Source organism: Dactylosporangium sp. NBC_01737, assembly GCF_035963215.1.
Taxonomy (GTDB): domain Bacteria; phylum Actinomycetota; class Actinomycetes; order Mycobacteriales; family Micromonosporaceae; genus Dactylosporangium.
Map to the genome: position 1 here is coordinate 4738689 of NZ_CP109153.1, position 57547 is coordinate 4796235.

Annotated in this window: 50 protein-coding genes, 3 rRNA genes and 2 pseudogenes (1 of these 55 running past the window's edge); 39 read left to right on the forward strand and 16 right to left on the reverse strand. The window is 71.5% G+C overall.

What is annotated here, in order from left to right:
* Positions 1 to 143, reverse strand: the 5' end (the start) of a protein-coding gene (locus OHA72_RS21610) for a hypothetical protein (RefSeq protein ID WP_327009592.1). The gene continues 880 nt to the left of window position 1, outside the view; the window shows 143 of its 1023 coding nt (coding positions 1-143); the start codon lies at positions 141 to 143; its stop codon lies beyond the left edge, outside the window.
* Positions 144 to 295: 152 nt separating this feature from the next.
* Here OHA72_RS21610 and OHA72_RS21615 point away from each other — a divergent pair, with 152 nt between their 5' ends.
* The 5 genes from OHA72_RS21615 to OHA72_RS21635 all read left to right on the forward strand — a co-directional run bounded on the left by OHA72_RS21615 (position 296) and on the right by OHA72_RS21635 (position 4555).
* Complete coding sequence (locus OHA72_RS21615; RefSeq protein ID WP_327009593.1) at positions 296 to 898, forward strand: hypothetical protein; 603 nt, start codon at positions 296 to 298, stop codon at positions 896 to 898.
* Between the two features lie 63 nt (positions 899 to 961).
* A complete protein-coding gene (locus OHA72_RS21620) occupies positions 962 to 1576 on the forward strand; it encodes a hypothetical protein (protein WP_327009594.1) in 615 nt (204 codons plus the stop codon).
* A 79-nt stretch (positions 1577 to 1655) separates the two neighbouring features.
* A complete protein-coding gene (locus OHA72_RS21625; RefSeq protein WP_327009595.1) occupies positions 1656 to 2282 on the forward strand; it encodes a PadR family transcriptional regulator in 627 nt (208 codons plus the stop codon).
* 238 nt (positions 2283 to 2520) lie between these two features.
* A complete protein-coding gene (locus OHA72_RS21630) occupies positions 2521 to 3477 on the forward strand; it encodes an ABC transporter ATP-binding protein (RefSeq protein WP_327009596.1) in 957 nt (318 codons plus the stop codon).
* Between the two features lie 352 nt (positions 3478 to 3829).
* The gene (locus OHA72_RS21635) at positions 3830 to 4555 is read left to right on the forward strand and encodes an ABC transporter permease (RefSeq protein ID WP_327009597.1); all 726 of its coding nucleotides are present in this window, start codon (positions 3830 to 3832) and stop codon (positions 4553 to 4555) included.
* On the opposite strand, the gene OHA72_RS21640 is transcribed toward OHA72_RS21635, so the two are convergent.
* Complete coding sequence (locus tag OHA72_RS21640) at positions 4540 to 5169, reverse strand: NAD(P)-dependent oxidoreductase (protein ID WP_327009598.1); 630 nt, start codon at positions 5167 to 5169, stop codon at positions 4540 to 4542. The two genes, OHA72_RS21635 and OHA72_RS21640, sit on opposite strands and share 16 nt — an antisense overlap.
* 68 nt (positions 5170 to 5237) lie before the next feature.
* On the opposite strand from OHA72_RS21640, the gene OHA72_RS21645 reads away from it, so the two are divergent.
* Complete coding sequence (locus tag OHA72_RS21645) at positions 5238 to 5609, forward strand: winged helix-turn-helix transcriptional regulator (protein ID WP_327009599.1); 372 nt, start codon at positions 5238 to 5240, stop codon at positions 5607 to 5609.
* A complete protein-coding gene (locus tag OHA72_RS21650; RefSeq protein ID WP_327009600.1) occupies positions 5609 to 6388 on the forward strand; it encodes an SGNH/GDSL hydrolase family protein in 780 nt (259 codons plus the stop codon). The genes OHA72_RS21645 and OHA72_RS21650 overlap by 1 nt, the downstream gene beginning before the upstream one ends.
* A gap of 360 nt (positions 6389 to 6748) precedes the next feature.
* Here OHA72_RS21650 and OHA72_RS21655 read toward each other — a convergent pair whose 3' ends face one another.
* The 3 genes from OHA72_RS21655 to OHA72_RS21665 form a co-directional block, all read right to left on the reverse strand.
* Entirely contained in the window at positions 6749 to 7681 is a 933-nt protein-coding gene (locus OHA72_RS21655; RefSeq protein ID WP_327009601.1) for an NADP-dependent oxidoreductase, read from the reverse strand.
* Positions 7682 to 7974: 293 nt separating this feature from the next.
* On the reverse strand, positions 7975 to 9480 hold the full coding sequence (locus OHA72_RS21660) for a class I SAM-dependent methyltransferase (protein WP_327009602.1): 1506 nt from the start codon (positions 9478 to 9480) through the stop codon (positions 7975 to 7977).
* 3 nt (positions 9481 to 9483) lie between these two features.
* Entirely contained in the window at positions 9484 to 9804 is a 321-nt protein-coding gene (locus OHA72_RS21665; RefSeq protein WP_327009603.1) for an antibiotic biosynthesis monooxygenase family protein, read from the reverse strand.
* A gap of 115 nt (positions 9805 to 9919) precedes the next feature.
* On the opposite strand from OHA72_RS21665, the gene tyrS reads away from it, so the two are divergent.
* The 4 genes from tyrS (at position 9920) to rrf (ending at position 17135) form a co-directional block, all read left to right on the forward strand.
* The gene (gene tyrS / locus OHA72_RS21670; RefSeq protein WP_442788646.1) at positions 9920 to 11230 is read left to right on the forward strand and encodes a tyrosine--tRNA ligase; all 1311 of its coding nucleotides are present in this window, start codon (positions 9920 to 9922) and stop codon (positions 11228 to 11230) included.
* Between the two features lie 680 nt (positions 11231 to 11910).
* Positions 11911 to 13425, forward strand: a 16S ribosomal RNA gene (locus tag OHA72_RS21675).
* Between the two features lie 353 nt (positions 13426 to 13778).
* Positions 13779 to 16900 (forward strand): 23S ribosomal RNA (locus OHA72_RS21680).
* Between the two features lie 118 nt (positions 16901 to 17018).
* Positions 17019 to 17135, forward strand: a 5S ribosomal RNA gene (gene rrf / locus OHA72_RS21685).
* The 16S, 23S and 5S rRNA genes sit together here, the layout of an rRNA operon.
* Positions 17136 to 17145: 10 nt before the next feature.
* On the opposite strand, the gene OHA72_RS21690 is transcribed toward rrf, so the two are convergent.
* Positions 17146 to 19593 (reverse strand): hypothetical protein, encoded by a 2448-nt coding sequence (locus OHA72_RS21690; protein ID WP_327009605.1) that lies wholly within the window; start codon positions 19591 to 19593, stop codon positions 17146 to 17148.
* Here OHA72_RS21690 and OHA72_RS21695 point away from each other — a divergent pair.
* Positions 19483 to 20712 carry a tetratricopeptide repeat protein gene (locus OHA72_RS21695; RefSeq protein WP_327009606.1) on the forward strand — a complete coding sequence of 410 codons (1230 nt, stop codon included), beginning with the start codon at positions 19483 to 19485 and terminating at the stop codon, positions 20710 to 20712. The genes OHA72_RS21690 and OHA72_RS21695 overlap by 111 nt on opposite strands.
* A complete protein-coding gene (locus OHA72_RS21700) occupies positions 20705 to 21724 on the forward strand; it encodes an HAD-IIA family hydrolase (protein ID WP_327009607.1) in 1020 nt (339 codons plus the stop codon). Before OHA72_RS21695 ends, OHA72_RS21700 begins: the two co-directional genes overlap by 8 nt.
* Here OHA72_RS21700 and OHA72_RS21705 read toward each other — a convergent pair.
* Positions 21721 to 22059 carry an SCP2 sterol-binding domain-containing protein gene (locus OHA72_RS21705; RefSeq protein ID WP_327009608.1) on the reverse strand — a complete coding sequence of 113 codons (339 nt, stop codon included), beginning with the start codon at positions 22057 to 22059 and terminating at the stop codon, positions 21721 to 21723. The two genes, OHA72_RS21700 and OHA72_RS21705, sit on opposite strands and share 4 nt — an antisense overlap.
* Positions 22060 to 22185: 126 nt before the next feature.
* Here OHA72_RS21705 and OHA72_RS21710 point away from each other — a divergent pair, with 126 nt between their 5' ends.
* The 7 genes and pseudogenes from OHA72_RS21710 to OHA72_RS64760 all read left to right on the forward strand — a co-directional run.
* Positions 22186 to 22869 carry a phasin family protein gene (locus tag OHA72_RS21710; protein ID WP_327009609.1) on the forward strand — a complete coding sequence of 228 codons (684 nt, stop codon included), beginning with the start codon at positions 22186 to 22188 and terminating at the stop codon, positions 22867 to 22869.
* A 65-nt stretch (positions 22870 to 22934) separates the two neighbouring features.
* Positions 22935 to 23093, forward strand: a complete 159-nt coding sequence (locus OHA72_RS21715) for a hypothetical protein (RefSeq protein ID WP_327009610.1) — start codon at positions 22935 to 22937, stop codon at positions 23091 to 23093.
* Positions 23093 to 23899, forward strand: a complete 807-nt coding sequence (locus OHA72_RS21720) for a TlyA family RNA methyltransferase (RefSeq protein ID WP_327009611.1) — start codon at positions 23093 to 23095, stop codon at positions 23897 to 23899. The genes OHA72_RS21715 and OHA72_RS21720 overlap by 1 nt, the downstream gene beginning before the upstream one ends.
* Positions 23896 to 24789 (forward strand): NAD kinase, encoded by an 894-nt coding sequence (locus OHA72_RS21725; protein ID WP_327009612.1) that lies wholly within the window; start codon positions 23896 to 23898, stop codon positions 24787 to 24789. The genes OHA72_RS21720 and OHA72_RS21725 overlap by 4 nt, the downstream gene beginning before the upstream one ends.
* 39 nt (positions 24790 to 24828) lie before the next feature.
* Positions 24829 to 26586, forward strand: a complete 1758-nt coding sequence (gene recN, locus OHA72_RS21730; RefSeq protein WP_327011633.1) for a DNA repair protein RecN — start codon at positions 24829 to 24831, stop codon at positions 26584 to 26586.
* A gap of 539 nt (positions 26587 to 27125) precedes the next feature.
* Entirely contained in the window at positions 27126 to 27911 is a 786-nt protein-coding gene (locus OHA72_RS21735; protein WP_327009613.1) for an MOSC domain-containing protein, read from the forward strand.
* 51 nt (positions 27912 to 27962) lie between these two features.
* Positions 27963 to 28373, forward strand: a pseudogene (locus OHA72_RS64760) (DedA family protein); the annotation flags it as partial.
* A gap of 165 nt (positions 28374 to 28538) precedes the next feature.
* On the opposite strand, the gene OHA72_RS64765 reads toward OHA72_RS64760, so the two are convergent.
* The gene (locus OHA72_RS64765; RefSeq protein WP_442788736.1) at positions 28539 to 28862 is read right to left on the reverse strand and encodes a PASTA domain-containing protein; all 324 of its coding nucleotides are present in this window, start codon (positions 28860 to 28862) and stop codon (positions 28539 to 28541) included.
* A gap of 84 nt (positions 28863 to 28946) precedes the next feature.
* Between OHA72_RS64765 and steA the strand changes: the two genes are divergently transcribed.
* The 8 genes and pseudogenes from steA to OHA72_RS21785 all read left to right on the forward strand — a co-directional run bounded on the left by steA (position 28947) and on the right by OHA72_RS21785 (position 39905).
* The gene (gene steA / locus OHA72_RS21745; RefSeq protein WP_327009615.1) at positions 28947 to 30119 is read left to right on the forward strand and encodes a putative cytokinetic ring protein SteA; all 1173 of its coding nucleotides are present in this window, start codon (positions 28947 to 28949) and stop codon (positions 30117 to 30119) included.
* Between the two features lie 29 nt (positions 30120 to 30148).
* On the forward strand, positions 30149 to 31099 hold the full coding sequence (locus OHA72_RS21750; RefSeq protein WP_327009616.1) for a copper transporter: 951 nt from the start codon (positions 30149 to 30151) through the stop codon (positions 31097 to 31099).
* Positions 31100 to 31742: 643 nt separating this feature from the next.
* Positions 31743 to 32603, forward strand: a pseudogene (locus tag OHA72_RS21760) (hypothetical protein); the annotation flags it as partial.
* Between the two features lie 152 nt (positions 32604 to 32755).
* Positions 32756 to 34336 (forward strand): murein biosynthesis integral membrane protein MurJ, encoded by a 1581-nt coding sequence (gene murJ / locus OHA72_RS21765; protein WP_327009617.1) that lies wholly within the window; start codon positions 32756 to 32758, stop codon positions 34334 to 34336.
* Positions 34337 to 34338: 2 nt separating this feature from the next.
* Positions 34339 to 35424 carry a glycosyltransferase family 4 protein gene (locus OHA72_RS21770; protein ID WP_442788650.1) on the forward strand — a complete coding sequence of 362 codons (1086 nt, stop codon included), beginning with the start codon at positions 34339 to 34341 and terminating at the stop codon, positions 35422 to 35424.
* 23 nt (positions 35425 to 35447) lie between these two features.
* Positions 35448 to 37544, forward strand: coding sequence for a hypothetical protein (locus OHA72_RS21775; protein ID WP_327009618.1), 2097 nt, complete (start codon positions 35448 to 35450; stop codon positions 37542 to 37544).
* 70 nt (positions 37545 to 37614) lie between these two features.
* A complete protein-coding gene (locus tag OHA72_RS21780) occupies positions 37615 to 39324 on the forward strand; it encodes a CTP synthase (protein ID WP_327009619.1) in 1710 nt (569 codons plus the stop codon).
* On the forward strand, positions 39321 to 39905 hold the full coding sequence (locus tag OHA72_RS21785; protein WP_327009620.1) for an NUDIX domain-containing protein: 585 nt from the start codon (positions 39321 to 39323) through the stop codon (positions 39903 to 39905). Before OHA72_RS21780 ends, OHA72_RS21785 begins: the two co-directional genes overlap by 4 nt.
* 83 nt (positions 39906 to 39988) lie before the next feature.
* On the opposite strand, the gene OHA72_RS21790 is transcribed toward OHA72_RS21785, so the two are convergent.
* Complete coding sequence (locus OHA72_RS21790; protein WP_327009621.1) at positions 39989 to 40462, reverse strand: anthrone oxygenase family protein; 474 nt, start codon at positions 40460 to 40462, stop codon at positions 39989 to 39991.
* 75 nt (positions 40463 to 40537) lie between these two features.
* Between OHA72_RS21790 and OHA72_RS21795 the strand changes: the two genes are divergently transcribed.
* Both OHA72_RS21795 and OHA72_RS21800 read left to right on the forward strand, forming a co-directional pair.
* Positions 40538 to 41461, forward strand: coding sequence for an AraC family transcriptional regulator (locus tag OHA72_RS21795; protein WP_327009622.1), 924 nt, complete (start codon positions 40538 to 40540; stop codon positions 41459 to 41461).
* A 1-nt stretch (position 41462) separates the two neighbouring features.
* Positions 41463 to 41858 carry a YchJ family protein gene (locus OHA72_RS21800; protein WP_327009623.1) on the forward strand — a complete coding sequence of 132 codons (396 nt, stop codon included), beginning with the start codon at positions 41463 to 41465 and terminating at the stop codon, positions 41856 to 41858.
* An 81-nt stretch (positions 41859 to 41939) separates the two neighbouring features.
* Here the strand turns inward: OHA72_RS21800 and OHA72_RS21805 are convergent, their stop codons facing one another.
* Both OHA72_RS21805 and OHA72_RS21810 read right to left on the reverse strand, forming a co-directional pair.
* A complete protein-coding gene (locus tag OHA72_RS21805) occupies positions 41940 to 42497 on the reverse strand; it encodes a GNAT family N-acetyltransferase (protein WP_327009624.1) in 558 nt (185 codons plus the stop codon).
* Between the two features lie 9 nt (positions 42498 to 42506).
* The gene (locus OHA72_RS21810) at positions 42507 to 42911 is read right to left on the reverse strand and encodes an ATP-binding protein (RefSeq protein WP_327009625.1); all 405 of its coding nucleotides are present in this window, start codon (positions 42909 to 42911) and stop codon (positions 42507 to 42509) included.
* A 134-nt stretch (positions 42912 to 43045) separates the two neighbouring features.
* On the opposite strand from OHA72_RS21810, the gene arfB reads away from it, so the two are divergent.
* Genes arfB through OHA72_RS21825 form a run of 3 tightly spaced genes read left to right on the forward strand, consistent with a single transcriptional unit; the run spans position 43046 to position 44824 of the window.
* Entirely contained in the window at positions 43046 to 43471 is a 426-nt protein-coding gene (gene arfB, locus OHA72_RS21815) for an alternative ribosome rescue aminoacyl-tRNA hydrolase ArfB (protein ID WP_327009626.1), read from the forward strand.
* A gap of 11 nt (positions 43472 to 43482) precedes the next feature.
* Positions 43483 to 44181, forward strand: a complete 699-nt coding sequence (locus OHA72_RS21820) for an RlpA-like double-psi beta-barrel domain-containing protein (protein WP_327009627.1) — start codon at positions 43483 to 43485, stop codon at positions 44179 to 44181.
* Between the two features lie 7 nt (positions 44182 to 44188).
* Positions 44189 to 44824 carry an NAD-dependent epimerase/dehydratase family protein gene (locus OHA72_RS21825; RefSeq protein ID WP_327009628.1) on the forward strand — a complete coding sequence of 212 codons (636 nt, stop codon included), beginning with the start codon at positions 44189 to 44191 and terminating at the stop codon, positions 44822 to 44824.
* Between the two features lie 581 nt (positions 44825 to 45405).
* Here OHA72_RS21825 and OHA72_RS21830 read toward each other — a convergent pair.
* Positions 45406 to 46104, reverse strand: coding sequence for an RICIN domain-containing protein (locus OHA72_RS21830; RefSeq protein WP_327009629.1), 699 nt, complete (start codon positions 46102 to 46104; stop codon positions 45406 to 45408).
* Positions 46105 to 46279: 175 nt separating this feature from the next.
* On the opposite strand from OHA72_RS21830, the gene ald reads away from it, so the two are divergent.
* The gene (gene ald / locus OHA72_RS21835; protein ID WP_327009630.1) at positions 46280 to 47395 is read left to right on the forward strand and encodes an alanine dehydrogenase; all 1116 of its coding nucleotides are present in this window, start codon (positions 46280 to 46282) and stop codon (positions 47393 to 47395) included.
* 101 nt (positions 47396 to 47496) lie between these two features.
* Positions 47497 to 48462, forward strand: a complete 966-nt coding sequence (locus OHA72_RS21840) for a site-specific tyrosine recombinase XerD (protein ID WP_327011635.1) — start codon at positions 47497 to 47499, stop codon at positions 48460 to 48462.
* On the opposite strand, the gene OHA72_RS21845 is transcribed toward OHA72_RS21840, so the two are convergent.
* Positions 48444 to 49598 carry an NAD(P)/FAD-dependent oxidoreductase gene (locus OHA72_RS21845; RefSeq protein WP_327009631.1) on the reverse strand — a complete coding sequence of 385 codons (1155 nt, stop codon included), beginning with the start codon at positions 49596 to 49598 and terminating at the stop codon, positions 48444 to 48446. The genes OHA72_RS21840 and OHA72_RS21845 overlap by 19 nt on opposite strands.
* 60 nt (positions 49599 to 49658) lie before the next feature.
* On the opposite strand from OHA72_RS21845, the gene OHA72_RS21850 reads away from it, so the two are divergent.
* Positions 49659 to 50237 carry a TetR/AcrR family transcriptional regulator gene (locus OHA72_RS21850; protein ID WP_327009632.1) on the forward strand — a complete coding sequence of 193 codons (579 nt, stop codon included), beginning with the start codon at positions 49659 to 49661 and terminating at the stop codon, positions 50235 to 50237.
* Positions 50238 to 50456: 219 nt separating this feature from the next.
* Positions 50457 to 50669: a hypothetical protein gene (locus tag OHA72_RS21855; RefSeq protein WP_327009633.1), complete on the forward strand. Its 213-nt coding sequence runs from the start codon at positions 50457 to 50459 to the stop codon at positions 50667 to 50669.
* Positions 50670 to 51989: 1320 nt separating this feature from the next.
* Here the strand turns inward: OHA72_RS21855 and OHA72_RS21860 are convergent.
* The 3 genes from OHA72_RS21860 to OHA72_RS21870 form a co-directional block, all read right to left on the reverse strand.
* Positions 51990 to 53195, reverse strand: a complete 1206-nt coding sequence (locus tag OHA72_RS21860) for a hypothetical protein (protein ID WP_327009634.1) — start codon at positions 53193 to 53195, stop codon at positions 51990 to 51992.
* Positions 53125 to 53817 (reverse strand): SigE family RNA polymerase sigma factor, encoded by a 693-nt coding sequence (locus tag OHA72_RS21865; protein WP_327009635.1) that lies wholly within the window; start codon positions 53815 to 53817, stop codon positions 53125 to 53127. The genes OHA72_RS21860 and OHA72_RS21865 overlap by 71 nt, the downstream gene beginning before the upstream one ends.
* A 103-nt stretch (positions 53818 to 53920) precedes the next feature.
* On the reverse strand, positions 53921 to 55195 hold the full coding sequence (locus tag OHA72_RS21870) for a serine/threonine-protein kinase (protein WP_327009636.1): 1275 nt from the start codon (positions 55193 to 55195) through the stop codon (positions 53921 to 53923).
* 178 nt (positions 55196 to 55373) lie between these two features.
* Here OHA72_RS21870 and OHA72_RS21875 point away from each other — a divergent pair, with 178 nt between their 5' ends.
* On the forward strand, positions 55374 to 56300 hold the full coding sequence (locus OHA72_RS21875) for a ParA family protein (protein ID WP_442788654.1): 927 nt from the start codon (positions 55374 to 55376) through the stop codon (positions 56298 to 56300).
* Between the two features lie 34 nt (positions 56301 to 56334).
* On the forward strand, positions 56335 to 57501 hold the full coding sequence (locus OHA72_RS21880) for a segregation and condensation protein A (protein WP_327009638.1): 1167 nt from the start codon (positions 56335 to 56337) through the stop codon (positions 57499 to 57501).
* Positions 57502 to 57547: the final 46 nt, after the last annotated feature.

The following is a 57547-nucleotide window of genomic DNA, read 5'->3' on the forward strand; positions in this document are numbered from 1 at the left end:
GCCACCGCGCCACTGTCCGCCTGGCCCGGTGCCGGCTGCCCGGTGTCCTTGTCCGCCGGTGGGGACCCGCACCCGGCGAGGCCGGCCAGTGCCAGCCACGCGACCACGACGCCGAGGAGGAGCCTGACCCGGGTTGAAGGCATGGCGCCCATCCTCACGCCCGCACCGCCCCAGCACAAACACCCCACCCGGCGGATGAGCCGCAGGCCCGGATCAGGGCGGTCTTGCGCGTTTCCGCGTGCGGCGGCGCCCGCGGGTGGCGCGCCGGGGTGCTGTCCTGGGCGACCATGGCGGGGTGGGGGACAGGGGGCGTCCGTGGTGGGCCGTTCTCGTCCTGGCGGTCCCGGTGGCGTTGCTGCTCGCGGGGCTGTGGGAGGCCATCGCGCTGTTCACCGCCGTGTGCGCCGGCCTCGCGGGGCCGGTGGTGGCCCGGCAGTGGTGGAGCCGCCGCCGGCAACGAGCCGCGCACGCGGACGGTGTACAGGAGTGGCTCGGGCACGTGGCGCTGGACAGTGTCGTCGGGTTCTGGGACGTGAGCGTCGGCTCGGCGTTCCGGTTCGGCGCGGGCGTACCGGTGCGGCTCGCGCCGAGACCGCTCGGGCTCCTCGTCGAGGCCAGGCGGCCAGGTCAGGGCCTGCTGTCCACGGGTCCGGCCGCGGCGCCGGCGCGGGCACCGATGCTCGTCGCATGGGCGGACATCGCGGGGGTACGGTGCAACCCGCGCACCCGCCTGACGGACTGGGGGCGGGTCGGTGTGCTGCCGTTCGCCGTCGTCGAGCTCGACCTGGACGGTGGCAGTGTGCTGCCGTTCGCCACGCTCGACCCCACCGGGCTCGCGGAGCTGATCACCGACCGGTCCGGACCCGGCCCGGACCCCGGGGGACCAGCGTGCGGGTGATCGGCCCAGCACCCTGCGTGGTTGAGTTGCGTCGGTTTCTGACGGTTCCGTACGGTGGCCCCCATGGCAGAGCTGATCGAGATCGGTGTTTGGTTCGAGGCCCGGCCGATCACCGTTGAGCAGGGCGTCGACCGTTTCGAGGCGCTGCGGCGCGGCGACACGGGATGGGTGACGGCCGATCCCGGCGTCGAGCGGTTCCACCGTGAGGTGCTCGCCGGGATCGACGCGGCGTGGTGGGCCGGACCGGTCGTCGCGGCGGACACGCACGTGCTGCTGAGCCTGCGGCCGGACACGCCGGAGGAGGCGCTGCACCTGGTGCACAAGCTCGCCGACGAGTGCGAGCTGCTCTGCTTCCAGCGGCCCGGGCGGCACCAGCCCGCGGCGCTGTGGCAGCCGCGGCGGCTGCTGCGGGTGCCGGTACCGCGGCTGTCGACCGACGACGGTTCGCTCGCGCACCACCCGACCGGCGACGACATCCGGGAGTTCCTCGGGCGCCTGACCGCCGACAACCCGTCGGCGGTGCTGTGGCGCGGCGACGGGTCCTCGATCCGGGTCACGTTCGTGCCCGGGCAGCGCCGCTGGCGCCTGGAGACCGCGGTCGGCGACGAGCGGACCGAGACGGTCCAGGACGACCTGTCCGGCGTGGCCGAGCGGTTCGAGGCGTTCGCCCAAGCATGACGGCGGCCGCTTGTGGCCGAGCACTTGCGGACGTATGCTCGTAGACGAGTAAACGGCGACGAGTAGCTGGGGGGTGGGCATGGCCAAGCGACGCAAGGTCGGCAACCTGCTCGGCCTGCAGCTGCTCGCGATGCTGGTCGAGCGACCCATGCACCCCTACGAGATGGCCACCGAGCTGCGCGGCCGCGGCAAGGAGCACGACCTCAAGATCCAGTGGGGTTCGCTGTACACCGTCGTGCAGAACCTGGAGAAGCACGGATTCATCGAGGCCGCGGAGACGACCCGGGAAGGTCGCCGGCCGGAGCGCACCGTGTATCAGCTGACCCAGGCGGGCCGCGACGAGGCCGCGGACTGGCTCCGCGAGATCGTCGGCGTCCCCGAGCGGGAGTATCCGAGGCTCAAGACTGCCCTGTCGGTCGTCGGCGTGCTGCCACCCGACGAGGTGATCGAGCTGATCGAGCGGCGGGTCGCCGTCCTTGACCGGCAGCTCGCCGAGGCGCGGGCCGACCTGGTCAAGACCCAGGACGTCGTGCCGAGGATCTTCCTGATCGAGACCGAGTATTCGATCGCGCTCGAGCAGGCGGAGACCGACTGGCTGCGCGGGCTCCTGGCGGAGCTGCGCGCCGGCACGCTGCCGGGCATGGCCGCCTGGCGCAACTACCACGACACGGGAGAGCTGGACGTCGAGGCGTTCAAGGACCCCTGAGCGGGCGCCGGGCGTGCACGGACGGCCCGGCGAGCACAACAGGGGAGCCGGGCGTCCTGGAGGCGGCCGGTGCGCCCTGAGCAGGATGCGAAACAGCCCCGGACCGGTGCGGGAACACCGGACCCGGGGCCCGACCTCGACCGATCCCGCGGGAACGAGCCCGGCGAAGGTGTGTGCAGCCGCCAGGATAGCGAACTCCCACGGGACCGGTCTGCGACCTTCGGAACCGGAGACCACCATGCCCGCTGCCGTCACGGCACACGACCTCGTCAAGACGTATCCCAAGGGCGTCACGGCGCTCGACCGGCTGTCACTGACCCTCCAGCCGGGGGAGGTGCTCGGCCTGCTCGGGCCCAACGGGGCCGGCAAGTCGACCACCGTCAAGATCCTCACCACGCTCGCCCGGCCCGACTCGGGCGCCGCGACGGTCTGCGGCCACGACGTGCTGCGCCACCCCGACCGGGTGCGCCGCGTCATCGGCGTCGTCTCGCAGCGCTCCGGCCTCGACCCGGCCGCGTCCGGCCGGGACAACCTCATGCTGCAGGGCCACCTGTTCGGGATGCGCGGCCAGACACTGCGCCGCCGCGTCGACGAGCTGCTCGACACGTTCGGCGTCGCCGACGCCCAGCACCGGGCCGTGCGCGACTGGTCCGGCGGCATGCAGCGCCGCCTCGACGTCGCGATCGGCCTCGTGCACCGCCCGGACGTGCTGTTCCTCGACGAGCCGACCACCGGCCTCGACCCGGTGGGCCGCGCGCACCTGTGGGCGGAGATCGCCCGGCTCGCCGGCGCGGAGCTCGCGATCCTGCTGACCACCCACTACCTCGACGAGGCCGACCGGCTCGCCGACCGCGTCGCGATCGTCGCCGGCGGCCGGATCGTCACGGAGGGCACCCCCGCGAAGCTCAAGGCGGAGCTGCGCGGCGATGCCGTGCACCTGGAGCTGCGGGAGCCGGACGAGGCCCTCGACGCCATGCGGGTGGTGAGGGCGGTGCCGGGCCTGCGGGACGTGTCCGTCGAGCGGCGGCGGCTGTCCGCACGCGCCGACGACGGGGCCGCCGCGGTGCCCGGAGTCCTCGCGGCTCTGGAGACGGCGGGGCTGCCGGTCGCGAGCGTGACCGTCGCCCGTCCGTCGCTGGACGACGTGTATCTCAAGCACGCCGGCCAGCGCATCGAGGCGGAGGTGGCGGCATGAGCGGCGCGGAGCGCAGCGGGGTGGCCGCGAATCGGGATTGCGGGTTTGGCTCAGGGCGACGCCGGAGCGCAGCGGAGGTGGCGGCATGAGCGGCGCGGAGCGCAGCGGAGTGGCTGCGAATCGGGATTGCGGGTTTGGCTCAGGGCGACGCCGGAGCGCAGCGGAGGTGGCGGCATGAGCGGCGCGGAGCGCAGCGGAGTGGCTGCGAATCGGGATTGCGGGTTTGGCTCAGGGCGACGCCGGAGCGCAGCGGAGGTGGCGGCATGAGCGGCGCGGAGCGCAGCGGAGTGGCTGCGAATCGGGATTGCGGGTTTGGCTCAGGTCGACGCCGGAGCGCAGCGGAGGTGGCGGCATGAGCGGCATGTTCTGGTTGACGGCGCGGCGGTTGAAGGTGTTCGTCCGGCAGCCCGCGTTCCTGTTCATCATGCTCATCCAGCCGGCGATCTGGCTGTTCCTGTTCGGCAACCTGTTCCGGCGGGTCGTCGAGCTGCCCGGCTTCGGCACCGGCAGCTACCTGGACTACCTGGTGCCGGGCGTGGTCGTGATGAGCGCCGTGTCCTCCAACATGTGGTCCGGCATGGGCGTCCTGGAGGAGATCGACCGCGGCACCATGAACCGGTTCCTGATCACCCCGGTCAACCGCGGCGCGATCCTCAACGCCGCCGTCGTCGAGCAGGCCATCAGCACCACCGTGCAGTCGCTGATCATCGTGCTGCTCGGCATGGCGGCCGGCGCGAGCTTCCCCGGGGTGCTGCTGATCGTCGCGTCGGTGCTGCTCGGCACCGTGTTCAGCGCGTTCTCCAACACGATCGGCATGCTGGTCCGGCAGCGCGAGACGCTCATCGGGCTCAACACGTTGCTGCTGCTGCCGTTGACGTTCCTGTCCTCGGCGTTCATCGCCAAGGGTCTGATGCCTGGCTGGATGCAGGCGGTCGCCGCCGGCAACCCGGTCAACTGGGCCCTGCAGGCCGGGCGCGAAACGCCCGACCTGGTCGCCGGCGCCGGACTGCTCGCCCTCGCCGCCGCCATGGTGTGGCTGTCGACGCGGACGTTCCGGACGTATCAGAAAGCGGTCTGACTCCGCACGGTGAGCTGGATGCGGTGGTGCGCCGGGGACACCACCTCATCCAGTATCGCCGCGGCCAGATCCGCGTAGGTCGTCGTCCCGTCGACGAGGCGGCCGTCGTCGAAGACCTCGAAGGCGCCGCTGCCCGGCTCGTCCTGCAGTTGCATCGTCGGGGTGAACAGCACCCAGTCGACCGGCCCGCTGTCGAGCACGGCCAGTTCTTCGGCGCGGCCGAGCGAGAACGGGCGGTAGGCGTCGGGGAAGTCGGCGGCCTCGTAGACCTTCACCCCGTCCGGGCCGTCGAGGGTCGTCGCCACCCCCACGACCAGGAGCCGGCCGACCCCGGCGCGGACCAGGCCGTCGAGGAGGGAGCGGGTGCCGTCGCCGTACAGCCGCGCCGGGTCGAGGTCGGCGGTGTAGACGGCGCTGACCGCGACGTCGTGCCCCACGGCGACGGCGGCGACGCTGTCCGCGTCCGTGACGTCCCCGGCGACCGCGCCCTCCACATCCGGGTGCCGCGCCGGATCCCGCACGACCGGGGTCACCCGCAGCCCTCGCTCCCGCGCTCCGGCCGTGATCCGCCGACCGGCCCGCCCACCCGCTCCGAACACCACCAAAGAGGTCATGCCGGCGACCGTAGAACGCGAGACCTCGGTAACTGCAAGGTAACCGGGGCGTGCGTTACGGTCGCCGGGTGAGCTCGCCGCTGCCACGAGACCTGTTCGACCCAGCGTGCCCGTCGAACGCCACGCCGTTCCAGATCGGCGACAAGTGGGCCGGGATGGTCCTCGTCTGCCTGCAGGACGGCCCGCGCCGCTTCACCGAGCTGCGGGTGCCGATGCACCGCGTCTCCGCGAAGGTCCTCGCCGAGACCCTGCGCGCCCTCGAACGCGACGGCATGATCACCCGCACGGCGCACGACGAGGTCCCGCCCCGCGTCGAGTACGCGCTGACCCCGCTCGGCCGGACCCTGTTCCCCGCCATGGACGCCTGCCGCGCCTGGGCCGCGGAGCACCTGCCAGCGGTGCTGAACGCCCGCGAGGACTACGCCGCGAGGGGTGCGTGATGTTCCAGCGGTATGTGGCGATCGGCGACAGCACCACCGAAGGCATGGACGACCCGGACGGCGCCGGCGGCTACCGCGGCTGGGCGGACCGCTTCGCCGCGCACGTCGCCCGCGCGCAGCCCGGCCATCCCCTGGAGTACGCGAACCTGGCGGTCCGCGGCCGCACCACCGCCCGGATCCGCGCCGAGCAGCTGCAGCCCGCCGTGGACCTCGCGCCGGACCTCGCCACCGTCGTCGCGGGCATGAACGACATCCTGCGCGGGTCGTTCGACGTCGCCGCCGTCGCCGGTGACCTCTTCGCGATGCAGGAGGCCCTCGTTGCCCGCGGCGCGACGGTCCTGACGTTCACGCTGCCGGACCCGGCGCCGGTCATGCCGATCGCGAAGCCGCTGCGGGGCCGGGTCATCGCCTTCAACGCCGCGATCCGCAAGGCGTGCGCCGACAGCGGGGCGGTCCTGCTCGACCTCGGCGCGTACCCGGTCGCGTCCGACCCGCGGCTGTGGAGCGACGACCGGCTGCACGCCAACAGCGCCGGCCACGAACGCATCGCCGCCGCCCTTGCACACGCCGTCGGCCTGCCAGGCACCGACGACACGTGGACCCTGCCGCTGCCGTCCGCCCCGGTCCGCCGCCGGCACCAGGTGCTGCGGGCGGAGCTGGCCTGGGGCCGCCGGCACCTGCTGCCGTGGGTGGGCCGCCACCTGCGCGGCCGGTCGTCCGGCGACGACCGCTTCGCCAAGCGCCCCGACCCGTCACCGGTCGAACTCCCCGACCCCTGACCGACCGTCCCGAGGGCGACCCGCACCGTTCCGAGGGTGACCCGCACCGTCTCGTGGGTGACCCGCACCGGCCGGACTTCGTGCCGGCAGACGGGTCAAGATCGCGTTTGCTTCGCGCCTCGAAGTGCACACCTGGACCCTTGCGCTGCGATTGGACGACCACCAGGCGACTTCGATCACGGGCTGCAAGAGCGAACGTGCGTGAGCACTGGGACGTTCCCGTGATCACGGAACCTCGGTGGCGCCCCGGCCCCCGTGAAGGTCCGTGATCACGGGGGCGATGCGTGGGCTTGCTTGGTCCGGGTCTGCGGGACAGGAGCGGTGCGGGACGGGGACAGCGCGGGAGCGGTCCGGGCGGGCTCAGGGGACGAGGATGACCTTGCCGCGGACGTGGCCGGACTGGCTCAGGTCGTGGGCCGCGGGCGCTTCGGACAGGGGGAAGACGCGCTCGACGGGCATCGTGAAGCGGCCCTGCCGGTACAGGTCGGCGGCCTCGTCGAGGGTCTGCCAGGCGCGTCCCTCCGAGCCGTCGGTGACGCGGGCGCCGAGCTTCGGCGCGTCGAAGTCCACGATGCTGACCACGTCGGCGGGGGCAGGGGTCAGCGTGATCAGGTCGGCGACGGCGCCCCGGCCGGCGGTGTCGAGGGCCAGGTCGACGCCCTGCGGCGCGGCGGCGCGGACGCGGTCGGCGAGGCCTTCGCCGTACGTGACGGGGGTGGCGCCGAGCGAGCGCAGGAAGTCGTGGTTGCGCTCGCTGGCGGTGCCGATGACGGTCGCGCCGCGGGCGACGGCGAGCTGCGTGGCGGCGATGCCCACGCCGCCGGCGGCGCCGTTGACGACGATCGTCTGGCCCTTCTCGACGCCGAGCAGCGCGAGCGCGCGGCCGGCCGCCTCGACGACGCCGGGCAGACCGGCGGCCTCCTCGAACGGCATGCCCGGCGGCTTGGCCACCCACAGCTTCATCACCGCGAACTCGGCGGCGCCGCCACCGGCCGCCAGCCCGAACACCTCGTCGCCGACCTGCGGCGCGGCGGCGCCCGGGGACGCCGCAGCGTCGGGCGCCGCGGGGCCGACGGCGTCGATCACGCCGGAGACGTCGCCGTGCGGGATCACCGGGAGGCGGCTCGGGGTCGTGTCGCCGAAGGCGCCGCTGCGGACCTTCCAGTCGAACGGGTTGATCCCGACGGCACGCACCCGGATCCGGACCTGCCCCGGGCCCGGCTGCGGCTCGTCGACGTCGACGACGTGCAGGACGCTGGACGGACCGTACTCGGAATACCGCAACGCTTTCACGTGAGCCACCTCCGGTGGTGAGACGGGCAGAGCGGGCGACGGGCACGACCCCGGCCACGCTCCGGGAGCCGGTGCCGCAACGGTGCCCCGGGAACCGGTGCGGAAACCCGGCCGCGCCGGGGCCAGGTGTCGAACGGGCGGTGCGGCCAGATGTCGAGCGTGCGCGCCGGGGTCAGATCTTGAGCGAGCGGTGCGGTCAGGTGTTGAGCGTGCGCGCCGGGGCCAGGTATCGGGCGGGCGGAGCAGTCAGGTGCCGAACGGAGTGGAGCGGTCAGGTTGAGCGGGCGGGGCGGTCAGGTGTTGAGCGGGCGGCGAGCCACCAGCAGCACGTGCGTGTCGGGCCATGGCAACGGCGTGCCGTCCTGGGACGACAGCTGCGCGACCGGGGCGAGCCGGTGCTCCACGATCCAGTCGTTGCGCCACGAGTGCGACGCGCCGTCGACCTCGAAGCCGATGTCGGTCAGCAGCGCCTTCCAGTCCGCGAACTCCAGTCCGCAGAACTGCTCGTGCGCCTCGGACAGCCAGTTGTCGGGATAGTCCTTGTGGGTGAGGAACTCCATCGCGTCGCTGAGGGCGATGTCGACGGTGCCGTCGGGCCGGGCGTCGAACGGCAACGGGAAGTGGAAGTCGGCGGCGAACCGCTCCAGCCGCGCCCGGGTCGGCAGGCCCTCGACCAGCGCGGAGATCTCGTCGCGGGACAGGCCCGTGAGGTCTGCCTGGCCGGCCGGGACAGCGCCGGGGGCGCCCTGCAGTGCGAGCCGCACCCGCAGGCCGCGGTTGTCGGGGCCGCACACGTCGGAGTTGATCCAGACGCCACCGGGCACCGTGTGGTCGTAGATCGCCTGCGCGAAGCGGCGCAGCGACTCCATCCGGCGCCCGTAGGACCAGATCTCGTGGGTCAGCGCGAACGTCAGCGTGGTGTCGACCGACCGCGGCGCGAACACGGCGCCGCCGAGGACGTTGCGGCAGTAGAAGTAGACGTTGGGGTTGGTGAACCAGCCCTGCGCTTTGCGGTGCACGCACTCCTCGAACAGGTGCCTGGCGACCTCGACGCCGATGAGGTCGCTCTCCCGCAGCGCCGGCTCGCGGTCGGCCAGGGCGAGGACCGCGCCGGCGCCGCAGCCCACGTCGACGATCCGGCCGGGGCGCACGTGCCGGCGCACCATGTCCCACTTGCGCTCGGCGCTCGCCTCGAACGCCTCGGCATAGGTGCGGTAGTCGCGGGTGGTGGTGAGGCCGCCCTCCTCGCCGACGACCGGGTCGTTGACGACCTGCGCGACCTGCTCGCCGAGGTGATACCGGTCGTAGACGTCGAGGCTCGCCGGGTGCGCCAGGTCCCGCCACGCCGGATCGCCGGCGGCGAGGCGCATCAGCACGTCCCACGGCCGGTCCGGCGCGGGGTCCCGCTCGGCCTCGACCCCGGCGATCGTGAACCCGAGCTCGGCATACATCGCCGCGACCTCGGGCGTCGAGCACGCCACCACCGTGTCCCGCGGCGTCAGGGTGTGCCCGAGCACCGACTCGACGCTCTTGAGGGTGACGTCGGCGAACCGGCCGGTGTGCGCGGTGTCGAACACCGGCACGACCAGGGACCGCAGCCCCTCCTGCACGCTGAAGCGTTCGATCGCCGCCTGCCGCCGGTCATAGCCGACGGGGTTGCGTTTGGTGTTCTGGTGGTTGGCGCTCGTCACGGCCCACACGACCGTCTGCCCGCCGTCGCCGGCGAGACCACGCAGGTAGCTCGCCTGGAACCTGGTCAGCAGATGGTGGCGGCCGGGGAACAGGACGAAGCGCTCCAACGCTCAGCCCTCGGCGGCGGGTGCCGGGTCGGCGTGCTGCACGACCTCGAACTCCAGCAGGCTGGAGCCGGAGGCCACCGGCTTGGCCCGCTCACCGGAGTGCGCCTCCATTGCGGGACCCTTCGCCCACGCCTGGAAGTCCTCCTCGGACTCCCACCGGGTGTAGACGAAATAGCGGGTCTCGCCGGCCACCGGGCGTAGCAGCTCGAAGCCCAGGAACCCCTTCGACCCCTCCACGGCGCCGTGCCTGGCGCCGAACCGGCGCTCCAGCTCGGGGCCCGCACCTTCAGGAACCTCGATCGCGTTGATCTTCACAACCGCCATGCCCCAACACTATCGGTCGGCTACGACACTTCCGCCCCGTCATCGGATGAGGGACGTGCGGGTGGTGGCTCAGGTCGTACACCCGCCGCCGATGCCGCGAACAGCACCGGTTGCAATGCGTTGGGCCGTCACCGGGGGTGGGTGCGAGAATCGCGGCGTGACCGATGTGCTTGATGATCTGCAGTGGCGTGGCCTGATCGCCCTCTCGACGGACCTCGACGAGTTGCGCGCCGAGATGGCGAAGGGACCGCTGACGTACTACTGCGGTTTCGACCCCACCGCGCCGAGCCTGCACATCGGGCACCTGCTGCAGGTGCTGACGATGCGGCGGTTGCAGCTGGCCGGGCACCGGCCGCTCGCGCTGGTCGGCGGCGCCACCGGCCTCATCGGCGACCCCCGGCCGTCCGCGGAGCGGCAGCTGCACTCGCGTGACCAGGTCGCCGAGTGGGTCGAGAAGATCCGCGGCCAGATCGAGCCGTTCCTCGACTTCACCGGCGGCAACGCGGCGACGATGGTCAACAACCTCGAGTGGACCGCTCCGCTGTCGGCGATCGACTTCCTGCGCGACATCGGCAAGCACTTCCGGGTGAACAAGATGCTGACCAAGGACGCCGTCAGCGCCCGGCTCAACTCCGACGCCGGGATCAGTTACACCGAGTTCAGCTACCAGATCCTGCAGGGCATGGACTTCCTGGAGCTGTACCGGCGGCATGACTGCCGCCTGCAGACCGGTGGCAGTGATCAGTGGGGCAACCTGACGGCGGGCACCGACCTGATCCGGCGCATCGAGGGCGCGTCGGTGCACCTGCTGGCCACGCCGCTGCTGGTCAACAGCGCGGGGGAGAAGCTCGGGAAGTCCACCGGCGGCGGCAGCCTGTGGATGGACGCGGGGATGACCTCGCCGTACTCGTTGTTCCAGTACTTCGTGAACCTCGAGGACTCGATCGTGGGCGGGCTGCTGCGGCGGCTGACGTTCCTGTCCAGGGAGGAGATCGAGGCCCTGGAGAAGGAGACGGCGGACCGGCCCGCGGCACGGCTCGGGCAGCGGCGGCTCGCGGAGGAGGTCACCCGGATCGTGCACGGCCCGCACGAGACCGAGCAGGTGATCGCCGCGTCGCAGGCGCTGTTCGGCCGGGGTGAGCTCGCGTCCCTGTCCGCGTCGACATTGCGTGCCGCGTTGTCGGAGGCCGGTTTGGTACGAGCAGCGGCCGGGACCTCCGTTGCCGACCTGTTCATCGCCGCCGGGCTCGTCAGCAGCCGCAACGAGGCGCGGCGGACCGTCGCGGAGGGCGGTGCGTACGTGAACAACGAGCGGGTGAGCGACGCGGAGGAGATCGTCGCCGCCGACCGTGCCCTGGCCGGCGGCCTACTGGTGCTGCGTAAGGGAAAGCGGACGTTCGCCGGGGTCGAGCTCGGCTCGATTTGACTCTGTCGCAGCACTCCACGTAGCTTTTGCGAGCGCCACGGGGCACCTGCCCGGTGGCGCTCTGCGCGACCGGGGCCCACGACCACCACCGAGCGAGTGATCGATTTGGTGGAGATCGGGAAGCCGGGTAACGTAGATGACCGGCAGGGAAACGGACGGCGCGCTTGACGCGCCGGGCGGCCTGCCGAAGCTCAGACGACCGATGGCCGGGTGACCGGTCGAAGGTCATGCCCACGAGGCGGACGGCAGCCAGTCGACAATGTCGATTTGGATGCGGGACGCGGAGCGGGTAAGGTTGACAACCGGCAGGGACACGGACGAGGCACGCGGGTCGCTCAAACGAGCCGCAGCGGACGTCCTGCCGAAACCATACGACACTCGACCGGGTTACCGGAAGAGTCGTTGTGTGTCCGCAAAACGGGACAAAGTACGGCGAGCCGGACTTGACACCGCAAAGCGGATGTGCTAGATTAAAGCGGAATGAAGCGCCCTGGGTGAGCGGAACTGGTAACAGTGAGGCTCTGCGGTGTGCGTTGGTTGTTTGAGAACTCAACAGGGTGCTTGTTAAGCCAGTGCCAATTGATATGACCCCGTGACACGGGCCAGTGATGGTTTTCGTGTCCGAGGATTCCTTTGGTGACAAACGATTGTTTGTTGCCAGGACAGGTTTTCCACAAGTTTTGTTGGAGAGTTTGATCCTGGCTCAGGACGAACGCTGGCGGCGTGCTTAACACATGCAAGTCGAGCGGAAAGGCCCTTCGGGGTACTCGAGCGGCGAACGGGTGAGTAACACGTGAGTAACCTGCCCTAGGCTTTGGGATAACCCTCGGAAACGGGGGCTAATACCGGATATTCATTCTTCACGGCATCGTGGGGTGTGGAAAGTTTTTCGGCCTGGGATGGGCTCGCGGCCTATCAGCTTGTTGGTGGGGTGATGGCCTACCAAGGCGACGACGGGTAGCCGGCCTGAGAGGGCGACCGGCCACACTGGGACTGAGACACGGCCCAGACTCCTACGGGAGGCAGCAGTGGGGAATATTGCACAATGGGCGGAAGCCTGATGCAGCGACGCCGCGTGAGGGATGAAGGCCTTCGGGTTGTAAACCTCTTTCGACAGGGACGAAGCGCAAGTGACGGTACCTGGAGAAGAAGCGCCGGCCAACTACGTGCCAGCAGCCGCGGTAAGACGTAGGGCGCGAGCGTTGTCCGGATTTATTGGGCGTAAAGAGCTCGTAGGCGGCTTGTTGCGTCAGCTGTGAAAACCCGCAGCTCAACTGTGGGCTTGCAGCTGATACGGGCAGGCTTGAGTTCGGTAGGGGAGACTGGAATTCCTGGTGTAGCGGTGAAATGCGCAGATATCAGGAGGAACACCGGTGGCGAAGGCGGGTCTCTGGGCCGATACTGACGCTGAGGAGCGAAAGCGTGGGGAGCGAACAGGATTAGATACCCTGGTAGTCCACGCTGTAAACGTTGGGCGCTAGGTTGGGGGGCCTCTCCGGTTCTCTGTGCCGCAGCTAACGCATTAAGCGCCCCGCCTGGGGAGTACGGCCGCAAGGCTAAAACTCAAAGGAATTGACGGGGGCCCGCACAAGCGGCGGAGCATGCGGATTAATTCGATGCAACGCGAAGAACCTTACCTGGGTTTGACATGGGCGCTAAAACCGCAGAGATGTGGTGTCCTTCGGGGGCGTTCACAGGTGGTGCATGGCTGTCGTCAGCTCGTGTCGTGAGATGTTGGGTTAAGTCCCGCAACGAGCGCAACCCTTGTTCGATGTTGCCAGCGGGTTATGCCGGGGACTCATCGAAGACTGCCGGGGTCAACTCGGAGGAAGGTGGGGATGACGTCAAGTCATCATGCCCCTTATGTCCAGGGCTTCACGCATGCTACAATGGCCGGTACAAAGGGCTGCGATACCGTGAGGTGGAGCGAATCCCAAAAAGCCGGTCTCAGTTCGGATCGGGGTCTGCAACTCGACCCCGTGAAGTCGGAGTCGCTAGTAATCGCAGATCAGCAACGCTGCGGTGAATACGTTCCCGGGCCTTGTACACACCGCCCGTCACGTCACGAAAGTCGGTAACACCCGAAGCCGGTGGCCCAACCCTTGTGGAGGGAGCCGTCGAAGGTGGGACTGGCGATTGGGACGAAGTCGTAACAAGGTAGCCGTACCGGAAGGTGCGGCTGGATCACCTCCTTTCTAAGGAGCAACCTCCACCGAAAGGTGGCAGGAGCCCCATACCGGCCGAATGCGCTGGTGGGGTGCTCATATGGCGGAGACACTGGCGAAGTATCGCGGACAACGGTTTCCAATGGTCTAGTACAGCCACGTGAGTGGAGTGGAACGGTCGGAGATGCGGTTCGTGGCACACACAGGCACCCTGTTGGGTCCTGAAACAATCAGCGCGGTGACGCGAGGGTTGGTTCAGACGAGACTCACACTAGGAACAGGACCGCGCCGGCTTCGGCGGAGGCTGTTTCTGACAAAGTGGTGTGGGTTTGGTGTTGGTTGAGAATTGCACAGTGGATGCGAGCATCTTTAAAGCTTTTTGTGGTCAAGTTTTTAAGGGCGTACGGTGGATGCCTTGGCATCAGGAGCCGATGAAGGACGTGGGAGGCCGCGATAGGCCTGGGGGAGCTGTCAACCGAGCTGTGATCCCAGGGTGTCCGAATGGGGGAACCTGGCACCAGTCATGTGGTGTCACTCCTGCCTGAACACATAGGGCAGGTAGAGGGAACGCGGGGAAGTGAAACATCTCAGTACCCGCAGGAAGAGAAAACAATAGTGATTCCGTGAGTAGTGGCGAGCGAAAGCGGAAGAGGCTAAACCGTGTACGTGTGATACCTGGCAGGGGTTGCGTGCGCGGGGTTGTGGGGCATGTCTTGATCGGGCTGCTGACCGGTCGCACAGTCAGAAAATTCTGGGTTAGTCGAAGTTCGCTGGAAAGCGGCACCGTAGACGGTGAGAGTCCGGTAGGCGAAAATCCTGGGTCTGTGTTGGTGTGTTCCCGAGTAGCGGCGGACTCCTGTAATCTGCCGTGAATCTGCCAGGACCACCTGGTAAGCCTAAATACTCCCTGATGACCGATAGCGGACGAGTACCGTGAGGGAAAGGTGAAAAGTACCCCGGGAGGGGAGTGAAATAGTACCTGAAACCGTGCGCCTACAATCCGTCGGAGCGTCCTGGCCTTTTGGGGTCGGGGGTGACGGCGTGCCTTTTGAAGAATGAGCCTGCGAGTTAGTGATACGTGGCGAGGTTAACCCGTGTGGGGGAGCCGTAGCGAAAGCGAGTCTGAATAGGGCGTTCAGTCGCGTGTCCTAGACCCGAAGCGGAGTGATCTAGCCATGGGCAGGCTGAAGCGCGGGTAAGACCGCGTGGAGGGCCGAACCCACCAACGTTGAAAAGTTGGGGGATGACCTGTGGTTAGGGGTGAAAGGCCAATCAAACTCCGTGATAGCTGGTTCTCCCCGAAATGCATTTAGGTGCAGCGTCACGTGTTTCTTGCCGGAGGTAGAGCACTGGATGGCCTAGGGGGCCTACAAGCTTACTGAAGTCAACTAAACTCCGAATGCCGGTAAGTGAGAGCGTGGCAGTGAGACTGCGGGGGATAAGCTTCGTAGTCGAGAGGGAAACAGCCCAGATCACCAGCTAAGGCCCCTAAGCGTGTGCTAAGTGGTAAAGGATGTGGGGTCGCATAGACAACCAGGAGGTTGGCTTAGAAGCAGCCACCCTTGAAAGAGTGCGTAATAGCTCACTGGTCAAGTGGTTCCGCGCCGACAATGTAGCGGGGCTCAAGCACACCGCCGAAGCTGTGGCATTCACATGATAACCCGGCTGATCCTTTCGGGGTGAGGTCCAGGTGTGTGGATGGGTAGGGGAGCGTCGTGTCACCGGTGAAGCGGCGGAGTGATCCAGCCGTGGAGGTGACGCGAGTGAGAATGCAGGCATGAGTAGCGAAAGCAGGGTGAGAAACCCTGCCGCCGGATGACCAAGGGTTCCAGGGCCAGGCTAATCCGCCCTGGGTGAGTCGGGGCCTAAGGCGAGGCCGAGAGGCGTAGTCGATGGATAACGGGTTGATATTCCCGTACCCGCGTAGAAGCGTCCATGCCGGACCCGCTTGTACTAACCTCCGGATGCTTTGAGACCTTCGGGTTGATGGGTTGATGTTGGGAACTTGGGTGGTAGTAGGCAAGCGATGGGGTGACGCAGGAGGGTAGCTGGACCCGGCCGGTGGTTGTGCCGGGGCAAGCGTGTAGCCCGCAGTATAGGCAAATCCGTACTGCTTGAGGGTGAGACGTGAAGCGGAGCCGTTTCAGGCGAAGTCAGTGATCCCATGCTGCCGAGAAAAGCCTCTAGCGAGTTTCGAGCGGCCCGTACCCCAAACCGACACAGGTGGTCAGGTAGAGAATACCGAGGCGATCGGGCGAACTGTGGTTAAGGAACTCGGCAAATTGCCCCCGTAACTTCGGGAGAAGGGGGGCCACCGATGGTGAGACCACATGCTGGTGGAGCGGTTGGTGGCCGCAGAGACCAGGGGGAAGCGACTGTTTACTAAAAACACAGGTCCATGCGAAGTCGTAAGACGATGTATATGGACTGACGCCTGCCCGGTGCTGGAACGTTAAGGGGACCTGTTAGTCCGTGAGGGCGAAGCGGAGAACTTAAGCGCCAGTAAACGGCGGTGGTAACTATAACCATCCTAAGGTAGCGAAATTCCTTGTCGGGTAAGTTCCGACCTGCACGAATGGCGTAACGACTTCCCCACTGTCTCAACCACAGGCCCGGCGAAATTGCACTACGAGTAAAGATGCTCGTTACGCGCGGCAGGACGGAAAGACCCCGGGACCTTCACTATAGCTTGACATTGGTACTCGAATTCGATTGTGTAGGATAGGTGGGAGCCTGTGAAGCGGCCACGCCAGTGGTTGTGGAGGCAAGCTTGAAATACCACTCTGTTGGATTTGGGTATCTAACTTCGGACCGTGATCCGGTTCAGGGACAGTGTCTGGTGGGTAGTTTAACTGGGGCGGTTGCCTCCTAAAATGTAACGGAGGCGCCCAAAGGTTCCCTCAGCCTGGTTGGCAATCAGGTGTTGAGTGCAAGTGCACAAGGGGGCTTGACTGTGAGACTGACAGGTCGAGCAGGGACGAAAGTCGGGACTAGTGATCCGGCACTGGCAGGTGGAAGCGGTGTCGCTCAACGGATAAAAGGTACCCCGGGGATAACAGGCTGATCTTCCCCAAGAGTCCATATCGACGGGATGGTTTGGCACCTCGATGTCGGCTCGTCGCATCCTGGGGCTGGAGTAGGTCCCAAGGGTTGGGCTGTTCGCCCATTAAAGCGGTACGCGAGCTGGGTTTAGAACGTCGTGAGACAGTTCGGTCCCTATCCGCCGCGCGCGTAGGATACTTGAGAAGGGCTGTCCCTAGTACGAGAGGACCGGGACGGACGAACCTCTGGTGTGCCAGTTGTTCTGCCAAGAGCACGGCTGGTTGGCTACGTTCGGAAGGGATAACCGCTGAAAGCATCTAAGCGGGAAGCTCGCTTCGAGATGAGGTATCCCACCCCTTGAGGGTTAAGGCCCCCAGTTAGACCACTGGGTTGATAGGCCGGAAGTGGAAGCCTGGTAACAGGTTTGAGCTGACCGGTACTAATAGGCCGAGGACTTGACCTCATACACAAAGCTTTATGAGACAACGCATCCACTGTGTGATTCTGAACCAACACCAGAACGCACCCCTGCAGCCGGCGACGGCGGGCAGGGTGTGCGGTGGTTGACAGGTTCATAGAGTTACGGCGGCCATAGCGGAGGGGAAACGCCCGGTCCCATTCCGAACCCGGAAGCTAAGCCCTCCAGCGCCGATGGTACTGCACCCGAGAGAGTGTGGGAGAGTAGGACGCCGCCGGACAAATTTTCGATTAAGGGCCGCCCTTTCCTGGGGCGGCCCTTAATTCGTTTACCGGGTCGAGTGCATGCAGCGCACCCCGGTCGGGAAGGATGAAGTCGTGACTGCAGGACCCCACGACCGCGATAACCAGGGCGGCAAGGACCGGGGAGAGCGCCCCGCCTCCGGTGACCGCAAACCCCGTTGGACCGGTGCCGACCGCGACCGCGGCTCGTCTTCGAGCTCCCGGACCCCCCGCGACGGTGCCCCGCGCGGTGACCGCACGGGCGGCGACCGCTCCGGCGGCTTCCGCGACCGTGACGGCGGTCCCCGCACCGGCGGTTCCGGTGGCTCCGGCGGCGGGTACCGCTCCGGCGACCGTACTGGCGGTTCCGGCAGCTCGGGCGGCTACCGCTCGGGTGACCGGACGACCGGCGGGTCGGGTGGGTACAGGTCCGGTGGCGCCGGCGGCGAGCGCTCCGGCGGCTTCCGTCCCCGCGAGGGTGGCGACCGGCCCGGTGGCTTCCGTGACGGTGACGCCGGACCCCGTGACGGTGCCCCGCGCGGTGACCGCGGCGAGCGTCCGGGCGGCTTCCGTTCCGGTGGCTCCAGCAGCTCGGGCGGCTACCGGTCGGGTGGCTCCGGTGGCGGTACGGGTGGTGGCTACCGCTCCGGTGGCGACCGGCCCGGGTTCCGTGACGGTGAGCGCTCCGGTGGGTTCCGCGACGGTGGCCCGCGTGGTGACCGTGGGGACCGGCCCAGTGGTTCGGGTGGGTTCCGCGACCGTGAAGGCGGTCCGCGTGGCGATCGTCCGCCGTTCCGTGACAACGCCTCGCGTGGTGACCGGCCGCCGTTCCGTGGTGGGGCGGACCGTGGTGACCGTCCCGGGTTCCGCGACGGTCCTCCGCGTGGCGACCGGCCGAGCGGCGCGGGCGGCTTCCGCGACCGCGACGGCGGGTCCCGTGGTGACCGGCCGAGCGGCGCCGGTGGTTTCCGTGACCGTGACGGCGGTCCCCGTGGGGATCGGCCCAGCGGCTCTGGTGGTTTCCGTGACCGTGACGGTGGCCCGCGTGGCGACCGTGGTGACCGGCCCGGGTTCCGTGACGGGGCTCGTGGCGAGCGTCCGGGCGGCTTCCGCGACGGTGCGCCGCGTGGTGACCGGCCCAGTGGCTCCGGTGGCTTCCGCAGTGGCGACCGCACCGAGCGGCCCGGTGGCTTCCGGGACCGCGATGGTGGCCCGCGCGATGGTGGCAGTGGTCCCCGTGGCGGTGGGTTCCGGGATCGCGATGGTGGCGACCGGCCGTCGTTCCGCGATGGTGCGCCGCGTGGTGACCGGCCCAGCAGCTCTGGTGGGTTCCGGGACCGTGACGGTGGCCCGCGTGGCGATCGTCCGCCGTTCCGTGACAATGCTTCGCGTGGTGACCGGCCGCCGTTCCGTGGTGGCGCCGACCGGGGTGACCGTCCCGGGTTCCGCGACGGACCGCCGCGTGGCGACCGGCCCAGCGGCGCGGGCGGCTTCCGCGACCGTGACGGTGGCAGTGGTCCCCGTGGCGGTGGGTTCCGGGATCGCGATGGTGGCGACCGGCCGGCGTACCGCGACCGGGGCGACCGTCCCAGCGCCGGCCGTGACGGCGGCGACCGTGGTGGCTTCCGCAGCGGGGACCGCACCGAGCGGCCTTTCCGCAGTGGCGACCGCACTGAGCGGCCCGGTGGGTACCGCAGTGGCGACCGCACCGAGCGGCCTGGTGGCTTCCGTGACCGTGACGGTGCTCCGCGGGGCGACCGGCCCAGCGGGTTCCGTGATCGTGGCGACCGGCCCGTCGGCGGCGACCGTGGGGACCGCCCGGGTGGCTTCCGCGACCGTGACGACCGGTCCGGCTTCCGCGCCGGCGGCGACCGTGGTGAGCGGCCGGGCGGCGACCGTCCGGCGTTCCGTGACCGTGGTGAGCGGCCCGGTGGCGACCGTCCCGGGTTCCGTGACCGTGGCGACCGGCCCGTCGGCGGCGACCGTGGTGAGCGGCCCGGTGGGTTCCGTGACCGTGACGGCGGCCCGCGCTCCGGTGGGTACCGTGACGGCGGCGACCGCTCCGGCAACTTCCGTGACGGCGGTCCCCGGCGCGACCGGGGCGACCGTCCCGGGCAGCGTGACGGCGGGCCGCGGGCCGGTGGGTTCCGGGACCGGGACTCCGGCGGGCGCGGTGCCGGCTCCCAGCGGCCGGAGGCACTGCGGCGGAACGACGCCGGTGGGTACCGGCCACGGCAGAGCGACCCCGGCTTCGTCGCCGAGGAGGTCGAGGGCGAGGAGACCGTCAGCCGCGTCGCGGACCCGGTGCTCGCCGACGACATCGACCCGTCGGAGCTGGACCGTGAGGTGCGCAGCGAGCTGAGCTCCCTCGCCCGGCCCGTCGCGGAGGAGGTCGCCAAGCGGCTCATCGCGACCGGGCAGCTCATCGACGACGACCCCGAGCTGGCGCTCGCCCACGCGCTCGTCGCGCGGCGGAAGGCGTCGCGGATCGCGGTGGTGCGGGAGGCCGCGGGTCTCGCGGCGTACCACGCGGGGGAGTGGCAGACGGCACTCGGCGAGCTGCGGACGTATCACCGGATGACGGGGCGGCAGACGCACATCGCGGTCATCGCCGACTGTGAGCGGGCCCTGGAGCGGCCGGAGAAGGCGATCGACCTGTTCCGGACCGCGGACCGGGAGAAGCTGACGGCCGAGGAGATCGTCGAGCTGCTCATCGTTGCGGCCGGGGCGCGGGGCGACATGGGGCAGCACGACGCCGCCGTGGCGATGCTGCAGGTCCGTGAGCTGACGTCGGCGCCTGACGCGGTGTGGGCGGCGCGGCTGCGGTACGCGTACGCCGACGCCCTGCTGCGTGCCGGGCGCCGGGAAGAGGCCCGCGAGTGGTTCGCGCGTGCCGCGGACCTCGACGAGGACCTCGCCACCGACGCGGCGGAGCGGCTCCTCGAGCTCGACGGCATCGTCCTGGACGGCGACGAGGAGGGTGACGACGAGGACCTCGACGACGCCCGCGCCACCGCCGACGAGGACGACGACCGCGACGACGACGAGGACGACGAGGATGACTACGACGACGAAGACGACGACGAAGACGCGGACGACGAGGATGACGACCGCGACGACGAAGACGACTACGACGACGAAGAAGACGAAGAAGACGAAGACGACGACGTAGAAGACGACGTAGAAGACGACGAGGACGACGACCGCGACGACGACCAGGATGACCAGGACGACGACGAGGACGACGAAGACGAAGACTACGACGACGAGGACGACGAAGCGGACGACGAAGCGGACGACGAAGCGGACGACGTAGACGACGAAGACGCGGACGACGAGGACGACCGCGACGACGATGACTACGACGACGAGGACGACGCCGACGACGACCGTGACGGCGACGCACCCGCGGCGGCGGACGACGACCAGGTGACCGGCGGGACGCGTACCGGCGGCGGCAGCGACGACACGGACGGCGACGGCGAGACCGACGACGATCGCGACGGTGACGCCACCCCTCCGGCCGGCACCGAGCCCGGCGGCGACGGTGACGACAGCGGGACCGCGCGTGCCTGACCAGACGGACGGGACCCCCGCCGGCGACACCGCCGGCGGGGACCTCGTCAGCCACTACGACCTGGTCATCTTCGACCTCGACGGAGTGCTGTACCTGGTCGACCAGGTCATCCCCGGCGCAGCCGAGGCGTGTGCGCGGTTGCGTGAACGGGGCATCCCCAGTGCGTACGCCACGAACAACGCCTCCCGGCTGCCCGGTGACGTGGCGGCGCTGCTGACCAGGATCGGCATCCCCGCCGAGGTGCGGGAGGTCGTCACGTCGGCGCACGCGACGGCGCTGCTGCTCGCCGAGCGGTTCGCGGCGGGCACGCCCGTGCTCATCCTCGGCGCGCCCGCGCTGCAGGAGGAGGTCAGGGCCGTCGGGCTCCGGCCGGTCACCGAGGCCGGCGAGGCCGAGGTGGTCGTGCAGGGGTACGGGCCCGACGTCGCCATGCGGGACCTCGCCGACGCGTCGGTGGCGATCCGGGGCGGCGCGAAGTGGATCGCGACGAACGCCGACAAGACGCTGCCGTCGCCGCGGGGGCCGCTGCCTGGCAACGGGTCGCTGGTCGTGGCGCTCGCGACGGCGCTGGGCCGGCAGCCGGACACGATCGTCGGCAAGCCCGACCCGACGCTGTTCCTCGAGGCGGCGCGGGAGCGGTCGGCCACGCACCCGATCGTGGTCGGTGACCGGCTCGACACGGACATCGAGGGCGCGTACCGGGCCGGGATGGACAGCCTGCTCGTCCTCACCGGGGTCAGCGACGCCGCCGAGCTGCTCGCCGCGCCGGTGGAGCGGCGGCCCACGTTCGTCGCCGAGGATCTGGCGGGGCTGTTCGAGGCGCCGCCGGCCGCGGGGACGAACCAGTGGCGCGTCGAGGACCGTGGCGACGGCTGGGAGCTGACCGGCGATGGTCGCCGCATCGACGCGCTCATGGCGCTGTGCGCGGTGGCGTGGGCGGCCGGCGAGGTGCGGCCCGTGACGGCGGAGGGCGAGGCCGCCACGGCGGCGCTGGAGTGGATGAAGCTCTAGAGGAGCTTGCGGAGCTTCAGCAGGTCGAACACGCCCGCGTCGATCTTGATGCGGCCGCTGGTCCAGGCCTGCATGACGTTGAGCTCACTGTTGACGAGGGCGACCAGGTCGTCGCTCGTCGCGGTGAGCTTGATCTTCGCGCGGGGGTCGTCGCCGTCGGTGAGGCCGGAGATCTGCCCGCCCTGCAGCTGCCCGTGGAACGCGACGCCGAGGTCCGTGACCCGGCAGGCGAGCGAACGGTCGAAGTCGAGCTTCTCCCGGGCCGCCGCCGCGTTCTCGGCGAGCCGGGCCGCGAGCTTCTGCAGCGCCGCCCGACATTCCTCGACCGTGGCCATGTTTTCCCCCGTTTCCGTGCATCCAAATGTCCAATGCGGACACTTGGATTGTGACCGTACCGTACGGCGTCACGGACCGCCCGGTAGCGTGAACGGCGGTACACCACTTGGAGGAGAGGCGCAAGCATGGCTCAGGAAGCCTGGCGGGCATACCTGGAATTGGCCTACGGAATGACCGAGGCGACGACCAAGAAGGCGACCAAGACGGTCCGCAGGCTGGTCGGCAGGAGCGGCGCGACCGCCGAGCAGCTGCAGGTGATGGCCGAGGACCTCGTGAAAGCCGGCACCGCCAACCGTGAGGCGGTGACCAAGCTCGTGCGGTACGAGCTGGACCGTGCCCTCGGCGCAGTCGGTCTGGCCACGGCCGAGGAGGTCGCGGCGCTGACGACCCGCGTGCATGAGCTCGAGGCGCAGCTCAAGGCCGCCTCCGTGGCCGCGACCGCGAAGGTGCCGGCGGTGGAGCCGGAGCCGGCGCTGCCGGTCGGCGCCGAGATCGTGGAGACGACTCCCGCGGCCGCCGCGGTGAAGAAGACCGTCGCCAAGAAGACCGTGGCGAAGAAGACGGCGGCGGCGCCCGCGAAGACGGCCCCGGCGGCCCCGGCGGCGCCCGCGAAGACGGCCCCGGCGGCGCCGGCTAAGACGGCGCCGGCCAAGACGGCCGCGAAGGCGGCCGCGAAGGCGGCGCCGGTCAAGCGCAGCGCCCCGGCGAAGAAGGCGGCGGCGAAGGCCGCGGTCGAGAAGATCGCCGAAGCGTCCGACGTGGCGCCTGTGAAGAAGGCCACGCCGCGGAAGCGGGCGTCGTCCTCGTGAGCGTCACTCCCGGCCCCGTTCCCGGTCCCGTGCCTGGTCACACCCCAGGTCCCATCCCGGGCCCGATGCCCGCCCCGCCGGGTGCCGCGGCGCTCGGGCGGGTCGAGGCGGCCGTCGAGGCCTTGAACGGAGTAGCGTCGCTGCCGTTGCAGCGGCAGGTCTCGGTGTACGCCGAAGCCCACCGCACCCTGCAGGAGACGTTGGGCACGATCGAGGAACGGTGATGGCGCGGCGGACACGACTCGATGCCGAGCTGGTTCGCCGCGGTTTGGCCCGATCGAGGGAGCAGGCGGCCGCGTTGATCGCCGAGGGGCGCGTCGAGGTGCGGGGCGTCCCCGCCGCGAAGGCCGCCGCGCAGGTCGACCCGGCCGACGCGGTCCGGGTGCTGGGCGAGGCGACCGGTGAGGACTACGTGTCGCGGGGCGGGCACAAGCTCGCCGGGGCGCTTGCGGCGTTCGAGGCGCTGCCCGTACAGGGGCGGCGGTGTCTTGACGCGGGTGCGTCCACGGGCGGCTTCACCGACGTGCTCCTGCGCCGCGGCGCCGCGTCCGTTGCGGCGGTCGACGTCGGCTACGGCCAGATCGCCTGGTCGTTGCGCACCGACGCGCGGGTGACGGTGATCGAGCGCACCAACGTGCGCACCCTGACCCCGGAGCTGATCGGCGGGCCGGCCGACCTGACCGTCGCGGACCTGTCCTTCATCTCCCTGCGGCTGGTACTGGCCGCGCTCGCCGCCTGCACGTCCGCCGGCGGGGACCTGGTACCGATGGTGAAACCGCAGTTCGAGGTCGGCCGGGAACGCGTCGGCGAGGGTGGCGTGGTCCGGGACCCGGCCCTGCGGGCGGAGGCGGTGCTGGACGTGGCGGCCGCCGCCGCGCAGCTCGGCCTCGGCGTCGCCGGCGTGACGGTCAGCCCGCTGCCGGGCCCGTCCGGCAACGTCGAGTTCTTCCTGTGGTTGCGCCGCGACGCGCCGCCGGTGTCACCCGACGCGGTGTACTCGGCCGCCGCTGTGGAAGGGTTCGTGGCGTGAGCGTTCGCGAGGCGTTGCTGGTCACCCACACGGGTAAACGCAGCAACAACGAGCACGCCCGTACCGTCGCCGCCGACCTGCTCTCAGCGGGATTCACCGTCCGGGTCCTGGCCGAGGAGGCCGCCGAGCTGGACATCCCGCGTGCGGTGCCGGTGAGCGGGGAGACCGCCGCGCAGGGCGTCGAGATCGTGTTCGCCCTCGGCGGCGACGGCACCCTGCTGCGGGCCGCCGAGCTGGCGCGGCCCGCGAAGGCGCCGCTGCTCGGCATCAACCTCGGCAAGGTCGGGTTCCTCGCCGAGGCCGAGATCGGCGACGTCGACAAGGCCGTGCGGGAGGTCGTCGAGGGCACGTACACCGTCGACGAGCGGCTCACCGTCGACGTGTTCGCCGAGCACGACGGGCGGCCCGTCGGCTCCTCGTGGGCGCTCAACGAGGCCACCGTCGAGAAGGGCGCCCGGGAGAAGATGCTGGAGCTGCTCGTCGAGGTCGACGGCCGGCCCTTGTCCCGCTACGGCTGCGACGGTGTCGTGTGCGCCACTCCGACGGGTTCCACGGCGTACGCGTTCTCCGCCGGCGGCCCGGTCGTGTGGCCGGAGCTGGAGGCGCTGCTGCTGGTGCCGATCAGCGCGCACGCCCTGTTCAGCCGGCCGCTCGTCATCGCGCCGTCCTCGACGATCACGATCAACGTCGAGCCCTTCACCAGCTTCGCGCTGCTGTCCTGCGACGGGCGGCGCGTCATGGACCTCGCACCCGGATCGACGGTCACGGTTCGCCGGGGCGCGCTCCCCGTACGGGTGGTGCGGCTGCGTGAGCGGCCGTTCACGGACCGCCTCGTGGCGAAGTTCGGCCTGCCGGTCGACGGTTGGAGACACAACAAACGGCACGGCTGAGTGGAGAAGTGTCGTACCGCGCGGCTAGTGTCTCTGGTTGTGCTGGAGGAACTCCGCATTACCGGACTCGGCGTGATCGAAGACGCCACACTGCCCCTTGGACCGGGCCTGACCGTCATCACGGGCGAGACAGGCGCGGGCAAGACCATGGTCGTGACCAGTCTCGGCCTGCTGTTCGGCGGTCGCGCCGACGCGGGCCGGGTCCGCGCCGACCCTGGCCGAGCGACCGTCGACGGCCGTCTCAGGCTGCCCGCGCACCTGCGCGCGGCGGTCGAGGGCCGCATCGTCGACGCCGGCGCCGAGATCGACGATGACGGCACCCTGCTGATGAGCCGCACCCTGACGGCCGAGGGTCGTTCCCGTGCGCACGTCGGCGGCCGCACCGTGCCCGTCGCGGTCCTCGCCGAGGTCGGAGAGCGGGTCTTCGCCCTGCACGGCCAGTCCGACCAGCTGCGCCTGCTGCGCCCGGCCGAGCAGCGCGCCGCCCTGGACCGCTACGCGGGACCGGAGCACGAGAAGCTGCTCGGGCGCTTCGCCGAGCTGTATACGCGCTGGCGCGCCGTCGAGGACGACCTCGCCGACCGCCGCGCCAACGCCAGGCAGCGCAGCCAGGAGGCCGACCTGCTGCGCCTCGGCCTCGACGAGATCAGCCGCGTCGACCCGCAGCCGGGCGAGGACGAGCTGCTGCGGGAGGAGGCCCAGCGCCTCGAGCACGTCGAAGGCCTGCGCAGCGCCGCCCAGGTCGCCCACGTGTCGCTGACCGGCACCGGCGACGGGGACGACGTCGCCGACGTGCTGAGCCTGCTGTCGACGGCCCGGCGCACCCTCGAGGCGCAGACCGGCGTCGACCGGGTGCTCGGCGAGCTCGCCGCCCGCCTCGACGAGGTCGCCACCCTCGCCGGTGACGTGTCCACCGAGCTCGGCAGCTATCTCGCCGCGCTGGACGCCGACCCGGGCCGCCTCCAGGAGGTCTATGAGCGCCGCGCCGCGCTGCGCACGCTCACCCGCAAATACGCCGAGGACGTCGACGGCGTCGTCGCCTGGGCCGACCGGGCCCGCACCAAGCTCGGCGAGCTCGACAACTCCGACGAGCTCCTCGAAGAACTCGACAAGGAGCGCCGCCGGCTGCACGGCGAGGTCGCCGAGGTCGCCGCGACCCTGTCCGCGGCCCGGCAGGAAGCGGCGGGCAGGTTCGCCGCCGACGTGACGGTCGAGCTGGCCGGCCTCGCCATGCCGCACGCCCGCATCCACGTCGTCGTCGGCCCCAAGCCCGCCGGTGGCGGCCCCACGGTGCCCACCGCCGGCGGCACCGACGCCGGCGTCGGCCCCGACGGTGCGGACGACATCGAGCTGCGTCTCCTGCCGCACCCCGGCGCGCCCGCCCAGCCCCTGCAGAAGGGCGCCTCCGGCGGCGAGCTGTCCCGCGTCATGCTGGCCATCGAGGTCGTCTTCGCCGGCGTGGGCGGCCCGCCCACCCTGGTCTTCGACGAGGTCGACGCCGGCGTCGGCGGCACCGCGGCGGTCGAGATCGGCAAGCGGCTCGCCCGGCTGGCCCGCGACCACCAGGTCCTCGTCGTGACGCACCTGCCGCAGGTGGCCGCGTTCGCCGACCGGCACCTCGTGGTCGCCAAGGACACCGGGGGCGCCGTCACCACCAGCGGCGTCCGCGTCGTGGAGCACACCGACCGGGCGCGGGAGCTGGCCCGGATGCTGGCCGGCCTGCCGGACTCGGACCTGGGCATCGCGCATGCGGAGGAGCTGCTGTCGGTCGCGGACCGCGAGAAGTCCCACCACTGACGGCCCGCTCCGCCTGGTCGTGCGCTCTGCCTGGTCGTGCGCCCCGCCGCCGTGGCGTGCCCCGACCGGCGGCCGCGCTGTGCCTAACGTGGCCGGGCGGTGCTGTGCCGGGGCAGTCCTGTGCGGGTCCGGTTCGGTGGGCCGGCGCCTGGCCGGCGGTGCTGCGCCTGGCTGGTCGCTCCGACGCGGCCTGGATGTCCGGCCTGGATGTCCGGCCTGGGCGTCCTGCCTGGGCGTCCTGCCTGGGCGTCCGGTCACTCGGCGCCGTGCGGCTGCGGCAACGTGCGGCTGACGGCGACGTCACGCCGGTCGACTGGCGGATCGCGGCGCGACGGTAGCTGGGTGGGCGTCGTCGTACTTCATGCTCGAAGCGTTGACCCGGTTGGCCGGGATGACCGTGCGGCGACCTCGATCACGACGGTGGCGCATGGGGCGGTGAGCGGTGATCCGCCGACTTTTCCAGAAGGCGCGAGGCGGGCGGATCGTTCGCCGTCGCGTCCATCGTCTGATCGAACATGTGCGGCGAGGGGAGTGGTGGGGTGCGGGCGGCGGGGATCTGGCGGTACCCGATGAAGTCGGCGGGCGGCGAGCGGCTCACCGAGGCCGAGGTCGCCGCGGACGGGCTGGCCGGCGACCGGCGGTGGGCGTGCGTCGACGCAGACGGGGTCGTCGTCAGCGCGAAGCAGCCGCGGCTCTGGGAGCGGTTGCTGGAGGTCGGCGTCGAAGGCGACCGGCTGCGGCTGCCCGACGGCAGGGCGGCGGTCCTCGACCCGGACGGGGCCGCGCACGCCGGGGCGGTGCTGTCGTCGTGGCTGGGGCGCGAGGTGACGGTGACCGATGTGGTGCCGGAAGGGGCGGTGCTGCACCGGTTCTGGCCGCGGGAGGCCGGCATGATCCCCTCGTGGGCGGCCGGCGCGGAGGCCGGCAGTGACGCGCTCAGCGTGATCGGCAGCGGGCGGTTCCACGACTTCGGGGCGGTGCACGTCGTGACGACCGGTGCGCTCGCGCGGCTCGCCGAGGTGCACGGTGCGCCGGTCGACCATCGGCGGTTCCGGCCCAACCTGCTGCTCGACCTGCCGGACGATCCCGCGCCGGGGGAGGTCGTGCGGGTGGGCGGGGTGCGGCTGCGGGTACAGGTGCCGACGCCGCGATGTGTGGTGCCGTCCCTGACGCACGGCGGTGCGGGCGGCGCGGCGCGGGACACGGGGCTGCTGCGGGCCCTGGCCAGGCACTACCGGATGCCGGTCGGGGAGTTCGGGACGGCGGCGTGCTTCGGCTGGTACGGCGTCGTCGAGCAGGCGGGACGTATCGAAACCGACGGTTGATGGTCGTCCCCGCGACGGTCGGTGTTCGGCGCGTCGCGAGACAGTCGGGCGATGCGGGACCTCGTGGAGTCGGTCGCGGCGACGCCGTGGGTGGTGCTGGTCGTGTTCGTGGTGGCGGCGCTGGATGCCGTGGTGCCGCTGTCGCCGAGCGAGTCGACGCTGATCGCGGTCGCGGTGGTGTCGGCGCAGACGGGACGGCCGTCGATCTGGCTGGTCGTCGTCGCGGCGGCGGCGGGGGCGTTCGCGGGGGACGTCGTGTCGTTCCGGATCGGGGTCAGGGCAGGGGCCGGGGTGCTGCGTCGGCTGCGGACGAGGCGGCGTGGGCTCCAGGTGTACGGCTGGGCCCGCCGCACCCTGACCGACCGTGGCGGGCAGGTGCTCGTGTTCGCGAGATACCTGCCCGGCGGACGGTCGGCCTCGGCGCTCGCCGCTGGGGTGGTCGGCTATCCCGCCGGACGGTTCCAGGCGTGGACGGCCCTCGGCGTGAGCGTCTGGGCGGGCATGGCGGGGATGATCGGGTACAGCTGCGGGCGGTTCCTGGACGGGCGGCCGTGGCAGGCGCTGCTGCTCGCCTACGCCGGCGCGGCGTCGCTGCTGGTGGTCGCCGAGGTGCTCAGGCGGCTCACGTCACGGGACGCCGACGAGGAGATTGACCCTGGTCCCGCGCGGGGCGACGGTGAGCGGGAGGGTCGACTGCTCCAGCACGATCATGCTGCCGCTGGGACCGACCTCGCGGATCACCCCGAGCTCGAGACCGGCGGCGCGCAGCTCGGTGGCGGCCTCGGTGGGCGACTTCCCGGTGAGGTTGGGCACGAGGGTCAGGCTGATCGACGAGAGGTTCACTGCGGCACTCCTTCCGATGCGTACACCGACAAGAGGCACCCGGGGCCGTCGTGAATACGCGCGAATTGTGTCGCCTGGCTGACAGTCCGCGAAGGTGACGGGCGTCACCCTCTGCGCGAAAAGTGGCGTTCCACCTGCTAGTGGACATGTCGCGCGCGGCTTTTGTCAGAGGTCCATGCCAGGATGGTTGAGATGCGACTTCCAACCTTGCGCCGCACCCGGCCCGCCGAGCCGGGTGTCATCGGTGGCGTCGTGCGGCTGGATCGGCGGACCAAACGCTTGGTGGGGCGGCTGCGGCCTGGCGAGATCGCGGTCATCGACCACGTCGACCTCGACCGTGTCGCGGCCGACTCGCTCGTCGCGGCCGGGGTCGCGGCGGTGCTCAACGCGAAGCCGTCCGTGTCGGGCCGCTATCCCAACCTGGGGCCCGAGGGCCTGATCAAGGCCGGGATCCCGCTCGTCGACGACCTCGGCGAGGAGCTGTTCGACCGGCTCCGTGAGGGCGAGACCGTCCGCATCGAGGGCGACACCGTGTATGTCGGTGAGGACGCCGTCGCCAAGGGGCAGCGGCAGGACGCCGAGACGGTCGCGCTGTCGATGGCCGACGCCCGGGAGGGCCTGTCGGTGCAGCTGGAGGCGTTCGCCGCCAACACGATGGAGTATCTGAAGCAGGAGCGTGCGCTGCTGCTCGACGGCGTCGGTGTGCCCGAGATCCAGACCGAGATCGCCGGGCGGCACTGCCTGATCGTGGTCCGCGGCTATGACTACAAGGCCGACATCGACGTGCTGCGGCCCTACATCCGCGAATACAAGCCCGTGCTCATCGGGGTCGACGGCGGCGCCGACGCGCTCGTCGAGGCCGGCTACACGCCCGACATGATCATCGGCGACATGGACTCGGTCTCCGACGACGTGCTGCGCTGCGGCGCCGAGGTCGTCGTGCACGCCTACCCCGACGGGCGGGCGCCCGGGCTGGCCCGCGTGCAGCGGCTCGGCGTCGAGGCGATCACGTTCCCGGCGGCGGCCACCAGCGAGGACATCGCGATGCTGCTCGCCGACGACAAGGGCGCGTCGCTGCTCGTGGCGGTCGGCACCCACAACACCCTCATCGAGTTCCTCGACAAGGGTCGCGGCGGCATGGCCTCCACCTTCCTCACCCGGCTCAAGCTCGGTGGCAAACTGGTCGACGCCAAGGGCGTCAGCCGGCTCTACCGGCAGAGTCTGTCGGGCTCGTCGCTGATCCTGCTGCTGGCCTCGGCGATCGCCGCGATGGCCGCGGCACTGGCAGTGACGACGATCGGCCGGGCCTACCTGAGCGTCATCGCCGAATGGTGGGACAACCTGATCTTCACGCTGTTCTCCTAGCGCTGTTCTCCTGGACGGGACCGTTTCCTGTGATCAACTTCCGGTACCACGTGGTGTCGCTGGCCGCCGTCTTCCTGGCGCTCGCCATCGGCCTCGTCGTCGGGACCGCGGCGGCGAACGGGCCGCTCGCTGAGAACCTCAACGATCAGGTCAACAAGATCACTGACGAGAAGCAGCAGCTGCGTGACGACCTGGACCAGTCGCGGGCGGAGCTGAAGAAGAACTCCGACTTCGCCACCGAGGTCGCCCCGATGCTGCTCAGCGGCAAGCTGGCCGGTCGCAACGTGCTGCTGGTCAAGATCGAGGGCAGCGACAAGGACATCGACACCGCCGCCGACGGGATCGCCACCACGCTGCAGACCGCCGGCGCCAAGGTCACCGGCACCGTCACCATCAAGGAGAAGTTCACCTCCGCGTCCAGCGACAACCTGCTGGACCTCGCCGAGTCGTCGGCCCCGCCGGCCATCAGCGGTGCCCTGCCCAACCAGGGCAACGGGCAGGAGACCTCGGCCGCGCTGCTCGCCGCGGTCCTCGTCGCCGACAAGCCCGGCACGCCGCAGGTCGACGGCACCCGGATGGTCCTGTCGGCGTACGAGCAGGACGGCTACATCGGCCTCGACGGCGACCTCAAGACCCCGGCGGACGCGGTCATCGTCATCGCCGGCGCACCGGCCAGCGGCAAGGACGCCAAGGAGCGCAACGCGGTCGCCCTCACCACGGTCACCCGCTTCGCCCTCGCCCTGTCCAACGACATGGTCGTCGCCGGCCTGTCCGCCAACGGCCTGGTGTCCTCGGTCCGCGACGACGCCTCGATCGCCAAGAGCGTCTCCACCGTCGACAACGCCGTCACGGCGTACGGGCAGGTCGCCGCCGTCCTGGCCCTCGTCGAGCGGCTCGGCGGCAAGACCGGCCACTACGGCATCGGCAGCGGCGCGACCAGCCTGCTGCCCAAGACGGCGAGCGTAACCAGTGGTTCGTAAGCTGCTCGCCGCCGCCGCTGGCGCGGCCGCCGCCCGGGCCGCGCTGCGTGAGCTGCGCGGCCTTCCGGCCCTCGACCGCACCAACTTCCGCGGCCGCACCGTGTCCCTGGCGGGCGGCCCCGCCCTCGCTCTTGGCGCCACCGCCGGCGCGCTGCTCGGCGCCGCCGGCCGCTCGGGCGTGGCCCGCTCCTCGGGGGCGGTGCGCTCCTCGGGGGCCGCGAGATCGTCCGGGAGGGTCCGCGTGACCGACTCGCCCGCGGGGTGGAGCGACGGCACCCCGGCGCCGGGCGAGGTGCCCGGCGACGGAGCGGCCGGTGGCAGGACGTCACGGGGCAGCGCCGGCGCGCCCCGCAGGTCCGCGAGCGGGCAGGCCGTGCACGACCGCGCCGCGACCGCCGCAGACACGGATGGCCGCGACGGAAGTGGCCGTGACGCGACCGCCCGCGGCGGAAGTGCCCGCGGCGTCACTGGCCGCGACGCGAACGGCGACGATGCCAGTGGTCGCGGCGTGGCCGGGCGTGGTGCGGGTGGACGTGGCCTGGCCGGGCGCTGGTGGAGCGGTCGCGGGGAGCGCGGCCGCGATGCGAACGGCGACGATGCGGGTGACCGCGGCGTGGCCGGCCGTGGTGCGACTGAACGTGGCGTGGCAGGGCGTGGGTGGAGCGGCCGCGATGCGAACAGCGGCGATGCGAGTGGCCGCAGTGCGAGTGGACGTGGCGTGGCCGGGCGTGGGTGGAGCGGTCGCGGGGAGAGCGGCCGCGACGCGGACAGCGGCGATGCGAGTGGCCGTGGTGCGGGCGGGCGTGGTGCGGGCGGGCGTGGTGCGGGTGGGCGTGGTGCGGGCGGGCGTGGTGCATGGGGGCGGGGCGGTAGGAGCGGGCGGGGGGCCCGGGTCATGGGGGCCGTGGCGGTTGCCGGGCTCGGGGCCGGGGCGGTCGGGTTGTACGACGACCTTGTCGGGGGGCGGCCGGAGCATGCGGCGAAAGGGTTCCGGGGGCATCTCGGTGCGTTGAAGGAGGGGCGGGTCACCAGCGGGCTCGTCAAGATCGCCGGGGTGGGTGCCGCCGGGGTGCTCGCCGCGGCGATGCTGCCCGGGCGGCGGAAGATCGACGTGGTGCTCGGCGCGGGTGTCATCGCCGGGGCGGCGAACCTGTTCAACCTGCTCGATCTGCGGCCGGGGCGGGCGATCAAGGCCGGGATCCTGGTCGGCGCGCCGCTGACCGTGGGGAAGGGCGGAGGGGCCGCGGCCGGGGCGCTCGGGGCGGCCGGGGCGCTGCTCGCGGCGGACCTGGGTGAGGAGATCATGCTTGGGGACGCCGGGGCGAATGCGCTCGGGGCGGTGCTCGGGACGGCGTACGTGGCGCGGACCGGCACGTGGGGGCGGCTCGCGGCGCTCGCCGGGATCGTGGCGCTGACCGCGGCCAGCGAGAAGGTCAGCTTCACGCAGGTCATCGAGAGGACCCCGGCGCTGCGGGCGATCGACCAGTTCGGCCGGCTGCGGCCCACGACCCAACCGGTCATGGCCGCAGCGCCCGCAGAGGCACATCCCGTGGAAGAGCACCCTGCGGCGCAGGAATCAGCGCCGCGGAGCGGGCCCGTGGCCGAACTCAGGACCGGGCAGCGGGCGAAGCCTTCGCCGAGACCGCGTCGCGACGGGTGACCGGAAAGCGGCTGATCGGAGCCGCGGCGGTGGTCGCGGCGCTCACCATGCTGAGCCGGCTTGCCGGATTTGCGCGCATTCTGGTGTTCAACTGGTCGGTCGGGCCGACGTACCTCGGCAACGCGTACACCGCGGCCAACACCATCCCGAACATCATCTTCGAGCTCGTCGCCGGTGGGGCGCTGGCGAGCCTCGTCGTGCCGATGCTCGCCGGGGCGGTCGCGCGGCAGGACAAGCTCAGCGTGGCCCGCACGGTGTCGGCGCTGCTCAGCTGGGTGATCGTGCTGCTGGTCCCGGCCGCGGTCCTGGTCGCGCTGCTCGCCCGGCCGCTCGTCGGGCTGCTGATGCCCGGGCAGCCCGCCGGTGCCGTCGACGCGGGCACGGACATGCTGCGCGTGTTCGCGCCGCAGCTGCCGCTGTACGGGATCGGGATCGTGCTCACGGGCACGCTGCAGACGTACCGGCGCTTCGCGTGGCCGGTCATCGCGCCGCTGCTGTCGAGCCTGACCGTGATGACGGTGTACGTGACGTTCGGCGTGCTCGCGGGGCGCGGCGCGGACCTCGGCCAGGTCGACGACGCCGACCTGTGGCTGCTGTCCGGCGGGACGACCCTCGCGGTGGCGGTGCTGACGTTGAGCCTGCTCATCCCGCTGCGCCGGCTCGATGTGCGGATCCGCCCGACGCTGCGGTTCGACGCCCACGAGGTGCGCGCGCTCCAGCCGCTTGTCATCGCCGGGATCGTCACCGTCGGCAGCCAGCAGCTGGTGCTCGGGCTCGCCATCGCGTTGAGCGGGTACGCGGGCAAGGGCGCCGTCGTCGTGTACAGCCTCGCTCAGACGATCTTCCTGCTGCCGTGGGCGATCCTCGCCGTGCCGGTGGCCACCACCGCGTACCCGGCGATGGCGGAAACCGGCGGGGCGAAGGACGCGGCGGGCTTCGCCAAGGTGCTCGCGCCCGCGCTGCGCACCGTGGTCGTGCTGACCAGCCTCGGCGCGGCCGCGCTCGTGGTGCTCGCGGAGCCGGTCGCGGTGATCCTCGCCGAACTGTCGTCGAAGCCGCCCGACATCGGGCAGCTCGCCGGCGGGATCACCTGGTTCGCGCCGGGGCTGCTCGGCTACGGACTGTTCGCGCTGCTGTCGCGGGCGCTGTACGCCGGGGGGAACGCGTACACGGCGGCCTGGGCGACCGGGCTCGGCTGGGCCGTCGCCGCCGCCAGCGCCGTGCCCCTCGCCGTCGCGCTGCCCCTCGACCGGCGGGTCGCGGCCCTCGCGGCGGCCAACTCGATCGGCATGCTCGTGCTCGCGGCGGCGCTGGTGCTGGCCGTCCGCGCGAAGGCCGGTGGCGACGCGGTCGCGGGCTCGGGTCGTACCGCCGCCGCCGCCGTCGCATCGGCAACCGTCGCGGCCACGGCGGCATTGACGCTGAGGAATCTCGTGTGGGGCGGCGGGACCCCAGATGTCTCCGGGGCGGTTGCACAGGGCATGCTGTGCGGAGTCGCGGTGGCGGTGGTGTTCCTCGCCGGGGTGGCGGTCACGGACCGGCGGACCCTGCAGCGGCTCATACACAGGAGGGGCTGAGGGTGGGCGCCCGCATCGCGGTGGTTCTGGCGTCGAGCACGGGCGGCGTCGGCCGGCACGTCGGCATGCTCGTCGACGGCCTGGTGGCGCACGGCGATGACGTCAGCGTGCACGGCCCGGCGGCGACCGACGAGCAGTTCGGGTTCACCCGGCGGGGCGCGACGTTCGTGCCGGTCGAGATCCCCGCCAGTCCCCAGCCCGGTGACGTGCTCGCCGTCCGGGTGCTGCGCCGGTCGCTCAAAGGCGTCGACGTCATCCACGCGCACGGGCTGCGCGCCGGGTTCGTCGCGGCGCTCGCCCGCCCCGCCGGCACCCCGCTCGTCGTCACCTGGCACAACCTGGTCCTGGCGCAGGGCCTGCGGGCGAAGCTCTACCACCCGCTCGAGCGGCGGGTTGCCCGCGCCGCCGACGTGACCCTCGGCGTGTCCACCGACCTGGTCGAGCGGATCCGGGAGCTCGGCGGCCGCGACGTGCGGCTCGCGCTGGTGCCCGCGCCGGTGCTCCCGCCCGCCGCCCGCGACCGCGACGCGGTCCGCGAGGAGCTCGGCGTCGAGCCGGGGCAGCACCTGGTGCTCGCGGTCGGCCGGCTGCACCCGCAGAAGGGGTTCGAGACGCTCGTCGCGGCGAAGTGGTCCGAGCCGCAGCCGTTCGTGGCGATCGCCGGCAGCGGCCCGTCCTACATGACCCTGGCGCAGCGCATCTCCACCGAGCACGCGCCCGTGCACCTGCTCGGCTACCGCGACGACGTCCCCGACCTGCTCGCCGCCGCCGACCTGGTCGTGGTGACCAGCGTGTGGGAGGGGCAGCCGCTGTTCGTCCAGGAGACCCTCGCCGCCGGGGTGCCGCTGCTGGCGACCGCCGTCGGCGGGATCCCGGAGGTCGTCGGCGACGGCGCCGAGCTGGTCGAGCCGCACGACGTCGAAGGGTTCACCGCCGCCGCGGAGGCGCTGCTCGCCGACCCGCAGGCGCTGCGGGAGCTCGGCAGGCGGGGGTTGGCCCGGGCGGCGACCTGGCCGACCGAACGCGACACCCTGGAGCAGGTCGAGGCGGTGTACGCGCAGCTGCTGGGATCTGCCGGAAGGGCGTGACACAGCACCCGCGGGGAGCGCTGATGCGGCAGCGGCTGCATCGCTTCACGCCGGCGCTGCTCGCGCTGCTGCTCGGGGTCCTCGCCCTGCTCGCGCTCATCCCTCGGCCCGACTCCGACGCGGTCACCCCGTCCGCCGACTACGTGATCATCGTCGGCGTCGCGGGGCTGCGGTGGGACGACGTGAACCCGACCGACACCCCGACGATGTGGCAGCTGGCGCAGGACGGCGCGATCGGCGCGCTGTCGGTGCGCTCCGCGCGGCGGGTCACCTGCGCCGGCGACGGCTGGCTCACCCTCGGCGCCGGCAACTACGCGACGTTCACGACCGGCCCGATCACCTCCACGTGCCCGCCCCTGGCGGTGTCGGTCACGCCCGACGAGACGAGGACCGGCGCGTCGCTGCCCGACCACGGCGGGGTCGTGGCGAAGAACCGGGCCCTGCACTGGGGCGCCCAGCCGGGTGCCCTCGCCGAGGGGGTGCGCTGCACCACCGCCGTCGGGCCCGGTGCCGCCGTCGCCGCCGCCAGGCCGTACGGGCGGGTCGACCGGTACGCCGACACCGTCGATGAGAACCTGCTGTCGGCGTGCGCGCTGACCATCGTCGACCTCGGGCAGATCGCCGGGACCGACGCCGCGTCGCGCGCCGGTGACGCCCGCCGCGCCGACGCCGCCCTCGCCACGGTCATCGCCGCCCGGCCGGACCGGGCCGTGGTCGTGCTCGCCGGCCTGTCCGACCTGGACGCCGGCAGCCGCCTGCACGTCGCGATCGCGCAGGGCCCCGGCTACACCGGCGGCTGGCTCACCTCACCGTCGACGTCGCGGCCCGGGTACGTGCAGGTCGTCGACCTCGCCCCGACCGCCCTCGCCGCCCTGGACCGGCCGATCCCCGGCAAGCTCTTCGCCGGCGGCGCCGCCACGATGAGCGACGGACGGCCCGCCTCGGTCGAGCAGGCCGTCGAGCGCCTCGCCGACGCCGACCGCGAGGCCAGCGTCCAGCAGCGGGTCGGCTCCACGTTCTTCACCCTGCTCGTCGTCGCCGAACTCGCGCTGTTCGTGCTGGTCGTGCCGCTGCTGCGGTGGGCCCGCCGGCCCGCGGGGCCGGTCGCGCACCCGCCCGCGCCGCGGGTCGTCGTGCGCGGCGCGGAGGTGCTGCTCATCGCCGCGTCCCTCGCCGTGCCCGCCGCGCTCGTCGCGGACCTGCTGCCGTGGTGGCGGTGGTCGTCGCCGGGTCTCGGGTTCGGCGGGGTGACCCTCGCCGCCCTCGCCGTCGCGACGACCGTCATCGCGTGGACATCGTCACGCAGTCGCGCCAACGCGCCGCTCGGCGGGGTCGCCGCCGTCGGCGCGCTCGCCGTCGCGCTGGACGTGCTCACCGGGGCGCGGCTGCAGCTCAACGGCGTCGCCGGCTACTCCGCGGCGGCCGGCGGGCGGTACGCCGGGGTCGGGGTCATCGGCCTGGGGCTGCTGGTCACCGGGGTGCTGCTCGGCGGTGCCAGCCTCGCGCAGCGCTTCGAACGGCGCTGGCGGCCGTTCGTCATGGCCGTCGTCGGCGCGGCCGGGCTGATCGTCATCGGCAGCCCGTACCTCGGCGCCGACGCCTCCGGGGCGGTCGCGCTGACCGCCGGGGTGTGCGCGGCCGCCGCCATGGCCGTCGGTGGCTGGCTCACGATCACCCGCCTGATCTGGGCGGTCGTCGCGGCGCTCGCCGTCACCGCCGGCATCGGCGTGCTGGACCTGTTCCGCCCCGAGGACCAGCGCAGCAGCGTCGGGCGGCTCCTGGTGCGCACCCAGGACGGCACCGCGGGGTACATCGCGCGGCGCATCGGCGAGGCCAACGTGGTGACAACGGTCACCAGCCCGCTGACCATCCTGGTGATCGGCACCGTGCTCTACGTGACGTTCGTGCTGCTGCGCGACTGGGGCGGGTTCCGGCGGCTGCTGGGCGTGTTCCCGCCGGTCCGCGGCGCCCTGGCAGGGTTGGTGCTGGCCAGCGTGCTCGCCGGGGTCGTGGAAGGGGTGTCGCTCAACGTCCTCGGCGCCGCCCTCGCCACCGCGGCGCCATTGACGGTCCTGGCGTGCCTGCGCGTCCTGGACCACGCCGATGACCGGACCCGCTGAACGTCCCAACGGCTGAGCAGGCCGGTGTGTCCGGAGCGGGGCCGTTCACCTGCTGTTAGGCTGAACTCCCGTGGATCGCTCTTCGACACGGACCGGTGCGAGCCGGCAGGCTAAGCACATCTTCGTCACCGGGGGCGTCGCCTCCTCACTCGGCAAGGGTCTGACAGGATCCAGCCTCGGCAGTCTGCTCAGCGCCCGCGGTCTGCGGGTCGTCATGCAGAAGCTGGACCCGTATCTCAACGTCGACCCCGGGACCATGAACCCGTTCCAGCACGGCGAGGTGTTCGTCACCGAGGACGGCGCCGAGACCGATCTCGACATCGGTCACTACGAGCGGTTCCTGGACCAGGACCTGTCCGGCAACGCCAACGTCACCACCGGCCAGATCTACTCGGCGGTCATCGCCAAGGAACGGCGCGGGGAGTATCTCGGCGACACCGTCCAGGTCATCCCCCACATCACCAACGAGATCAAGGCCCGCATCCGGGCGATGTCGGCGCCGGACGCCGACGGGGTCGCCCCCGACGTGATCATCACCGAGGTCGGCGGGACCGTCGGCGACATCGAGTCGCTGCCGTTCCTGGAGGCCATCCGCCAGGTGCGCCACGACATCGGCCGCGACAACTGCTTCTTCCTGCACGTGTCGCTGGTGCCGTACCTGGCGCCGAGCGGCGAGCTGAAGACGAAGCCCACCCAGCACTCCGTGGCCGCGCTGCGCAGCATCGGCATCCAGCCCGACGCGCTGGTCTGCCGCTCCGACCGGCAGATCCCTGAGAAGACCAAGAACAAGCTCGCCCTGTACTGCGACGTCGACGCCGAAGCGGTCGTGTCCGCGCCGGACGCGCCCAGCATCTACGACATCCCGCGGGTGCTGCACGAGGAGGGCCTCGACGCGTACGTCGTGCGCCGGCTCGGCCTGTCGTTCCGGGACGTGGCCTGGAAGAAGTGGGACGACCTGCTCGAACGGGTCCACCACCCGCGGCAGACGGTCACCGTCGCGATTGTCGGCAAGTACGTCGACCTGCCCGACGCGTACCTGTCGGTCACCGAGGCGGTCCGCGCCGCCGGGTTCGCGCACCGCGCCCGGGTCGAGATCCGCTGGGTGCCCAGCGACGCCTGCACCACCCCGGCCAGCGCCGCGCAGGCCCTCGCCGGCGTCGACGGGGTCGTCATCCCCGGCGGCTTCGGTGTCCGCGGCATCGAGGGCAAGATCGGCGCCGCCCAGTACACCCGCGAACGCGGCATCCCCACCCTCGGCCTCTGCCTCGGCCTGCAGTGCATGACGATCGAGGTCCTGCGCAACGTCGCCGGCATCGAGGGCGCCAACTCCCTGGAGTTCGACGGCGACGCCACCGACCCGGTCATCTCCACCATGGCCGACCAGCAGGACATCGTGGCCGGCAAGGGCGACCTCGGCGGCACGATGCGGCTCGGCGCGTACCCGGCGGTCCTCGCCCCCGGCACCCTGACCGCCGACGCGTACGGCGAGCCGGAGGTGTCCGAGCGGCACCGCCACCGGTACGAGGTGAACAACGCCTACCGCGAGGCGATGACGTCCGCGGGGCTGCTGATCTCCGGCACGTCGCCGGACGGGCGCCTCGTCGAGTTCGTCGAGCTGGACCGGGAGCGGCACCCGTTCTTCGTCGCCACCCAGGCGCACCCGGAGCTCAAGAGCCGCCCGACCCGGGCGCACCCGCTGTTCGCGGCGTTCGTCGGCGCCGCCGTCGCGTACAACGCCGCCGACCGCCTCCCCGTCGAGCTCGAGACGGTCGACGCGTGACGTACGAGGTCCTCTCACACACGGAGCGCCTCCGGAACAAGGTCTTCGCGATCTTCACCGACGAGGTCGTCATGCCGGGCGGCGACACCGCGCTGCGCGACTACATGGTGCACGTCGGTGCCGTCGGCGTCGTCGCCGTCGACAACGGCGGGCGGGTCGCGCTGGTCCGCCAGTACCGGCCGGCGGTGCGGCAGGTGCTGTGGGAGCTGCCGGCGGGGCTCGTCGACGTCGAGGGTGAGCTGCTCGTCGACGCGGCCGCCCGGGAACTGGCCGAGGAGGTCGACCTCACCGCCGCCACCTGGGACCTGCTGACCGAGGTGCACCCGTCGCCCGGCTGCTCCAACGAGAAGATCCGGCTGTTCCTGGCGCGGGACATCACGCCGGTACCGGACGCGGACCGGCATGCCCGTACCCACGAGGAGGCCGACCTCGAACTGCACTGGGTCGACCTCGACGCCGCCGTGGGGATGGTGCTCAGCGGCCAGATCACCAACGCGGCCTGCGCGGTGGGTGTGCTGGGCGCCGCGCACGCCCGGGACCGCGACTGGAAGACCCTGCGGCCCGCCGCCGCTGCCGTCTGACTCCGGTTTGCCCGGGGGCGGTGCCGCCCCCGGGCTTTCCTCAGTGCCCCCGGGCTTCCTCAGCGCTTCCCTCCGGGCTTTCCTCAGTGCTTCAGCAGTGCGATTGCCAAGGTCAGCAGGGCGCCGGCCGAGGAGATCGTGCGGACCGTGTTCCAGCGGTTCCATGAGGCCTCGAAGGCGGCCCGCGCCGCGGCCGGGTCGGTCAGGCCGGCGGCGTCGAGCTGGTTGTTCAGCGGGATGTTCACCGTCGCGGTCACCATGATCACCACCGCGTAGAGCAGCGTCGCCGCGATCAGCCACGGCAGCGCGGCCCGGTGGCCGCCGCCGAGGTGCAGCAGGACCGCGGCGATCGCGGCGAGGAGCGCGCCGACGTAGGCGCCGAGGAACCAGCCGTTGAGGATCGCGGAGTTGATCTTCTGCATGACGTCGACGAAGGTGCGGTCGTCGACGCGGCGCAGGGCGAGCATGACCGAGGTGGAGTAGGCGAAGAAGACGCCCGCGGACAGGCCGACGAAGAGGGTCGCCGTGGCGAGGACGGCGCTGCGCAACTGTTCCATGCGAATCAGTCAATCGGATGCGGCGCAGACGGGCCATGGTCGAGCATCGCCGATGCATGTGTCATCGTCTACGGTGTGGACGCGTTGACGGCGTTGCTCGACGGGCCTCGGGCCCGAGGGGCGTTCCTGCTGCGCTCGGTGCTGACGCCGCCGTGGTCGCTGCGGATCCGTGACGAGGCGGCCCTGGCGCTCGTCGCGATGGTGCGGGGCGAGGCCGCCTACATCCCCGACGGCGGAGACATCCGGAACATCGGACCCGGCGACGTCATGGTCATCCGCGGGCCCGGGCACTACACGGTCGCCGACCCGCCCGGCACCGCGCCACAGATCATCATCCACCCGGGCCAACGGTGCACCACGCCCGACGGCCAGGACCTCGCCGAGGTCATGCACCTCGGGGTGCGCACCTGGGGCACCGACCTCGACGGCCCCACCCTCGTCATCACCGGCGCCTACGACCTCGCCGGCGAGGTCGGCCGCCGCCTGCTCAACGCCCTGCCGGACGCCCTCGTCGTGCGCGGGGAAGGGTCCCTGGTCGCGCTGCTGGCGCAGGAGATCGCGAAGGACCGCGCCGGGCAGGAGGCGGTCCTGGACCGGTTGCTGGACCTGATGCTCATCTCGGCGCTGCGCAACTGGCTGGACCGGCCCGAGGCGGGCGCCCCCGGCTGGTACCGGGCGCAGGCCGACACCGTCGTCGGGCCGGCGCTGACGCTGCTGCACCACAACCCGGCGCACCCGTGGACGGTCGCCGTGCTCGCGGAGAAGGTCGGCGTGTCGCGGGCGCTGCTCGCGCGCCGGTTCACCGAGGTCGTGGGGGAGCCGCCGATGGCGTACCTGACCGGCTGGCGGCTCGCCCTCGCCGCGGACCTCCTGCTGGAGCCCGGCGCCACGCTCGGCGCGGTCGCCAGGAGGGTGGGGTACGGGGGTGCTTTCGCGTTGAGCGCGGCGTTCAAGCGTGTCCGCGGTGTGAGCCCCCAGCGGCATCGTGGACAATCCTGACATGTCACCGTCCACCCACCCGTCGCCCCGGCTCTGCCCATGCGGGCTCGGCGAGCCCTACGACGACTGCTGCGGCCGCTTCCACCGCGGGACCGAGGCGCCGCCGAGCGCCGAGCTGCTCATGCGCGCCAGGTACAGCGCCTACGTCGTCGGCGACCGCGACTTCCTGCTGCGCACCTGGCACGAGAAGACCCGGCCGCGGATGCTGACGGTCGAGGACGGGCAGCACTGGAAGGGGCTGTACATACTGGCGCGCACCGGCGGCGGGCTGTTCGACACCGAGGGCACCGTGGAGTTCAAGGCGCGCTACGAGGCCGACGGCAAACCCGGGGTGATGCACGACACCAGCCGGTTCGTGAAGACCGACGGCGTCTGGCTCTACGTCGACGAGGTGTGACGTCCAGGTGTGGCGTCCAGGTGTGGCGTTCAGGTGTGGCGTTCAGGTGTGGCGTTCAGGTTCGGCGTTCAGGTCTGGCGTTCAGGTCTGGCGGACCCGCCACTCGCGGTCCAGCATCGCGTACACGTACTGGTCGCCGAACTCGCCCTTGAACAGCTCGTCCTCGACGAAGTGCGCCTCCCGGCGCATCCCGAGCCGGGACAGCAGCTGCCACGACGGCACATTGCGGGTGTCGCACTTGCCGCAGATGCGGTGCAGGCCGAGGTCCTCGAAGCCCAGGCGCAGCATCGCCTCCGACGCCTCCCGGGCGTAGCCCCTGCCCTGGAAACGCGGGTGCAGCACGAAGCCGAGCTCGCCCTGGCGGCTCAACGCGCTCTCCCACTTGAGCACCACCTGGCCGATGACGCGCCCGTCGAGGTCCATCGCGAGGACCAGCCACTGGCCCTCGGCGGTCAGCGCGTCCTGGGCGATGCGGTTCTTCAGCGACGCCCGGGTCATCTCCTCGTCGTGGACGTCCCAGTACAGGTAGCGCACGACGTCCGGGTCGCCGGTGAGGGCGTGCAGGTCGGCGAAGTCGCCCTCGGTGAACGGGCGCAGCGACAGCCGCTCGGTCCGGATGGGGTACGCGGGGCGGAGCACGACAGGATGCTAACCCGCCAGTGAGCTCCGAAGCGTGACAATTGTGCCCGCCGACGTCGAGCGCACGGTGACCTCGTCGACGAGATGCCGGGCCAGCCACAGGCCGCGGCCGCTGACCGCGTTGCTCGGCGGCAGCGCCCCACCGTCGAGACGCTCCGCGGGGATGCCGGAGCCCTTGTCGGTGACCTCGCACAGCAGGGTCCCGTCGAGGGTCCACAGCTTCACCGCGCCGCGCCCGCCGGCGTGGCGGACCGCGTTGGTGACGATCTCGTTGACCGCCAGCACGAAGTCCTCGAGGCGCTGGCCGAGCAGCCCGACGGCCGCGGCGGCGCGGCTCACGGCATGCCGCACCGGGGTGATCTGCTCAGCGTCGAACTCCTCGACCAGCAGCGCCGTCTCAACGGCCTCAGCCACGGTGTCACCTTTCCGCTGCGTCCCCGCCGCGTCTGCGCTGTGACGAAGCCGAGAGTACCCCGAGCCGGTCGGCATTTCGCGCGGAAGTCACCCTGAAGTGCAAGATGCATTCCGGCACCCGCATCCTTGACGGCGTGGACGACGACTTGCGGGTCACCGACGACATTGCACTGCCGCGTGCGGAGCTCGGCTGGCGGTTCAGCCGCTCCGGCGGGCCGGGCGGGCAGTCGGTGAACACCACCGACTCCCGGGTCGAGCTGCGGTTCGACCTGGCCGCGACGCAGGCACTGCCGGAGCCGCTGAAGGAGCGAGCCCTGCTGCGGCTGGGCAACCGGCTCGTCGACGGCGTGCTGTCGATCATCGCGTCCGAGCACCGCTCGCAGCTGCAGAACCGGCGCGCGGCCGAGGAACGGCTCGCCGCCGTGATCGCGCAGGCCATCGCCCCGCCACCCAGGCCGCGGAAACGGACGAAACCCTCGAAGGGTGCGATCGAGCGGCGGCTCACCGACAAACGCCGCACCGCGCTGCGCAAACAGGAGCGGCGCCGCCCCCAGGATTAGAAGATCAGGGAGTGGTACGGGTAGGCGCGACGTTGCTCACCGTGATGGCCCTGGCGGCGTGCTCGCCCTCGACACCGTCACCGGGCGTCACCGTGTCCGAGACGCCCGGCCACCCGCCGCAGACCGGTGCACTGCCCGGAATCTCCGACGTGCCCGTCGCCGCCAGCCCCCTGACCTCCACGGGATGGGAGGTCACCGTCTACTACACGGCCGTCGCCGCCCTGCACTCCGGCGCGACGCAGCAGGTCACCGGCTGCCCGACGATCGACTGCGAGAAGGGCCGCAACCAGCGCGACCTCGGCACGTTCCCGGCGTCGTTCGTCAAGGCCGTCAAGGACGAGGGCACCGGCCGCGTCACCGACGGGCGGTACCTCAACTGGTCCTACGACACCGGATACTGGATGGACACCGCCCCCCGCGACACCGCCGGCCGCGCCCTCGTGCCGTGGGTGTCAGCCGCCGCCGACAGCGACGTCCTGCGCACCGGCACCCGGTTCAGCGTCCTGCGGTGCGGTACCGCGTCGGTCACCGCCGCCGTCTGCGCCAAGCTGAAGGCGCCGACGTGGACGATCGTCGACGAGTTCACCCCCGGCATGGGCGGCTCCAAGCACGTCGACGTCTACATCGGCGAGGAGACCGGCGCCAACTTCACCGGCTCCGATCTCTACACGACCCTGGAGGGCGCGACCCTGTCCGTCCTGCGGGCATGATGTGCGCATGAGGATTGTCGTGTTCGGCGCCACCGGCATGGTCGGCAAGGGTGTGCTGCGGGAATGCCTGCTCGCCGGGGACGTCACCGAGGTCCTCGTCGTCGGCCGCAGCGCGACCGGCCAGCAGCACCCGAAGCTGCGCGAGGTCACCCACGCCGACTTCACCGACTTCACCGGCGTCGACCTCACCGGCTACGACGCCTGCTTCTTCTGCCTCGGCGTCAGTTCCGTCGGCATGTCGGAGGAGGCGTACCGCCGGATCACGTTCGACTACACCCTCGCCGCCGCGCGGGCGGTGTCACCGGGCTCCACGTTCGTCTACGTGTCCGGCGCCGGCACCGGGACCACCCGCCGCGCCAAGTGGGCCCAGGTGAAGGGCGCCACCGAGGACGCCCTGCTCGCCATGGACCTGCGGGCGTACATGTTCCGGCCCGGCTTCATCCAGCCGATGCACGGCGCGGTGTCGAAGGTCCGGCTGTTCCGCGTGATCTACACCGTCCTGCGGCCGGTGAGCGCGGCACTGGTCCGCTTCGCGCCCGGCATCGCCACGACGACCCAGCAGATCGGCCGCGCGATGCTGCGCGTCGCCCGCGAAGGCGGCACCAAGCACGTCCTGGAGTCCCGCGACATCGCCGCCCTCTGATCCGCCACGCCGCCGCTGTTACAGTGGGTGGCCGGCCCGTTCGGCGTGTCGGCCGTGATTAGGTGACGCACGGTACGGTGTGGAAACACGCGCTCACCGGGCCGGAGTTCACGTCCTGAGTCACGGCCCCGCAGCGTGCTACGTCGGGACTGGGTCATGCCGGGATCTGGGTCACGGCCTCGCACGCGGTACACCGGGACGTGCGCCACGGCCCCGCGCACTAGACCGGGACCTGTTGCGCCACGGCCTTGCTAGCGCCACGTGGGGACCTGCGCCAGGGCTCGCACGCGTTGCGCCGGACCTGCGTTACGCCGGAACCTGAGTCACGGCCTCGCCCGCGCTGCGTCGGGGGCCTGCGCCACGGCTCGCACGCGGTTGTGCCGGGACCTGCGGTGCGCCGGGACGTGCGCCACGGCCTCGCATGCGGTTGCGTCGGAACCTGCGCTGCGGCCTTGCACGCGCCACATGGGGATCTGTGCCACGGCCTCGCACGCGGTTGCGTCGGGACCCGCGCTGCGTCGGGGCGTGCGCTGCGTCGGGACCCGCGCTGGGCCGGACCCGCCGCTGCGTCGAGACCTGCGTTACGCCGGGATCTGCCAGCGCTGGTTCGTGGAGTTGTCGCAGTCCCACTGGCGGGCCGCGGCGCCCGGGGCGGGGCTGCCTGAGTCCACGCCGATGCAGCGGCCGCTGTTGAGGCTCACGAACCGGAAGCCGTCGCCGTCGCGCTGCAGGCGCCACTGCTGGTTGGGGCCGCCGTGGCAGTCCCACTGCAGGACCTGGGCGCCGTTGTCCTTCGAGGCGCCGTTGACGTCCAGGCAGCGGTTGTCCTTGGTGTTGACGAACGCGAACACGTCCTGGGTGCCGGGCACCGACTGCGGCATCCACACCTGGGTCGGGTTGTTGTCGCAGGGCATCTGGGTGGCGATGCCGCCGTTGCCCTCGGCGGCCTGCAGGCACAGCCCGGAGTGCGACGCCTTCAGCAGCAGCGGTTTGGCCGGCAGCAGCGCCTGCGGCGGGGTCGGTGACGGCGCGGCGCTCGACGGCGGTGGCGGTGGGGCGGCGCTGGGGGGCGGTTGCGACGGGACCTGCTCGGCGGGCGCGCTGGTCGGCTGCTCGGCGGCGCTCAGGGCGCCGTCGCTGTCTCCGCCGCCCTGGAACGCGAACACCAGCCCGGCGATGATCGCGACGACGAGAAAGCCGAACGCGCCGAAGAGCAGCGGGTCCGGCTTGATGCGCGGCGCACCCGGCGGTGTCGGGCGGGGCCCGCCGTAGACGGTCATGGCCGCACAGCATAGATCAGCCGTGAGGGCGAGTTCAGCGCGCCAGGAGGCGACACTGTGTCAATCCGTCCGTGGAGGAGTTCACACTGTGCTGCCTTCGCGGGCCGTCGCGGCGCCATAGACTGCCGCTTGTACACGCAGCGTCACGGTCGCTGGTGGAGAGGGGTCACGAAACGTGAAGGTCGCAGTTCCGCGCGAGGTCAAGAACCACGAGTACCGGGTTGCCATCACCCCGGCCGGAGTCCACGAGCTCGCCGCGAACGGGCACGAGGTCTTCATCGAGGCCGGCGCCGGCGACGGCTCGTCGATCACGGATCAGGAGTTCCGCGAGGCGGGTGCACAGATCCTGCCGACCGCCGACGACACCTGGGCCGCCGGCGACCTGGTTCTGAAGGTCAAGGAGCCGATCGCCGAGGAGTACCACCGGATGCGCGCCGGGCAGGTGCTCTTCACCTACCTGCACCTGGCCGCGTCGAAGGCCTGCACCGACGCCCTCGTCGAGCGGCAGGTCACCGGCATCGCCTACGAGACCGTCGAGCTCGCCGACCGTTCGCTGCCGCTGCTCGCGCCCATGTCCGAGGTCGCCGGGCGGCTCGCACCGCAGGTCGGCGCGTACCACCTGATGCGTGCCGGCGGCGGCCGCGGCGTCCTGCTCGGCGGGGTGTCCGGCGTCTACGCCGCGAAGGTCGTCGTCATCGGCGCCGGGGTCTCCGGCCTCAACGCGGCCGCGATCGCGCTGGGCATGCAGGCCGAGGTGCTGCTGCTGGACAAGAACATCTCCCGGCTGCGCGGCGCCGACGCCATCTACCAGGGGCACCTGCAGACGGTCGCGTCCAACAGCTACGAGATCGAGCGCGCCGTCCTCGACGCGGACCTGGTCATCGGCGCCGTGCTCGTGCCCGGCGCGAAGGCCCCGAAGCTCATCACCAACGACCTGGTGAAGCGGATGAAGCCCGGCAGCGTCCTCGTCGACATCTCCATCGACCAGGGCGGCTGCTTCGAGGACTCCCGCCCGACCACGCACGCCGACCCGACGTACAAGGTGCACGACTCGATCTTCTACTGCGTCGCGAACATGCCCGGCGCGGTCCCGCACACCAGCACGTACGCGCTGACGAACGTCACCCTGCCCTACGTGGTGGAGCTGGCGAACCGGGGCTGGCGCGACGCGCTGCGCCGCGACCCGGCCCTCGCGCTGGGGCTGAACACGCACGACGGGCACGTGACGTACGGGCCGGTCGCCGACGCACACGGCATGGACCACCTCGCGCTGGCGGACGTGCTGGCCTGACGGGCGTGGCGCGCGACCCGGTGGACACCGCCGCGGCCCCCGACCGGGCCGCGGCGGCCGCCGGCGCGCCGACCCCGGATACTGCTGCGGTGCCCGCCTCGGTGTCCGCCCCGGAACCTGCCCCGGAGTCCGCCTCGCTGCTGCGCAAGGCCGTCGACGTGTACCTGGACCACCTCACCGTCGAGCGGGCACTGGCGGAGAACACCCTGGCGTCGTACCGCCGCGACCTCGACCGCTACGTCGACTGGCTGGCCGCCACGGGCGTCGCCGACCTCGCCGACGTCGGGGCGCGTGACATCGCCGGGCACGTCGCGGCGCTGCGGGCCGGCGACGAGGACCACCCGGCGCTGTCAGCGTCCTCGGCGGCGCGGGCCGCCAGCGCGGTACGGGGGCTGCACCGGTTCCTGCTCCTGGAGGGGCTCGCGCCCACGGACCCGTCGCGGGACGTGAAACCACCGTCGCTGCCGAAGCGGCTGCCGAAGGCCCTCGACGTCGACCAGGTGTCGCGCCTGCTCGCCACCGCCGCCGACGCCGGCCCGCTCGGGCTGCGCGACCAGGCGCTGCTGGAGTTCCTGTACGGCACCGGCGCCCGCATCTCCGAGGCCGTCGGCATCGCCGTCGACGACCTCGACCTCACCGGCACCCACGGCATGGTGCTGCTGCGCGGCAAGGGCGGCAAGACCCGCCTGGTGCCGATGGGCAGCTACGCGCGGACCGCGATGGACGTGTACCTGGTCCGCGCCCGGCCGACCCTCGTCGCCAACGGCACCGGCGTGCCGACCGTGTTCCTCAACGCCCGCGGCGGCGCGCTGTCCCGGCAGAGTGCGTGGACGATCCTGCGCAAGGCCGCGGTCAGGGCGGGGCTGCCCGTCGACGGGCCGCACGGGGTGTCGCCGCACACGCTGCGGCACTCGTTCGCCACGCACCTGCTCGACGGCGGCGCCGACATCCGGGTCGTGCAGGAGCTGCTCGGGCACGCGTCGGTGACCACCACGCAGGTCTATACCCTCGTCACCGTCGACAAGCTCCGCGAGGTCTACGCCACCGCTCACCCGCGGGCGCGCTGAACCAGGATCCGCGCGACGTTGCCGGGCCGCCGCAACGCCCGCACCGGCACCGTGCCGGCGAACACGCCGAGGAACTGTTCGGTGCTTGCCTGCCGGCGGGCCACGGCACGCAGGAACCGTGCGTTGAAACCCTTCGCCGGACGCAGCTCGGCGATTCCGGTGGTCAGGTCGAACATCGGCAGCCGTGCATCGTCTCTCTCGCGCTGGTACCCGGTGCCGGCTCCGGCGATTGCTGACGCCAGCAGCTCCGCGTCGGCCAGGGCGTTGCCGATGCCCTGCGCCGTCACGGGGTCCATGACCAGACCCGCGTCGCCGACGAGGAACCAGCCGGGCCCGTGCGCCCGGCGGACCACGTTGGGCAGGTCGACGGTGGTGCGCAGCCGCTCGACGCGCCGGCCGTCCCGGACCCGCTTGCCGAGGTCGCCGCAGCGGTCGACGGTGTCGAGGAGGTGCCCCTCGACGTCGGTGCGCCAGGTGCCGAACTCCTCGACGGGGGCGGCGGCGTACACCATGGTCAGGCCGTCGTTCGTCGGGAACGCCGCGACGGCACGGCCGGGGCGGTGGTACAGCTCGCCGACGGGCATGTCGACGCCCTCCCAGTAGGAGTAGGACGCGACGGTCCTCGGGGCGACCTCGCGCAGCACCGGCGCGGCGACCTCCTTGGCGACCAGGGAGTGCTTGCCGTCGGCGCCGACCACGACCGGGGCGCGGTGCTCGGTGCCGTCGCGGCCGCGGATCCCGTGCACCCTGTCGCCGTCCTTGAGCAGCCCGGCGACGTGGAAGCCCTCGACGACCTCGGCACCGGCCTCGCGGGCGGCGTCGACGAGGAGCTTGTCGAGGACGGTACGTCGCGGGCTGCACAGGAGCCCTCCCGCCGGGAACCGGCCTTCCAGGACCGTGCCGCCGATGTCGAAGCGGACCTGGCCGGTGACGGGGGTGCCGGCGGCGATGAGCCGCTCCAGCAGCCCCCAGCGCCGCAGGCGGTCGACGCCGGCCGGCTGGATCTGATGGGTGGACAGGGTGTCGCTCGGAAACCGGGCCCGGTCGACCACCAGGACCCGCAGCCCGTGCCGGGCCAGGAGCATGGCGGTCGCGGCACCGGCCGGTCGCGCGCCGACCACGATGACGTCGTACACCCGTCTATGCCAACACGTGTTGACTATCGTGTCAACGGTTGTTGGCCTACGGTTGTGGGCATGACAGACACGCAGCCGGCCGCCCGGCGCTCCGATGCCACCCGCGCCGGCATCCTGCGTGCGGCGCGGGCCAGGTTCGCCGCCGACGGCTACCAGCGGGCCACGATCCGGGCGATCGCCGCCGACGCCGGCATCGACCCGTCCATGGTCATGCGGTACTACGGCAACAAGGCACAGCTGTTCGCCGCCGCCGTCGACGTCGACCTGCGGCTGCCGGACGTCGCCCGGATCCCGCGGGACCGCCTCGGCGAGACCCTCGTCACGCACTTCATCCAGCGCTGGGAGGGCGACCCGACCGACGACGCGCTGCTCACGCTGCTGCGCTCCGCCGCCACCGACGCGTCCGTGGCCGAGCGGCTGCGGGGCATCTTCCGGGAGCAGGTCGCCCCGGTCGCCCTCGCGGTCACCGACGACCCCGCCGAGGCCGCCCTGCGCGCCGGCCTGGTCGCCACCTCCATGCTCGGCCTGGCCCTGTGCCGACAGATCCTGATGCTGCCGCCGATCGTCGCCGCCGCGCCGTCCGTGCTCGTCACGCAGGTCGGGGCGACGGTGCAGCGGTACCTCACCGGGCCCTTGTGAGGCGTGTTACCGTAGGCGCATGCGTTTCTGAGCCCACCGACGCCGCGCGTGCCGCCGCGATCCCGCCTTCAGGGGTCTGCCAGCGGCCCCCGTTGTGGGACTCCCGCTTCGTTCTCAGCGCGGCTGACGCCTGTCCATGCTCCTGCGAGGCCATCCGCACGTCATCCGCGGCCCGTCCGTTCCGGCGCCGCCGCGAAAGTCATCCGCGAAGGAGACGCCATGCCTGCCGCAACCGCAGATAACCAGCCCGACGACACCGAGACCGCCGACGCCGAGACCGAGGCGCCGCCGCTGAACCCCCTGGAGGCGATCCGCCGGGCCCAGGCCAACCGGGCCCTGCCGCCCGGCGTCCAGCAGCACGGCGGCGGCAAGGGCCCCGGCGGCAAGGGCGCCAAGGCCAAGTCGCCCCGCATGTACAACCGGCACAAGTAGACCCACCACCACGGGGCGCTCCCATCACGGGGGCGCCCCGCAGCGTTTGTCGTTCGATCAACGCCCGCGGCGTGAGGTCGCCGATCACACCGGGGCGCCGTGCATGTGCCGAACATGCGGCTCCGGCGTTCCGGTGCGGGTCGCCTGCCCGGGGTTGCCGCGCGGGCCGCCGCCCGGATCGGTGCACGCTGCCCCGCCGCGGTCGAAGCCGTGCGCCGGTCGCTGACCGCAGGCGAGCGTGGGTGGCGGCGCGCCGACAGAACCGGTTGTCGTCCCGCGTTCTGCCGGTTCGATCTTTCCGCGGTGATCGAAGGACGGATCCGGTCGTCGATGCGACCGGGGCGCGACTTCGATCACGGGTGGGTGGCGTCCGTGGACGCGGGGGCGGCGCACTGCCGCGCGCCGTGGCGTTTGTCGGCGGGAAGTTGCCGATCATGCCGGATCGCCGTGTGTCCGTCTTGCGCCGAACGTGCGGCGTCGGCGTCTTGTCCGGGTTGTCGCCTGCCACGCGATCGTGATCGAAGGACGGATCTGGTCGTCGGCGTGGCCGGGGCGCGACTTCGATCACGGGTGGTGGGGGTCGTGGCGTAGGCGTCCCGTTCGGGTTGTCGCTGCCATACCGGCGTGATCGAAGGATGGATCCGGTCGTCGGTGCGGCCGGGGCGCGACTTCGATCACGGGTGGTGGCGGTCGTGTGCGTGGGGGTCGTGGCGTAGGCGTCCCGTTCGGGTTGTCGCCTGCCACGCCGGCGTGATCGAAGGATGGATCCGGTCGTCGGTGCGGCCGGGGCGCGACTTCGATCACGGGTGGTGGCGGTCGTGTGCGTGGGGGTCGTGGCGTAGGCGTCCCGTTCGGGTTGTCGCCTGCCACGCCGGCGTGATCGAAGGATGGATCCGGTCGTCCATGCGGCCAGGGCGCGACTTCGATCATGGGTGGCGGTGGCGGCTGCGCGCGTGAAGCGGCGCGTTGTCGGTTGTGGGAGCAGGCGACGGCGTGGGATCGCTGAACGCGGCGAGGAACCGCCGGGGATTGTGGGTGATTTGCGGCGAACGTGAGGTTGGTGGTGCGAGGTCTCAGCGTGGCGCTGGCCGTTGGGACGTCGCACGCAACGCAGGCGTGATCGAAGTCGCGTGGTGGTCGCCCACGCGGCGCGAACGCGGCGGCGGTCACCGGGGCGCGGCAGTCAGCGGGGGCGGCGGTCACCGGGGCGCGGCTGTCAGCGGGGACGGCGGTCAGCGGCGGTGGGAGAACGCTGGGTGTGGCCGCACGTTACCGGAGTCGATGCGATGACGGCGGGTGCGTGCGGCCACGTGGGCGGGGTCAGAACGTGAAGATCGAGGCGGCCGGGGGCCAGACGGAGCGGTCGGCGGGTGCCTCGGCCGACATGGACTTGAGGATCTGCGCCAGCTCGGTCGCGGTGAAGGACCTGTCGCCGATGCTCTCGACCTGCAGGTAGAACTGGCCGTCGGCGAGGACCGTGGCGCAGACGGTGCTGCCGGGCTGGCAGGTCATCTTGCCCATCTTCTCGGCGGTGCGCGGGTCGGTGGCGCCCAGGGTGAGCACGATCGACGGGTAGTCGTCCAGCTCCAGCGGGGCGAAGAACGGCGCTGTCGGGGGTTTCGCCGAGAGGCGCACGACCGACAGGTTGGTGTTGTCGTAGAACGAGGTGCGGGTGCCGACCGCGATCATCCGGTAGTCCTTCAACGGGCCGGTCAGGCGGATGGCGGTCGGGAAGGCGCGTGGCTCTTCGGCGGGCATGTCGGCGGCGAGGGCGAGGAGCTCGTCGCGGGTCGGGGCGGTCTCGAACGAGGACCAGTAGATGACCGCCCAGGCGTCGGGCAGGTACTGCCAGGCGAGCGTCGGCACGGCCAGCTCGATGCAGCAGTCGTCCTTGCTCGCCGGGGAGGTCGAGGGCATCGAGGGGCCGCCGGCGTGGCGCAGCAGGGCGGTCCTGCCGGCGACCTGGAGCCGTTCGGCCTTGATGAACTCGCGGGTGTCGAAGGCGCCGGTGCTGTACACGACGAGGCGGCCCTCGCGCGCCGCGGGGATGTCGCGGCCGTCGGGGGAGATGCTGCGCGCGGCGCCGGGCGGGGCGCCGGAGGCGGTCGGCTCCATGGTCGGCTCGGCGGGCCGCAGGTCGATGGTCGACTCCTGGTAGCCGGCGGTGACCAGGTCGGGCTCGCTGACGACGAAGCGGCCGGAGGTGTAGCCGGAGTAGTTGGTCTCGAAGGCGCCGGCCGTCGCGAAGTCCGCCCGGCGGGCGGGGGACTGGGACGCGGAGGCGATGCCGAGGTTGCCGTTGGGGCCGACGGACGGCGCGGTGGCGGGCGGGGAGAGCAGCACGACCGCGGCGGTCGCGCCGGCGACCACGACCGCTACCCCACCGGCGACGGAGGAGAGCAGGGCGGTGCGGCGGCGGCGCCGTGCGAGGCGGCGGCCGGCCGAGGTGATGTCGTCAATGCTGAGTCGCGGTGGCGGTGCGTCGTCCCTGGCCGCCGCCAGCAGACTGTGCAGGTCGTGATCCATGCCCTTCCCTCCTGTTCTCCATCTCGTGAGCGCCGGTCTCGGGGCGTGCGTGGCGGCCCGGTCGTGCACCGCCGGGCCCTGAGCCAGATCCGAGGCCGGATCGCAGGCCCGGGACGCCTGGGTCGTCGTCGTCGCGCGGTTCCGCGCCGAGCAGCGCGCGGAGGGCGGTGAGCCCGCGGGCGGTCTGGCTCTTGACGGTGCCCGGCTGCCGGCCGAGCACCTCGGCGGTCTCCTCAACGCTCAGCCCCTCGTAGTACCGCAGGACCAGCACGGCGCGCTGGCCGGGGGCCATCCGGGCGAGCGCAGCGCGGATCCGGATCCGCTCGTCGACCTGGTCGGCGTGGTCCGGGCCGGGCAGCTCGGGCAGGCTGTAGCCCGCCGAGCGCTCCTTGCGCCGCCACGGCCGGCGGCTCTCGTCGACCAGCGCGTGCACGACCGCCCGCCGCACGTAGGCGAGGGGGGTGTCGACACGGTGCCAGTGCACGTAGAGCTTCGCCAGGGACGAGGCGACGGCGTCCTCCGCCGTGTGCCAGTCCCCGCACGTCAGGTAGGCGAGCGAGCGCAGGCCGTCGAACCGTGCGGCGACGAACTCCCGGAACTGCGCTTCGTCGTCTTCGTTCACCCGTTCGGGCTCCCTTCGTCGCGGGGTAGACGGCGCCCCGGGACGAAGGGTTGCACGCGGGTATGACGAAATTTCACCCGCAGGGGGAGAAGTGACCGACCGGCTACGCGGCCGGGACCGAGGTGTCGACAGGCGGTGTCGTGCCGCCACCCGTCGGTTCGACCGGTGCCCCCGTCGTGGGCTGGGGCGCCTGCGTCGTCGGCGCGGGAGGCGCGGCGGAGCTGGTCGCGGTGCTGGGCGTCGCCGACGCGGTCGCGCTCGCCGACGGTGCGCCTGTGGTACGGGTGGCGCCTCCGCCGCCCGGTGCCGGGCCCGAGGTGGCCGCCGCGGGCGAGTGCGAGGCGCTCGGCACGCTCTCGGGGGTGTTCTTCTTGTCGTCGCCGCCGGTCAGCGCGATGACGGCGAGGACGACACCGATGGCCATGACGATCAGGGCCACGCCGACGGCGGCCGGGATCCACGCCGGCCTCGACCTGGACGGCACCGGCACACCCGCGAACGCCGGCGCCGCGGGACGCCTGGGCCTCACCGGTACCGCACCCGGCTCTTGATCTTGAAGGGTCTGGTCCTGGGCGGCGCGGGCGGCGGCGGCCAGTGCGGCGGCCGTGGGGAAACGGTCCTCAGGGTCCTTCTCCATGGCCCGCTCGACCAGCGCCCGGACGCTGCCCGGCAGGTCCGCGGGCAGCGGCCGCGGGTCGTCCTGGAGGTGTTTGATCGCGATCTCGAGCGGCGAGTTGCCGGTGAACGGCGGGCCGCCCGTCAGGCAGTGGTACGCCACCGCGCCCAGCGCGTAGATGTCGGTCGACGGCGCGATCGGCTTGCCGGACGCCTGTTCGGGGGACATGTACAGCGCCGTGCCGATCACGGCGTTGACCTTCGTGACCGAGGTCACGTTGGAGGAGCGGGCCACGCCGAAGTCGACGAGCGTCACCGCGCCGTTGTCGCCGACGAGCAGGTTGTTGGGCTTCACGTCGCGGTGGATGATGCCGTTGCTGTGCGCGGCGTGCAGCGCGTCGGCCGCCTGCGCCACGATCGCCATGGTCTCCGTGGCCGACAGTCCGCCCTCACGAGTGATCCGCTCGCCGAGCGGCCGGCCCTCGACGAACGCCATGACCAGGAACATCGTGCCTTCGGGGGTCTCGCCGTAGTCATAGACGCCGACCACGCCCTTGTGCCCGATGGACGCCATGATCCGCGCCTCGGCCCGGAACCGGCTGCCGAACTCGGCGTCGCTGGTCAGGCCGGGCAGCAGCACCTTCACGGCGACCGTCCGGTTGAGCGTCTTGTCGGTGGCACGGAACACCTGCCCCATGCCACCGCTGGCGACGAACTCATCGAGGCGGTACCTGTCGCCGAGCACGTCTCCTGGTCCCAACACGACGATGACCGTACCCAACGATGGCACTTGCGACACGCCGGGCGCGCAGAGTGGGGTATGTACCCTGCATTGACGTAGAGTCGGGCAACGGCCGTCCCGCTTCCCCAGATCGCCGACGACGAATCGGCCCCGGGTGGAGATGAGCCGCCGGGAGGGGCGAAGAGTTTCGATGACAGGTATGGCGAACCAGGCGGAGTCGTGGACCACCACGATGCGCGCCGAGCAGGCATCGCTTGACCTCGGTGCGGAGCTCGGACCTGCCGACCCGACGGCGTACACGATGCGCAAGCCGATCCCCGAGCCGATGCCGATGGACCGGCACGGCCCGGCGCGGATCATCGCGATGGCCAACCAGAAGGGCGGCGTGGGCAAGACCACGTCGACCATCAACCTGGGCGCGGCCCTCGCCGAATACGGCCGGCGTGTCCTGCTCGTCGACTTCGACCCGCAGGGTGCCCTGTCGGTTGGCCTCGGCGTCAACCCGCACAACCTCGACCTGACGATCTACAACATCCTGATGGACTCCGACGTGACCGTCGAGGACATCCGGATCAAGACCGACATCGCGGGCCTGCACCTGCTGCCGGCCAACATCGACCTGTCGGCCGCGGAGATCCAGCTGGTTACCGAGGTCGCCCGCGAGATGGCCCTCGCGCGGGTGCTGCGACCGGTCCTGAAGGAATACGACTACATCCTCATCGACTGCCAGCCCTCCCTCGGTCTGCTCGCCATCAACGCGCTGACCGTCGCGCACGGCGTCATGATCCCGCTGGAATGTGAATTCTTCTCACTTCGCGGTGTGGCGCTGCTGCTCGACACGATCGACAAGGTCCGCGAGCGGCTCAACTTCGACCTGGAGCTCGAGGGCATCCTCGCCACGATGTATGACAGCCGCACCACCCACTGCCGCCAGGTGCTGCAGCGGGTCGTGGAGGCGTTCGGCGACAAGGTGTACCAGACGGTCATCACCAAGACCGTCAAGTTCCCCGAGTCCACGGTCGCCGGCGCGCCGATCACCACGCTCGACCCGTCGTCCTCCGGCGCCCGCAACTACCGGCAGCTCGCCCGTGAGGTCATCGCCCAGCAGGCTGAGCGGCGGTTGTAGCGGTTTTCCGGACCTTCTGCGCTACGGTCTTCCGGTGACCGACCCTGCCACCGTGGACGCCGCGACGGCGCCGCCGTCAGGCTTCCAGGTGCGGCTGGCCAACTTCACCGGCCCGTTCGACCTGCTGCTGCAGCTCATCGGCAAACACAAGCTGGACGTGACCGAGGTCGCGCTGCACACGGTCACCGACGACTTCATCGCGTACATCCGCGCCATGGGCGACGACTGGGACCTCGACGAGGCGTCGGAGTTCCTGGTCGTCGCCGCGACCCTGCTCGACCTGAAGGCCGCCCGGCTGCTGCCGTCGGCCACCGTCGAGAACGAGGAGGACCTGGCCCTGCTCGAGGCCCGCGACCTGCTCTTCGCGCGCCTGCTGCAGTACAAGGCGTTCAAGGAGGCGGCGGCACACATCGCCGGCCTCGAGGCGGTCGGCTCCCGCCGCTACCCACGCGCCGTGTCCCTGGAGCCGCAGTACGCCGAGGCGCTGCCCGACCTGGTCCTCGGCGTCGGCCCGGCGAGGCTGCTGAAGCTGGCGCTGAAGGCGTTCACCCCGAAGGCGGACCCGCCGCTGGTGTCGATCGCCCACATCCACATGGTCCGCGTCAGCGTCCGCGAACACGCCAACATCGTCCGCGACCGGCTCATCGAGCAGCGCGAGGCCACGTTCAGCGCCCTGTGCATCGACTGCGAGTCGACCCTGGAGGTCGTCGCCCGCTTCCTGGCGTTGCTGGAGCTGTACCGCGAGGACCTGGTCTCCTTTGAGCAGGTCCAGGCGCTGGGAGAGCTGGTCGTGCGCTGGACCGGCCCGGACGACGCGGCGGCCGCGGTGATCGAGGTCGAGGAGTACGAGGGCTCGCCCGCCCCGCCGGACGCCCCCGATGCCGCTGACCCGGCTGACCCCGCGAACGCGGCGGACACGGCGGACGCCGTGGTCGCGCTGGGCGTCGTGGACACGCCGGACCTGGACGACGTGGATCTGGACGACGTGGATCTGGACGACGTGGATCTGGACGACGCGGATCTGGACGACGCGGATCTGGACGACTTGGACCTGGGCGATGAGCTGGGTCTGGGTGTTGAGTTGGACCTGGGCGAGGAGCCGGGCCCCGGCGAGGCGGACGAGAGTGTGGACGTCGGTCAGGAGCGTGCCGGTCCCGCCGGTATCGACCGGGCCGAGGCGGACAGCGAGGTGGACCAGTGAGTCAGGACGACCAGTCGAGGTCGCTCGCCGACCAGGCCGCGAACTG

Bases quoted from the DNA above. Each gene is read 5' to 3' on its own strand.
- OHA72_RS21620 (WP_327009594.1), top strand. From the start codon at position 962: ATGGCAGAGCTGATCGAGATCGGTGTTTGGTTCGAGGCCCGGCCGATC.
- OHA72_RS21625 (WP_327009595.1), top strand. From the start codon at position 1,656: ATGGCCAAGCGACGCAAGGTCGGCAACCTGCTCGGCCTGCAGCTGCTC.
- OHA72_RS21630 (WP_327009596.1), top strand. From the start codon at position 2,521: ATGCCCGCTGCCGTCACGGCACACGACCTCGTCAAGACGTATCCCAAG.
- OHA72_RS21635 (WP_327009597.1), top strand. From the start codon at position 3,830: ATGAGCGGCATGTTCTGGTTGACGGCGCGGCGGTTGAAGGTGTTCGTC.
- OHA72_RS21640 (WP_327009598.1), bottom strand. From the start codon at position 5,169: ATGACCTCTTTGGTGGTGTTCGGAGCGGGTGGGCGGGCCGGTCGGCGG.
- OHA72_RS21650 (WP_327009600.1), top strand. From the start codon at position 5,609: ATGTTCCAGCGGTATGTGGCGATCGGCGACAGCACCACCGAAGGCATG.
- OHA72_RS21665 (WP_327009603.1), bottom strand. From the start codon at position 9,804: ATGGCGGTTGTGAAGATCAACGCGATCGAGGTTCCTGAAGGTGCGGGC.
- tyrS (WP_442788646.1), top strand. From the start codon at position 9,920: ATGCGTTGGGCCGTCACCGGGGGTGGGTGCGAGAATCGCGGCGTGACC.
- OHA72_RS21705 (WP_327009608.1), bottom strand. From the start codon at position 22,059: ATGGCCACGGTCGAGGAATGTCGGGCGGCGCTGCAGAAGCTCGCGGCC.
- OHA72_RS21710 (WP_327009609.1), top strand. From the start codon at position 22,186: ATGGCTCAGGAAGCCTGGCGGGCATACCTGGAATTGGCCTACGGAATG.
- OHA72_RS21715 (WP_327009610.1), top strand. From the start codon at position 22,935: ATGCCCGCCCCGCCGGGTGCCGCGGCGCTCGGGCGGGTCGAGGCGGCC.
- OHA72_RS21720 (WP_327009611.1), top strand. From the start codon at position 23,093: ATGGCGCGGCGGACACGACTCGATGCCGAGCTGGTTCGCCGCGGTTTG.
- steA (WP_327009615.1), top strand. From the start codon at position 28,947: ATGCGACTTCCAACCTTGCGCCGCACCCGGCCCGCCGAGCCGGGTGTC.
- OHA72_RS21775 (WP_327009618.1), top strand. From the start codon at position 35,448: ATGCGGCAGCGGCTGCATCGCTTCACGCCGGCGCTGCTCGCGCTGCTG.
- OHA72_RS21790 (WP_327009621.1), bottom strand. From the start codon at position 40,462: ATGGAACAGTTGCGCAGCGCCGTCCTCGCCACGGCGACCCTCTTCGTC.
- OHA72_RS21800 (WP_327009623.1), top strand. From the start codon at position 41,463: ATGTCACCGTCCACCCACCCGTCGCCCCGGCTCTGCCCATGCGGGCTC.
- OHA72_RS21825 (WP_327009628.1), top strand. From the start codon at position 44,189: ATGAGGATTGTCGTGTTCGGCGCCACCGGCATGGTCGGCAAGGGTGTG.
- OHA72_RS21830 (WP_327009629.1), bottom strand. From the start codon at position 46,104: ATGACCGTCTACGGCGGGCCCCGCCCGACACCGCCGGGTGCGCCGCGC.
- OHA72_RS21850 (WP_327009632.1), top strand. From the start codon at position 49,659: ATGACAGACACGCAGCCGGCCGCCCGGCGCTCCGATGCCACCCGCGCC.
- OHA72_RS21855 (WP_327009633.1), top strand. From the start codon at position 50,457: ATGCCTGCCGCAACCGCAGATAACCAGCCCGACGACACCGAGACCGCC.
- OHA72_RS21860 (WP_327009634.1), bottom strand. From the start codon at position 53,195: ATGGATCACGACCTGCACAGTCTGCTGGCGGCGGCCAGGGACGACGCA.
- OHA72_RS21875 (WP_442788654.1), top strand. From the start codon at position 55,374: ATGGCGAACCAGGCGGAGTCGTGGACCACCACGATGCGCGCCGAGCAG.